Genomic DNA, 57,671 nt, shown 5'->3' with positions numbered 1-57,671 from the left:
ATGGCAGCGGGCCGTACGGAGGGCCATATGGCAAGGACCATCACCAAAATTACGGTCCAGGTCCAGGTCAAAGCTTCAATAACGGATATGGTCAGCAAGCTTCTTTTGGCAACAAAGGCAGCGATCTGGACTCCATGATGGAAGATATCGAAAAGAAAGCCATGAAAAAGGAATTAGCGGAACTTCGTAAAAAAATTGCGGATTTAGAGAAGGGAGAACGTAAATAATGGGAATCTTTAAAAGAATGAAGGATATGACGAGAGCTTCGATCAACGACGTGCTGGATAAAGTGGAAGATCCGATAGTGATGCTGAATCAATACCTGCGTGACATGGAGAGCGAAATCCATGAAGCTGAAGTGACCGTAGCCAAGCAAATGGCAAATGAGCGCCGCATGAAGCAGCGTCTGGAAGAAGCGGAGCGTGGAGCTAGTGATCGCGAGAAGCAGGCGGAAGCTGCCCTTCGCAACGGCCAGGAAGAAGTAGCACGCAAGCTGCTGGAAGAGAAAATTTACTTTGAACAAAAGAAGGACGAATACCGGGAGCTTCATGCCCAATCTTCGGAGCAGGTAAAATCCCTTGTTCAACAGCTGCATGACATGAAGGATGAGTTTTACAAAATGCGCAACAAGCGCAACGAGCTAGTATCCCGTGCCCAAATGGCCAAAGCCAAAAAGCAAATGTCGCAAATCAGCAGCGTGCATACCATCGAGAGCGGCAGCGCATCTCTCGGCTTCCATCGTATGGAGGAAAAAATCATGCAGATGGAAGCGGAAGCTGATGTATTGCGGGCGCCGTATCAATCCGGAGCGGGTCAATATGTGAATCCGGCGGATACCGAGAAGCAGCTGAAGGTGGAAGAGCAGCTCGAGCAGTTAAAAAGCAAGCTGCAAAAGAGCAGTGACAAACCAAAGGCTTAATAAGAAGACCTACTCGACAGTTTAACAATATGATATGCTATATGGAATGAGCTCTGAAGACCGTTCCATATGATCAGGAGAAGCCATGCGGCCGTTTCTTATGAACGCTGTTATGGCTTTTCCTACCTGAAAGAAAGGAGGGTGCGGCATGGAGAGGAGGAAAACGGCTCTGGCTGGCTGGGTGTTGATCATCATTGGTCTGCTTGCGCTGTTTCATCAATTTATAGGCTTTTTCACCATCGTCGCACTGATCCTGATCTTTGCAGGCGTATATAAAATGCAAAAAGACCGTCTCAAAAAAGGATATATGCTGGCTGCGATTGGCGGTGTGCTGCTCGTGCTGGACAATTTATTTTTGTTCATCGGCATTACCCTGATTTCGCTTGGGATTTTCTATTATAGATCCCGCAAGATACAGCCGCGCGGCACGGCGATGTTCAAGCAAAATTTCATGTCCAACTATAAATGGGATGAAGTGCCCTGGACTCTTCGTAATGCAAGCATATGGCATGTTCTGGGCGAGATGGACGCGGATCTTTCGCTTGCCTTGCCAGAGGAACGGGAGACGGTTTTTTACATGCAGGGAATTCTGGGAGATATTGATTTCTGGATTCCTGAATATTATGGGGTTGAGGTTGAGGCCGTTGTGGTGTTCGGACAAATTCAGCTCGGCCGCGATATGGATGTGGGCGTGCTGAACCGTTTGGTATGGAAGTCTCCGAATTATGCGGAGAGTGAATATAAGGTTAAATTTATCGTGTCTTATGTGGCAGGAGACATACGCTTTAAATTTATATAGGAACAGGAGGAGCCGAATATGAATGATCGTAAAACATCCAATATGGTCACGCGCAATATGGGTGAAGGCATCCTCCTGTCTCTTGTTGTGGGGGCTGTCTTCCTGTACATGGCCAATACATATGGGTATATAAAGCCCATCTCCGAGTGGAGAGCGGGCGTGCAGTTCGGGGCTGCTTTATTATTTCTGCTGTTGGGGCTGGGTGCGACCTTCGGATTTTATCAAAGCTACCGGGTGAAAAGAAGGCTGGAGCTGATGCGTGAAACGCTGCTGATGTGGGAGAAGGGCACCCCATCCAGAGAGCTGCCTGAGCTTGGGTCAGATGAAATTGGCAGGCTCGGCGAGCAGTTGGGCCGAATCGGAAGAAAGTGGGAGGAGCAGGTCTCCTCGCTGCAGCGTTTATCCACAAATAATGCACAGCTTGCTGAACAGGCCCGAATATCTGCTATAGTAGAAGAAAGACAGAGGCTGGCAAGGGAGCTGCATGATGCGGTTTCACAGCAGCTCTTCGCCATTTCCATGACTGCTACGGCTGTGGGCAGGACGCTGGAGAAAGATTTTGCCAAAGCTCAGCGCCAGGTGGCTCTTATCGAGGAAATGTCCGCGGTGGCCCAGTCGGAGATGAGAGCGCTGCTGCTGCATCTGAGACCAGTCTACCTGGAAGGCAAGAACCTGGAGCAGGGGATCAGGGAGCTGGTCAACGAGCTGCAGGTGAAAGTGCCGATGGAGATTGATTTTGAGATGGACAGCGGAATCCGTCTCGTCAAGGGTGTTGAAAATCATTTGTTCCGCATCATTCAGGAGGCCATGTCAAACACGCTTCGCCATGCCAAGGCGACGAGGATGGAAATCCGTATACAGCAGCGTTCAGAGCTGCTTCGCGTCATGATCCGTGATAACGGGGTCGGCTTCGAGCTTGATGACAAAAAGCAGGCTTCTTACGGATTATCCACCATGCAGGAGCGAATCAACGAGATTGGCGGAGCGATTCAATATATAACGGCACCGGGGAAGGGAACACGCATTGAAATTTCGGTTCCCGTCATGAACGAAGAAAGCGGGAGGAACGAGAGCGATGGATAACGGTACGGACAATCCAATCAAAGTGCTGCTGGTGGATGACCATGAAATGGTGCGAATCGGCCTGGCAGCGGTGCTCGGTACGGAGGACGGGATTGAAGTCGTTGGGGAAGCGGGCAGCGGGGAGGAAGGCATTCGGCTTGCGGCTGAATATCAGCCGGACGTGATACTCATGGATCTGGTCATGGATGGAATGGATGGCATCGAGGCGACCCGCCAGGTGCTGAAGCAGCAACCGCAATGCAAGGTCATTGTGCTTACAAGTTATCTGGATGATGAAAAAATGTATCCGGTCATTGAAGCGGGTGCCTTCAGCTATCTGCTCAAAACGTCACGCGCCGCAGAAATCGCCGATGCCATTCGCGCAGCTGCCCGGGGACAATCCGTACTGGAATCCCAGGTGGCCTCCAAAATGATGGACAGATTCCGCAGGCCTCAAGCGGAGGCGCCTGCTCACGCCGACTTGACCGAGAGAGAGATGGAGGTGCTGCGCCTGCTTGCCCAGGGCAAATCCAATCAGGATATTGCGGATGAACTGATCATTGGCATTAAAACAGTGAAGTTCCACGTGACCAACCTGCTTGCGAAGCTTGGGGTCGAGGACCGCACACAGGCAGCCATTTACGCTTACAAGAACGGCTTGGCCGAGTAAAATAAAATCAGCCGCCGGACCCACAGTATATTGTTCTGAGGTCCGGCGGCTTTTTTTCGCAGAATCTCTTGTTGGTTGAACCTCCAAAGATTGGGTAAAATAGAAGATAGATAGCTAGGGCTTTTAGTCAATGACCACAAAACTTTCAAAGAAAGAATGGGTGCTATGGCTGAAAATCAAATGATGAATGAAATGCAAACTCCAGGGGCAGTGTTTTTCATTTTCGGGGCGACAGGCGATTTGGCCCGCCGCAAGCTTTACCCTGCAATCTACAGTCTATACCGGGAAGGCAAGCTGAAAGAAGATTTTGCTGTGATCGGTGTGGCCCGCCGTCAGCGATCACCGGAGGAATTTCATAATGATTTATATGATTCAGTTCAGGAATTTTGCCGTTATAAAGTGGCGGACAGCGGTGATTGGGACAGATTCGCCTCCCATTTTGAATACAAATCGCTGGATATCAACAATGTGGAGGGTTTTCATGAGCTTCGACAGCAAACGGAAGCGATTGAGACCAAATTTGGCATCCAAGGCAACCGTCTGTTTTACCTTGCGTTAGCACCCGAGCTGTTCGGAAATGTGTCGAATAGTTTGAAAGAAGGCGGCATGCTCGAAGGGAACGGCTGGAACCGTCTCGTCATTGAGAAGCCGTTTGGTTATGATCTGGAGTCGGCAGAGCGTTTGAATCAGGAGATCCGCGAGGTGTTTGCCGAGGAGGAAATTTACCGGATTGACCATTATCTCGGCAAAGAGATGGTGCAGAATATTGAGGTCATTCGTTTTGCGAACGCATTTTTCGAACCATTATGGAATAACAAATATATCGCCAATGTACAGATTACGCTTGGGGAAACGGTCGGTGTAGAGGAACGCGGTGAGTATTATGATCATTCAGGGGCGCTGCGCGACATGGGACAAAACCATATGCTGCAGATGCTGACCATGATCGCCATGGAACCGCCTAGCCGCCTGCTTCCGGAGGATATCCGGGATGAGAAGGTGAAGGTGCTCCGTTCCCTTCGTCCGTTTGCCTCCAATGAAGATGTCAAGCAAAACGTGGTCCGGGGGCAGTATACGGCCGGCACTTACCGGGGCAAGGAGCTTCCTGGTTACCGCCAGGAGGATAAGGTGAATCCTGAATCCAATACCGAGACGTATTTTGCCGCACGTGTATTCGTGGACAATTTCCGCTGGGCGGGGGTTCCGTTCTATATTCGTACAGGAAAGCGTCTGCCGGTAAAGACTACAGAAGTCGTAGTGGAATTCAGAAGCATGCCTAATAACGTATATCTGGGCAAAAAGTATAAACTGGAGCCTAATTTGCTGGTCATTCGCGTGAATCCGATGGAAGGCATTTACGTAAAGATCAATGCGAAGAAGCCTGGCTCCGAAACGGAAATTGAGCCGCTGGCCATGGATTTTTGTCAAAGCTGCATGGTGGGAATTAATTCACCCGAAGCTTATGAACGTCTGCTGCAGGATGCCGTTGAGGGGGATTCGACCTACTTCACCCGCTGGGATGAAGTGTCCACGGCTTGGGCTTTTATTGACCGGATCGCCAAGGCATGGGAGGAAACACCTGACTCGCTGGAGACCTACCCTGCCGGAACCTGGGGACCGGAGGGGGCAAAACGGTTGATTGTGCAGGATGGCTTCAAATGGTGGCCGGTCAACGGCCAGGAGGAAGACAATGTCGTGTGGAAGGTCGGCGGGCGCGAATAAGGCGATCAGACGCACCTAAGTCATACCTGAAGCGCAATATAGTTCGAAGCTGCATCCTCATTCGTCTTTTGGCGGATGGGGATGATTTGCGTTCAGAATATGCTATAATAGCATAATGATTTCATAAATAAGCGAGGGTTGTTTGGATGCCGATTTGATGGTTTGAAAGCGGATGAGAACGTCCTGGTTTTGAATATATTGCAATAGCGAAAGCACTTATGCGACGAAGGGAAATGTGAAATGAGCAAAACAATGGATAACCAGCTTCAGCAAGAGGTCGACAAGCGTCGTACTTTTGCGATTATATCCCACCCCGACGCGGGGAAAACAACTTTGACGGAGAAGCTGCTCCTCTTCGGTGGAGCGATCCGTGAAGCAGGCACGGTCAAAGCACGTAAAGCCAGCAAGCATGCCACCAGTGACTGGATGGAAATCGAGAAGCAGCGTGGAATCTCGGTAACCTCCTCAGTGATGCAGTTTGATTATAAAGGCCACCGCATTAACATTTTGGATACGCCCGGTCACCAGGACTTCAGTGAAGACACATACCGTACTTTGACGGCTGCGGACAGCGCCGTGATGCTGATTGACGTGGCCAAAGGTGTGGAGGCGCAGACGATCAAGCTGTTCCAGGTCTGTGCCAAACGGGGTATTCCAATCTTTACATTCATTAACAAGCTTGACCGGGAAGGAAGAAGCCCGTTCGATCTGATGGAAGAGCTGGAGCAGGTGCTTGGCATCCGCTCTGTGCCGATGAACTGGCCCATTGGAACAGGACGTGACCTGTGCGGTGTATATGACCGTACGCTGAATCAGGTGGAACTGTTCCAGGGAGACGATCACTCCACCATTCAAGTGCAGAAGGTTGAAGATTACAATGACCCGGTCATCCGGGAGATGGCCGGCGAGTTTCTGCATGACCAGCTTTGCCAGGATCTTGAGCTGCTGGATGTGGCGGGCGATCCATTTGATATGGAAAAGGTACAGCGTGGTGAGCTGACACCGGTGTTTTTCGGCAGCGCTATTAACAATTTTGGGGTACAGACGTTCCTGGAAAATTTCCTGAAGCTTGCGCCAAAACCGGAGCCTCGCAAGAGCACTGCCGGCCTGATTGAGCCTACGGATGAGAAGTTCAGCGGTTACATTTTCAAGATCCAGGCTAATATGAACCCGGCGCACCGTGACCGGATCGCCTTTCTGCGTATTGTTTCTGGCAAATTCCAGCGCGGTATGAGCGTCAAGCATGTGCGGGCTGGGAAAGAGATCAAGCTGTCGCAGCCGCAGCAGTTTCTGGCACAGGACCGGGATATTGTGCAGGAAGCATTTCCGGGGGATATCATCGGTTTGTTCGATCCGGGCATCTTCCGCATCGGGGATTCCCTGAGTCAGGCAAGTGAGATTGTGTTCGATGAGCTGCCGACCTTTTCTCCTGAAATCTTTGCCAAGGTAACGGTAAAAAATGCACTGAAACATAAGCAGTATCAGAAAGGGATCGATCAACTGACGGAAGAAGGCACCATTCAGGTGTTTAACACTGTTAGCTTTGATGATACGCTATTGGGGGTTGTCGGTCAGCTGCAGTTTGAAGTGTTTGAATACCGGATGAAAGGCGAATATGGAGTGGACGTTCAACTGCAAAGAATGCCATATCAGTTTGCCCGCTGGATCATAGACGATAATATCGATCCAAGCAAATTCCGCATTAACTCCACGCTTGTCAAAGACAAGAAGGGCAACTATGTCGTGCTGTTCGAAAATGAATACGCGATGAGAACGGCAATGGAGAAAAATCCAACTGCGAAGTTCCTGGAGACGGCGCCATAATGCGCTGTTGCGGGGGACCAGACACGCTTTAACTACCGGAAAAAGCCGGAGTCTGTAATGGCTGCAGACTCCGGCTTTCTTGTGGGGATTCATCTTAAAGGCTGCGGGGTTACCTGCTTCAAATGCTCATGCAGAATATGGACCATTTCATTCTGCCGGCTTTGATCCAGGTTGGGCCAGATCATTTCAAATACGGCTCCAAGCCCGGGAAGGGCTGCTTCCGGCCCGTGGATGGAGCCTTCGATCATATGCCTCAGGTCTTCTTCCGATTCTCCATGCACCTTGTGAACAATGGCTTGGCGTAAATCAAGCGTGATGGGCATCATGTAGTCCCTCCTGAGATGATCTGATTTAAATGAATCCATATTCAGCTTTCCCTGAGGCTGCCCCAAGTATGTATGTACAGGATTGTCAAGTCCGTGCTGATGATTCCACAGGTCTTGTTATGCTATACTAGGACGGTAGAAATGTGACATTTTCGGGAGGATAAGACATGGCTAAAAAACAGTACGCGGTCATTGGAATGGGACGTTTCGGTTCCAGTGTGGCCAATGCCCTCGGTGAAATGGGATACGATGTACTGGCCATCGATTCCAACGAACAACGTACCCAGGAGGTTGCCGAAATGGTGACCCATGCCGTGACGGCTGATTCCACTGATGAAGAGGCGCTGCGAGCGCTTGGCATCCGCAATTTTGATGTTGTGGTGGTCGCCATCGGTGAAGATATACAAGCAAGCATTTTAACGACACTGATTTTGAAGGATATGGGTGTTCCGGTGCTGATTGTAAAAGCCAAGAATGAATTGCACGGCAAGGTGCTGCAAAAAATAGGAGCTGACAAGGTAGTTTATCCGGAACGGGATATGGGTCTGCGAGTAGCGCATCACCTGACTTCGCCGAATATTTTGGATTATATTGAGCTGTCGAAGGATTACAGCATTTTTGATATGAGAGCGCCCAAAGCCATGCTAGGCAAGAACCTCAAAGAGCTGGATATCCGGGCACGCTATGGATGCAACGTGATGGGCATTCGCAGGGGACAGGAAATGAACATTTCCCCGAGCCCTGATGAACGTTTGGCTGCAGGTGATGTTCTTATTGTAGTGGGGCACAAAGATAATCTGAACAAGCTGGAGCAGGCTTTTGCCGATCAGCCATGAATAACAAGGAACGGATGAAGCAAGCATGGAACTGATTTCCCCGAACAACCCGCTTGTGAAAGAGTGGGCGCAGCTGTTGGAGAAGAAGCATCGGACACGGCAGGGAAAATATATCGTTGAGGGTGTGCATCTGGTACAGGAGGCACTCCGGTCAGGGGCTGACGTGGAATGTGTGGCGTATGATATGGAAAAGGGCGTCCCACACGAGCTAGGCAGTTATACACAGCTGCCTGATCGTCAGCCCGAATGGGCAGCCGTCTCCGCGGCGGTGATTGCAAAATGTACGGAAACGAAGACGCCTCAGTCCGTATTTGCAGTTGTACGTAAGGAAAGTCGTCCGGCGGACGAGCTTCTTCATCAGCAGAACGGCCTGGTGATTGTGCTGGACGGAGTGCAGGACCCGGGCAATGTCGGCACGATTATCCGCAGCGCAGATGCAGCGGGGGCAACTGGAGTAGTGCTGGGCCACGGCTGTGCGGATCTGTATAACCCAAAGACGATACGCTCCACGATGGGGTCGATGTTTCATTTGCCCGTTGTGGAGGCTGAGCTGACACAGGCACTGGCAGGGGCCAAATCCGCAGGGGCCCGCGTAGTCAGCACGTCCCTGCAGGCGAGCGATTCCTGTTATACATATAATTTCAGGCAGTCCGTATGGCTGGTGATCGGGAATGAGGGACAGGGCGTTTCCGATGCTGTTGCAGCTATGGTGGATGACAGCATTCTGATTCCGATGGCCGGGCAGGCCGAATCCCTGAACGCCGCTATGGCGGCAACGGTGCTGCTGTTCGAGGCCATGCGGCAGCGTCTTTTTAACTAAAAATAATTCTTGTGTAATTGTGCAAAAAAAATGTCCTGGGGGATAAAAATAGGCTTTTTATCAAGACAAAAGACTGGAAAAGGCTCAGCGTTCTGCTCGATGCTTGCTTCAGTCTTTTTTCATTTGCCGCGCCAAATAGAGTATAAGAGGGAAGAGAATTTAGATGCAGCATAGAATAGTTTTAATTTTTCGTTTGCGAGGAGGATCAAGAATGTCCAACGAGCGTTTATTAATTATTAACGCCGATGATTTCGGCATGTGTCATGCGACGAATCATGCTATAGGTATGCTGCTGGCACAAAGTGCCATTACTTCGACAAGCCTCATGGTGACTTGTCCCTGGGCGCTGGAGGCTGTCAATTTCGTAAAACAGAACCCGAATGCGGATGTGGGAATTCATCTTACATTTACAAGTGAATGGGAGCATTACAAATGGGGCCCGCTCAACAGCCAGTTATCAACGTTGACGGATGAGTTCGGATATTTTCCGGCAGATACAAGTACGGTTGTCTCCAATGCCGCTCCTGAGGAGATGAGAGAAGAAGCGGTTGCACAAATTGAACTCGCCCAGCGGATGGGGGTAGATATTACCCACATGGACAACCACATGGGCTCGATGTACCATGTCACTGAAATTCTGCTGGATCTGTGCGAGGCATATCAGCTCCCGCTGCGATATGCCAAGTATAGCGGCCTTTTCTCACAGCATCCCCGGCATAAAGAGCTGGTGAAGCTTGCGGAGAAGAAGGGAGTGCTGATTCTTGATCACTTTGAGATGCTTCCCTTTTCACCGCCGTCTGCCGGGATGGAGGTCTCATATGCTTTTACAAAAGAAGCTGTAATTCGCGCCATTAAGACGTTAAAGCCCGGCCTGACCGAGCTGGTTTTTCATCCTTCACTGGACACCGGAGAATTAAAAGCAATCACGGATACATGGCAGATTCGCCGATTCGAATATGACGTGTTTCGCGACGAGGAGGTTAGAAGCCTATTGCGGGAAGAAGATATTCGCTTGATCACTTGGCGGGAAATTCGCGCTCGACAGCGCTTGATGTGATCACGCTTTGAACAGATCCCGGATTCAATTTGGGGTCTGTTTTGTCTTTCTTGCCTTTATTTAAAAACAGCATTGGCCTCTGCCGCTTTCCTGGCAAAAGCAATAGGCTCTTCGATGGACATAAAGTGGGCATACATATTCTGTGGGTTATCGAAAACTGGAAGAAGAAACAAAAGCGAATGCAGCTTTTATGCTTACGTCATAATACCTTACACAAATAAACGAATTTTAGATAAAAGGGATTGAAATAAAGTTTGATACTGCTATAATAGGCTGTAATCAAGATATGATATGGCAAGAAACTTTCCATTTGCATTCATTTTTATTACATCTAACTGTCAATAATTTTTTTTGCTAATAAAAAAGAACGATGTTCCCGAAATAAGAACAACTTTAAGAAAGGGTGAGTGCTAAATGTCTGCCGATGCAAAACCGAAGGCGAAGCTGGAAACAGCCCACCGGATGTTATTGCTGCTGGAATGCTTTACAGACGCCAAGCCGGAGTGGGGAGTTACCGAATTAAGCGAAGAACTGGGACTTTACAAAAGCGTGGTTCACCGCATGCTGTCGACATTGGAGGGAAGGGGGTATGTCTCGCAAAATCCGGTTACCAAAAAATACTCCCTTGGGCTCAAGCTGTTCGAACTTGGAATGGTTGTCGCGCGGGGGATGAATCTCAGGACCATCGCTCAATATCCGCTCAAGACGCTGGCTGAGCAGACGGGGGAAACGGTGCTGCTGACGGTGGTGGACGGGCAGGCCGGAGTGTGCGTCGAGAAGTTCGAAAGCCACGAATCCATCAAATCGACGTCTCAGCTCGGCAAGCGGGTTCCACTGTATGCGGGGGCGCCGACCAAGCTGTTGCTGGCCTATCTGCCTGAGGAAGAAAGAGAAGCGATTATCCGTGCGGGTCTCAGCGCTTTCTCTCCTTTCACAGATACCGATCCGGACAGGCTGAGGGAGTCGCTCGCAAAAATTAGGGGGCAAGGGTACAGCTGGACCTTTCAGGAGGTGGATATGGGATCGGTGGGCATTGCTTTTCCCGTGAGAAATCATGAGGAGCAAGTGATCGCCTCGATCGCCGTACTGGGTCCTGAATTCCGGATGGAGAGCAAGATGGAACGGTGTCACTCTGCCTGCGGCGCGGCAGCAGAAGCCATTTCCCGCAATTTAGGCTCCAAATGGGTGTTTGAAGCCCGGACCGCTGGTATTTAGCCGGTACGATTGCCGTGCAGCAGAAAGAAGGGAGGAAACTATGGAGAAGGTTAACCTGTTTTCAATGTTGTTCTCACGTGTTCAAGAAAAGGTGGAGCGGGATGGCAGCGGCAGGAAAGGTGGTCTGCTGTACAGGCTGGACAGGTTATCCGATACGTCAACGGCATACATGTACCTGATGCCCACATTGACACTGATTTTTCTTACGGTGGTTGTACCGATGCTTTATGCTCTGTTCATTTCTTTTACCAAGGTCTCCTTTGCACAGGGGAGCATGGTGTATGATTTCGTCGGGTTGGGCAATTATGCTCAGCTGCTGCGTGATGCCAGGTTTCCGGCCGTGATGTCGAACACGATGCTCTTCACCGTCGTCAAGGTGGCAGCCACCCTCGCTATTGCCTTCGGTATTTCACTGACGATTTATTTCGGCGTATGGGGCGCCGGATTCTTCAAGCGGCTCTTCCTCATTCCGTGGGCTCTTTCCAATGTAGTAAATTCCCTGATGTGGCAATGGATGTACAGCGGCGATTACGGCATTTTTAATGAAATGCTGCTGAAGCTCGGTTTTATCAATGAGTATAAAATGTGGCTGGTCGATGAGCATACGGCCATGCCGGCAATTTTGTTTGCAGATATCTGGAAAAGCGTTCCTTACGTTGCGCTGCTAATGCTGGCAGCCATGCAATCCATTCCCAAAGAGCTGCACGAAGCCTCCAAGGTGGACGGCGGCGGCTCGCTCACCGCTTTTTTTCACATTATTTTGCCTCACATTAAACCCGTTATTATGGTGCTGCTTGTCATTGAAACGATGTGGACGCTCCGTGTGTTCGATCTGATCTGGCTGCTGACCAAAGGCGGTCCCCAGGACAGCACGATGACGCTCAATGTATTCGCCTACGAACAAGCCTTCCGTAATTTCAATCTCGGCTATGGAGCCGCCATCAGCTACTGCATTACGCTTTTGACTCTGGTATTCACTCTTTTGTATATGAAGACGCTCAAGGTTGAGAAATAAGCAAAATGAAAGCTCTTGGAGGGATGAATTGATGACGAAAATCTGGGGAATTTCGAGAAGAGTATTAGCGATGGCCGCAATGGCGCTGGTTATGGTCGTTTCCGGCTGCGGCGGCGGAAGTAATGAGGCTGCCGGAGCAGGGGAGGGGGATAAAGGGGAAATTACGGTTCTCTACATTGGAGACCAGTTCTGGAAGGATCAGGCTAAGGAGTTTGAAAAAGCGACCGGTATCAAGGTGAACTATGAAGTTGTCAATTTTACGGAGCAGCATGACAAGCTGGCGACGGCATTTGCCGGTGGAAGCACCGAGTATGATGTTGTGCATGTCCGGGACGATTTTGTGGCGGAATTTGCCCCCAAAGGATTTCTCACCCCGCTGGATGACATGATCACTGAAGATATGAAGAGCAACATCCCTGCTCAATATTTAGAGCCGTTGAAGGATGACGGCAAGCTTTACGGATTTCCGCGCTACCTGTGGCCATGGCAGTTTTATTACAATAAAGAGCTGTTGGCTCAAGCTGGCGTCGAAGCTCCTCCGGCGACGTGGGACGAATTTGCCGAGGATGCGAAAAAACTGAAGGCCGCGGGCATCACGCCTTATGCGGAGCCATGGGCCGAAAAGTTCTCCTACACGCCCTTCATTGTTCACTTGAGAGCGGAAGGCGGCGAGTTCTGGGATTATGAAAAGGATGCGCCGACCTTTAACAGTCCGGAGGGGGTCAGAGCCCTGCAGTTCATGGCTGATATGAACCTGCAGGATCAGATCATCAGTCCCCAGTCCGTTCAATACGATAGCACTGCTCCGCTCGCCGACGCTTTTACGCAGGGAAGCATTGCCATGATGATGAATGCTCCACACACCTATCCGATGGCCAATAACTCGGAAACGTCGAAAATCGCGGGAAAGGTCGGGGTTGCTATGATTCCCGGAGCAGAGCTGAAGACGTCCTCCTATGCTGAAACCGCCGGTTTGGCCATTCCCGCCGGCTCACAGCACAAGAAAGAGGCGATGGAATACATCAAATTCGTCACCTCGACCGATCAGGAAAAGGCGATGGCGATCAATCTCGGCCGTATTCCTGTCGATACGGTGGCTCTGCAGGATGCCGAGGTGCAGGAGAAGAATCCGCATTTCGCCTCGGTTGCCGAGCAAATGCAGTATCCATACGGCATGTTCAAGCATGAGCAGGCGGCTATGATTTCGGACGCGGTATCAAAGCATATTACGGCAGCCGTGAATGGCAGGGAAACGCCGGAGGAGGCGCTGAAGGCGGCGGAAGCGGAGGTTCTGCAGCTGCTGGGGAAATAATTATTTTCAGATCAATCCGCAATATGAGGGAGGGAAAAACAATGAATCGCAGCTTTGCTTCGAAATGGAAGCCGCGCCGTCTGATCAAAAGCGTGCTGGTAAGAGTGATATCCATCAGTCTGATGCTGTATGTGCTGTTTCCGTTTCTGTGGCTGCTTCTGTCCAGCGTGAAAAGGCCGGTTGACCTGCTCTCCCGTCCGCCTATCGTCATTCCGGAGCAGTTCACCCTCAAGTATTACGTCAACCTGTTTCAGAACGCTTCGTTTCTGGACGCGGTATGGAACAGTTTGATTGTGGCAGGCTTTACGACGCTGCTTTCTCTCTGCTTCGGTATTTTTGCTTCCTATGTATTCGCAAGACTTCAATTCCCCGGAAGAAAGACGCTGTTTCTGACGATTCTGGGATCACAAATGCTGCCGCAGATGGCGCTGCTCATTCCGCTCTTCGTGCTGATGCGCGTGACGGGTCTGTTGTACAGCTACACTGGACTTATTCTGGCTTATATCACCTTTTCGCTGCCTTATGTCGTTTGGATGTATTACTCGTTCCTGCAATCACTCCCTCATGAAATCGAGGAGGCATCCCGCATTGACGGGTGTACCCGGCTTCAGTCGATCTTTCGGATTATGCTGCCGCTGTCGGCGACCGGCCTTACCGCAACCGGCGTATTCGTTTTTATCGGAGCCTGGAACGAGTTTCTGCTGGCCTCGGTACTGACCGACTCGGGCACAAGGACGCTGCCATCGCGCATTTCGGAATTTATCGGCCAGGACCGGATCGCGTATGAGCTGATGTTTCCCGCCGGTGTCATATCCTGTATTCCAGTGCTGTTGCTGGTATTGTACTTCCAGCGTTATATCGTGCAGGGTCTGACTGAAGGTGGAGTCAAGTAACCGGCCATTAGCTCAACACATTCTGAACCATGAAAGGAATCGCTATGAGAGAACAAGCCGATATTCTGATTAAAAACTGCAGTCTGATGACACCCCAATTCGCGATACTGGACGGCCAATCCGTTGCTATCCGCGATACACGAATTATCGATATGGGCAAGGCGGAGGAGCTTCAGGGGAAATACGAAGCAAAGGAGATTGTTGAGGGCAAAGGAAAGCTGCTGATGCCAGGCCTTGCAGACGCCCATACACACACATGCCAGCAATTTCTTAGAGGCCGCACATTGGGCGAATACCCGATGGTGTGGGCGCGGATCCTTGTCCCGTTCGAGAGCAGTCTGAGTGAAAAAGACACTTATCTTGGAGCACAGGTCAGCTGTCTTGAAATGCTGAAATCAGGCACAACCTCCTTTGCCGAGTCAGGCGGTGTCCATATGCACAAGGTAGCGGAGGCGACGATCGAATCCGGGCTGCGGGCGGTCATTACCTGCTCCACTATGGATATGGGGCCGTTCATCCCGGACTCGATGAAGGCCGCCTCGCCTGAAGCGGCGGCGGCTCTGATCGAGGACCTGTACCAGTCGTACAACGGGGCCGGCGATGGGCGAATCCGGATTTGGTTCGCCCTCAGACAGGTCATGACAAGCACACCTGCTTTGATGACCCTGATGGCAGACAAAGCGAGGGAATACAACACGGGCCTGCATGTCCATCTGGCAGAGCACCGCGATGAGGTCAGCTTCTGTCTCCAGCACTATCAGAAACGGCCGGCCGAGGTATTCGATCAGTTCGGCGCGCTTGGCCCGAATATGCTGGCAGCACATAATGTTGTGCTTTCCGAGGGCGAAATCGCGCTTATGAAGGAGCGAGACGTTAAAGTTGTCCACTGCCCGCGCAGCAATTTCGGCAGCCATGGCTTTCCCAAAACACCGACCCTGATGCAGCATGGGTTGTCGATCGGCATGGGCAGCGACGGTGCGGCAGGCTCCAGCCTCAGCCTCTTCGATGAGATGCGTGTATTTCGTTCAGGCCTTCATGCCTTCTGGGGGCTGCCGATTTTCGATCCGGTTGTCATCCCGGCAGAAGAACTGATCCGTATGGCGACCATTGGCGGGGCGGCGGCGATGCAAATAGAGAGAGAGACCGGTTCGATCGAGATCGGTAAAAAGGCAGATCTGATCCTGATCGACATCGATCAACCGCATATCCGACCTACCCACCGAATGATTCCAACGATTGTCGAGTCAGTCAACGGCAGCGATGTCAAGGATTCGATCATTGACGGCGTGGTGGTCATGAAGGACCGCCAAATCCTGACGATGGACGAAGAGAGAATTTTGTATGAGAGCGGCAGAGTGCTTCCTGACATTGCGGTTAGAGCGGGCATCTGACAAGCCAATGGCCTGTTAAGAATACATTCATAATTGGAGTGACCCTGTATGGAAAATCGGAAGGTACTTATGATCGACACTGATACGGCCGGAGACGACTGCACTGCTCTGCTTCTGGCTCTTCGCTGGCAAGGGGTCGAAGTGAAGGCTGTCACGACAGTAGCGGGGAACGTCCCGCTGCCCCTCTGTACGCGGAATGCGCTGACAACGCTGCAGATGGCGCAGCGTCCGGATGTGCCGGTATACCCTGGCGCAGTCAAGCCGCTGATGCGGGAGCTGTTTACGGCTGAGCATATTCATGGCACGGATGGCATGGGCGGAGCGAATTTTCCCGAGCCTTCCCTGAAGCCGCGGAACGAGCACGCAGCCCAAGCGATTGTCCGACTGATCAATGAGCATCCGGGCGAAATCGAGATGATTGCACAGGCGCCGCTGACGAACCTGGCGCTTGCTTATTCGCTCGACCCGTCCATTACCAAGAAGCTGAAGCATCTGTGGGTGATGGGAGGAGCGAACAATTTCATGGGCAACGACAGTCCGGCGGCTGAATTCAATTTCCTCGTCGATCCCGAAGCGGCTCATATCGTGGTTCATGCGGGCTTTGAGTTGACGATGGTCGGCTGGGATGTATGCCAGCGAAATCCGGTGATGGTGGAGGAGCACTTCCGGGTCATTGAAGCAATGGACACCGAATTTTCCCGCTTTTATATGAAGGTGCTGCGCACCGGAATGGAACTCGGATTGAAGCGGGGAGGGCAGCGCAGGATTTCCCATCCGGACACCCTCACAGTTGCAATGGCGATCGATAACCGGGTGATGGCCCGCTCTAAGCGCTTTTACATCGACGTGGAGCACAAGAGCGAGCTGACCAAGGGCTACAGCCTTGTCGACCAGAATAACGTCCTGAAGAAGGAGCCGAATGCCGAGGTTTGCCTGGAGGCGGATCTCGAGCTTTTCCGCGATATGGTATTTACAGTGCTGAGACAGCATTGAAACGTATCAGCGAAAGAGAGGTGCAGCGAGTTTGAAAGAAGCGGAGAAGGACAGGGAATTGTATATTGTGCTGGCCGGTGTTGTGACCAAATGCCGGGAGCGGACTCTTGGGGGGCGCAAGTATTATCTCAAGCCTCCATATGATGGAAGTATCCGTGCAGCATACCGTGAATGCGGCAGTGGTAGGGATATCGTAAGCTATGTGTTCGAGAGCAAAGATGAGGCGCAGCGGGCCATTCTTGATCGTGGGCTGGAGCCATACGCGCTGACATGGCGGCAGTTTCCGAGGCCGAAGGTCTACTTGGCAGGATTTCATGTTTTCCGGCCCGATGCTGTAGAATACGGCAGGGCCATGAGGGAGGCGTGCGGCCCTTACGGATTCGAAGGCTTGTTCCCACTGGACAAGGAGAGCTATGATAATCTTGGAAAAAAGGATACGGCGGCGATGATCTTTCATGCCAATGAAGGACTGATCAGGGAGGCGGATATCATCATGGCCGACCTGAATGTCTTCCGTGGAGCGGAGCCTGATTCGGGTACGGTCTTCGAGTGCGGCTTCGGTTATGCGATTGGCAAGAAGCTGTACGGGTATACGTCCGACGGACGGCCGATGAAGGACAGGCTTGCCGGCTCTATCGACCCCGGAACCGGACTCTGCTCTGACGGAATGCATGTTGAGGATTTCGGGCTTCCTCTGAACCTGATGCTCTCTGTCCCAATGACTATTGTAACGGGATGGCTTGAGCAGTGTCTGGTCCGGGCACGGCAGGACTACTACGGGAACTGACTGCATAACGAGCCCCTGAATACAAATTTATGTTGTTTTGAGAGATATGCTCCCCATATAGTAGACAGGTGAAAAAATAAAGACCTGTTACTGTATGGGGAGTATTTTTATGGAGAAAAAGAAATTTACGGCATTTGAAAAAATAACGATCTTTTATTTTTTGTACTGTCTACTTGACGGGGTGCAGTTCATTTTGGGACACCCTCTTTTCCGTTTAATCATTCAGAACGATCTTCTCCAGTTCGTCCAGCATTTGATTGGCTGCAAGCACGCCACCGGCAGTATTCCAAATGACATCACTAACTTGATGGGCGGTTCCATTTTTAACGGCGTTTAAATTTTTCCAAAGCGGATCGTTTGTCCACTCTGATTCAGTAGCCAGCGCTTCCTGATCTCCATCCGGAGCATAAGTGAAGTAAAAAAGGATATCCCCATCCATTTTAGGAATTACTTCTTTCCCTACCTCGATCGCAAGTTTCCCCAGTTTATTATCATCCGTAAATAGCGCTTCTTGCTGGGCAGCACGCTTAAATCCCAATTCGTTCAAAATAACACCTGAGAAAGAATCTGTATAATAAATTCGGGTTTTTCCAGCCATGAAACGAATGACCGATACTTCCTGATTTACTTTGTCACCCAGTTTTTCTTTCACTTGTGCTACGTGCTTATCATAATCCTCCAATACTTTACTGCCTTCTTGCTCTTTATTTAAAGCCTTTGCATATAACTTGAAGTTATCTTTCCAGTCTCCCCTTAATGTATCAGAGAAAACGGTAGGGGCAATCGCCTGCAGCTGCTCATAAATGTTTTCCTGACGCATTTTGGTTCCGATAATCAGATCCGGCCGTAACGCAGCAATGGCCTCAACGTTTACCTCGGATTCGGTGCCAACAACCTTCGCATCCTTCATTTTATCCTGGATATGCTCGTACCATGGATTACCGGTCCATGATTTCACGGCTCCAACCGGAGTTACCCCCATGGCAAGCAGAGCTTCTGTGCCTTCATTGGTTAACACGACTACACGCTGCGGCGTTCCTGTAATCTCTGTCTTACCCATCGCATGCTCTATCGTGTATTTTTCGTTTGTTGCTGCTGCTTCATTCTTTGGCTCTTCCGTTGTCCCACAAGCGCTTAGTAGCAGGGAAAAGGTTAGAACCAGCATAAGTAGACCCCAAGAAACCCTCTTCAATGATGTAACCCCCATCGCTGATAATGATTTTCAATTACAAAAAGAATGATATAATTCGAAGAGTAGAACTGTCAATTGTTTATTGATAAAAATTCTCATTGACTATGATCTCAATTTTACTAGACTAAACATAATGAGCAGGAAGGGTACATAAACATGATTTTTCAAACCACACCAAAGAAAACGGCAGGATTAATACTATTTGGCTTTTTACTTATATGTTGCCTGGCGGCAAGTGTCATCTATGGCTATGTAGATACAAATCCAAGGATGGTCATAGACTCTTTTACAAAATTTAATGGTTCAAACGAACATATTATTGTTCAGAATGTCCGCATACCACGCGCTCTGATCGCAGCAGCCGTAGGGGCAAGCCTTGCCATGGCAGGGGCAATATTGCAGGCATTGACCAAAAATCCGCTCGCCTCTGCCGGGATATTGGGAATTAACGCTGGAGCGTCTTTTTTTATTGTTTGTGCTGTAGTCGTGTTCTCGGTTCATTCGCTTCAGGTGTTTTCCTGGCTCGCCTTCCTTGGCGCGGCTTTTGCCGCATCACTGGTATTCATGATCGCTTCTATTGGCAAGGAAGGACTTACCCCTATTAAATTGACGCTTGCCGGTGTGGCCATCGGAGCTGTGTTTTCATCATTGACGCAAGGACTTCTTACCTTAAATGAGACGGCGCTTGACGAGGTATTGTTCTGGCTGGCGGGCTCTGTGCAGGGACGTAAATTGGAAACGTTAATCCATGTGCTTCCTTATCTGATCATCGCCTGGCTTGGATCGATGCTGATGGCTGGAAAAATAAATCTTTTACTGCTCGGTGATGATGTGTCAAGGGGACTAGGTCAGCGTACGCAGCTTGTAAAAGGGGTACTGGTGCTGATCGTTGTGCTGTTAGCCGGAAGCTCAGTCGCCATCGCCGGACCGATTGGCTTTGTGGGTATCATTATCCCGCATGTTGCCCGTGCATTTGTTGGCACAGATTATAGATGGGTTATTCCTTACAGCGGGGTATTTGGTGCAATATTGCTGCTGGCAGCCGATATAGGGGCGAGGTTTATATTGATGCCGCAGGAGGTTCCTGTCGGTGTAATGACAGCCGTGATTGGAACGCCGTTTTTTATTTATATTGCTCGTAGAGGAGTGCTGACAAAATGAAAAAGCAGATAGCTCTACGAATCGGTTCCGGGGTTTCATTATTGCTGAATCAGAAGGCACTTCTGACTTCGTTATGCTTGCTCATTTTAACATTCGTTCTTTTGTTGCTAAGTACGGGAATGGGGGATATGAGTATTTCTCCTATTCGAGTTCTCCAGGCTATTTTCGGCAGAGGAGATGATATGGAAAGGCTCGTTGTTACATCCATTCGGCTTCCCCGCATTTTAATGGCGTTGTTCGTTGGTATTGGTCTGGCTACAGCAGGCAGTATTCTGCAGGGCCTTGTGCGCAATCCGCTGGCTTCACCGGAAATTATTGGAGTAACAGGGGGGGCAGGCGCTGCCGTAGTCTTGTTCCTGGCTTTATTCAGCGATCGGGATACCGGATCATTGCTGATCAGTATTGAGTGGCTGCCGCTCGGTGCGTTTATAGGGGCGACATTAACTGCCTTTATCGTTTATCTGCTCTCTTATAAGCATGGAGAGGTGGTGCCCCTGCGGCTGGTGCTGATCGGAATTGGCATTGCCGCACTGATGCAGGCAGTCACGACATTTTTTATGATTCTTAGCCCTATACACACAGCCAGTCAAGCGAATATTTGGCTCATTGGTACAGTCAATGGAACGAATTGGTCGGATATTGCCGTACTGGCTCCCTGGATCACGGTCATTAGTCTGGTGACCTGGATTGCTGCACGCAAGTTAAATGTACAGCAGCTGGGAGATTCCCTTGCCACCGGACTGGGGAGCAATGTCGGGCGTCAGAGGCTCTATCTGCTGCTGCTTTGTACTGCTTTGGTGGGAGGGGCGGTGGCGTTTGCAGGCGGAATTGGTTTTGTCGGCTTAATTGCACCTCATATCGCGCGTAAGCTTGTTGGTTCAGCTTACGGTGCGCTTATTCCCGCAGCGGCGTTGATTGGTGCTTTGCTCGTCATGGCTGCAGATATAATCGGCAGGACACTGTTTTCACCTTTGGAAATACCGACGGGGGTTTTTACAGCTGCAATTGGTGCTCCATATTTTATTTACTTGCTGTTTAAAAGCAGAAACTCATAAAATGCGTATTCAAAAAGTCAGGTTTTCAGCACCGAAGCCTTATGCTTCCGAAGTGCGTTTTTTCAAAACGCTTGAGTTGGATGAAGCTAGGGACTGAGGAGCGGAGCGTACTTGGGGTACGTGGCACCTGAAATGTTTCCGCAGGAAACATGCTTCGGAAGCATCCGCTTAGGCCCGGCTGAATTCAAGATTCGATGTCGAGTCCGCTTCCTGAATTACTTCGTGATCAAAAGATGACTTTTTGAACAACCTTATAAAGAGTAAGAGTAGAGGGCGGGGAAGCTATGCATGTTTTAGAAACGAAGGATCTGACATTGTCATACGGTGGCTCCATTATTATTGATGAATTGGAACTGACCATTCCAAAAGGAAAAATCACTGTGCTCATCGGAGGAAACGGGTGTGGAAAATCCACGCTGCTCCGTTCGTTAGCGCGGCTATTAAAGCCTGCTTCGGGTAAAGTTTTTCTTAACGGGAATGCAATTGAGTCACAATCGACCAAAGAAGTGGCCAAGCAGCTTGCGATTTTACCGCAAGGTCCAACGGCTCCGGAGGGTCTGACAGTCCTGCAGCTTGTGAAGCAGGGGCGTTATCCGTACCAGACATGGTTGAAGCAGTGGTCTGAAAAGGACGAGGAGAGTGTCCGGAGAGCGCTTGAGGCTACGGCCATGACGGACCTGGCTGACAGGCTTTTGGAGTCCCTGTCCGGCGGCCAGCGGCAAAGAGCCTGGATTGCGATGACTTTGGCACAGGATACGGATATTATCTTGTTGGATGAACCGACCACATACCTGGATATGACCCATCAGATCGAAATTCTGGATTTACTGTTTGAACTAAATAAGAACGATCAGCGAACCATTGTCATGGTATTGCATGATTTGAATTTGGCTTGCCGTTATGCGCATCATATCATAGCTGTTCATGACCGCAAGGTGTATGACCAAGGGAAACCGGAAGAGATCGTTAATAAGGAGCTTGTACGCAACGTCTTCCGATTAGAGTGTGAGGTTCTTAGTGACCCGATATCCGGTACACCGCTTTGCATTCCTTATGGCAAGGGCCGACACCTGTAAGCTGTAAAAAAAAAAGGATCGCCAAGCTATAACAGCTTATGCGATCCTTTTGCGTTTACCATTTCTGATTCTGCTGCTTCAGCTGTGTCTCCCAATATTTCAAGGAATTAAAGGGATTGACCGCCCCGCTGGCATCATAGATACCGACGTGAAGATGAGGGACAAACTGTCCTGAGGTTCCTTCGGGGCCATAGCCGGTACTGCCTACATAACCGATCATTTGCCCTTTTTTTATAACAGAGCCTTTAGCAACGTCATCTGCATATTTGCTCAAATGGGCGTAATAAAGCGAATAACCGTTGGCTGTCTTAATCATCAATCTCCAGCCTCCCAGAGTGCTCCAGCCGTAATTGGTAACCACTCCGTCGGTTACAGAATAGACCGGCGTTCCCAGTGGAGCCAGTATGTCCGTTCCTTCGTGATGGCGGTCGCCGCCGAATTTGCGGGCATCCCCCCACGTATCGCTGAAAGAGCTGTACGTATTCATGGCTAAAGGGAACAGCCCGTCTTCCCAGAAAACAGGCACATTTGCCTCTTCGCGGGATGTTCCTGCGTCTGACTTCAGGGGAGCGGTGGCCGTCGAAGCGTCAGGCTCCTTGACGATATAGACAGGCTCTGAAGAAATAGAAGCGACATCCGTCTGGGAACTTGTCCGAATGTTCAAGATTTGCCCTTCGTAAATCAGATCGCTCTGCAGTTCGTTATCCTGTTTCAGGTCGGAAATCGAAAGCCCGTATTTTTTAGCGATCAGGAAGAGGGATTCTCCTTTGCTGACCTTATGTACCGCAAAATGGCCTGCCGCTGCTGTACTCGGTGCTTCGGCATTGGCTTTAGAAGCTTTTTGTTCAACAGCAACGCTCTGCTCCGCTGCCGCAGTGTGAATGCGCAGGGATTGACCTGCATAAATCAAGTCTCCCTGCAATTGATTCCATGCCTTAAGCTCCGCCACCGTCACGTTGTTGGCTTTGGCTATATTCCATAAAATATCGCCCGGTTGCACCTGATAGATGCCCGGCGAAGAAGCTGACGCACCCGTAAGGCCCAGGCCCAGAGACGCCAGTGTAATCCCCAAAGTCAGGGTGATCCCTCTCCAGCTGCTCTTTCTGCTCATGTTGTCGTTGATCCTCCTGAGTAATTGGCATTACTTTTATATCGGCAAATGCAGCACTTTTGCTGACAGAAGTCCCTTTGTAATTTCTCCCAAATAAAAAGAAAGCATGCAAAGAAAGCGGGTCAATCGGATATTCTTTGGTGATTTTTATAGATAGCTAATAATTTTGGAAGCATTTGCCGATAAGAACTGGATGGAGTGCTTTTTTGAATACAGTAATAGTCATCATGGGCTCATTTGTATTCTTTTTTCCTGAAAACATAATCTTAAAAGGATGATGTGTACATGAAAAAGAGACAGAAAATCGCGATGTCGCTGGTATCGGCATCTCTTGTTTTTGGATTATTGCCTTCTGGTAAGTGGGGACTCCCCATCTCGCATGCTGCTGCCACGTCATGGAGTCTTGATGCAATGCATCTGATCCAGGCCCACCAAGCGGGGTACACGGGAAAAAACGTTAAGATTGCTATTATAGGCTCGGAGGAGCAGGGAAAAACAGCATTCGACATCCTGAGTGGAGATGGCTCGGGTTTCGCCGGGGCGGCTCCTGGTGCCAATATTGAATTAATAAAGGTAGACGGCAGCGGGGCCAGTACAGTGCAGGATGTGATCAGCGGCATTAATCAGGCGGTAAACAATGATATGGATATTATTTATATCGGCGTTATGTCAGATACAGGCGCTCCGGATTATGAGGCAGCTCTGCGGGATGCATACAATAAAGGATTACTGATCGTTGCTCCTGCCGGGGACGAAGGCACAGCTGATGGCACTGGCGATAACATTACATATCCGGCAAAATACGGCCAGTATGTGATCGCGGTAGGTTCGGTGGATGCGCAAATGCGGCGTGCCGACAGTTCATCAACAGGAGCCGAACTGGATTTCGTCGCACCAGGTGTTAATATTGAGACTACAACCATAGTATCAGGCACTTTGGCCGCGGCAGCTCATGTTGCTGGTCTTCTCGCGGTCCTTAAGGAATTGCATCCGACTGCCACAAGCTCTCAGCTTCAATCAGAGCTTCAAAGAACGGCCCAGAATTTGGGGGATCCAGGCCCAGACCCGCTCTATGGCTTTGGATTTGTGTCTTACACAGACGATGCTGCGCCCGACAATATAGGAAATCTCAACATATTGGACGTAACGGACTCTACAGCACGTCTGTCCTGGACGAAACCGCAGCAGTCTGACTTTAGCCATGTAAATATTTATAACGGCGCCGATTCAGTCGCAACCGGTGTGTCTGATGCAACCTATGAATTAGTAGGTTTAAGTCCGGATACGGACTACTCCTTCACGTTGAAAGCAGTCGATAACATGGGGAATGAATCTACCGGGACCAACATCAAATTTAGAACTGCCTCCGTTCGAGACAACGTGCCCCCTATGGAGGTTGCAAATCTGGCAGTAGCGGCCAAAGGTCAGGATTTCATTGAACTCAAATGGGATAATCCGACGGATGCCGATTTTGCCCGCAACAACATTTATAAGAACGGAGAAATGCATAATCAGACTGACAAGAACTCGGCGCTGATTACCGGACTCACCCCGAATACGGAATATAGCTTCCAGGTGGTGACGGAGGATATAACCGGGAACAGATCACAAGGCAGTTCAATTACAGTGATGACTGATCGGGTGTCAGCTCCGTCTGACACCATCCCGCCTGCCGATGTTACGGAGTTGGCGGTAACCGGTCAGACGACCGATACGCTGGATATCACCTTCAAGCTTCCGGCAGACGCTGATTTTGACCGGGCCGTGGTTTTTGTGGATGACAGGGAGGCTGGAAGCACGAAGCAGCCTTCATTCAGAATTACTGGGCTGACTGCGGATAAGGCATACACAATCAAGGTAACAGCAGTGGATACCAGCGGAAACAGCTCGAATGGCAAGACGATCACCGGCAGAACATCCGCGACTGCTCCTGCAGCCCCGGATCCTTCGGTAACGGAAACAAGCAATCTTCAGGTAGCCGAGACAACAACTAGCACGATTAAAGTGTCGTGGACAAAATCCCCGGATGCCGCCTGGACGAGTCTGTATCTTGACGGGCGGTGGATCACTGATGCAAGCGGAGAAACCTATACCTTTACCGGGCTTGCAGCAAATACAACCTACGAGATTACAGCTAAGACGAAACGAACTGATGGAGTAACCTCACCTGGGATTAAGGTGACGGCAAAAACACAGGCACAGACCACCACTCCCTCAGACAGTGCTTCGAACACCTATGAGGTCAGGAATCTTGAAATATCCGACAAAAGCAAATATTGGCTTGAAATCAAATATAATATTCCTTCACAGTCGGAAAGAGTCCGCATATATGTCGATGATGAGTATATCGGGACAACCAGGAACGGGACCTACAAGATAGATGATCTTGAATCAGGAACCCGTTATGACATACGTGTGACAACGGTGGACAAAAACGGGAAGGAATCGAAAGGGGTAAAAGTGTCAGGAAGAACAGGCACCTCTTCATCAAGCGATGATGATACTTCAAGCAGTCTTTCAGAACGTGTACGTGAGCTGCAAAGAGCCAAAAAAAAGGTGGCGAAAGCCGAGGGCAGTTTGAACAGATCGGATTGGCGTGATGCGCAGGATACGGTAGAGGATCTTCCAGACGGTCTGAACAAAGAGGCGCTGCTGGCCAGGCTCGGCCGAATCCGTAAGGAGGTGTTCCCTGGAGAGACTGTTTCTAACGGAAACTACTCAAGCGGGAGCGGGGCGACCACGAATACTGTTTCTTCAAAATCGGAAATCATTATTTTGACACTCGACTCCACACAGGCGCTGGTGAATAACAATGTGGTCCGGATTCCGCAAATGCCGCTTGTAAAAAATGGAGTGACATTGCTCCCTCTCCGGTTTGTGGGAGAAACAGCGGGATATCGTGTTGCGTATACCCATACCTCAAAAAAGATTACGCTTTCCCAACCGTTGGAAGGGCGCGTGGTTCAGTTGGGGGTGGGGGAAAAGCAAATGACAGTGAGCAACGGGAACGGGATAAACAATTACACTAAACCGATTGAACAGCCTCCGATCATTGTTAACAGTTACACACTGGTACCGTTACGGGTAGTCGGTGAAGCATCGGGATATCAAGTGGACTATAATCCAGCCACGCGGACAATTACGTTGACCAAATAGGCAAAAAAGTGCGTGTACTATACATCTGAATGAAGCATTGAAAAAGAAGGCAGACTCCTCAAGAGGCTGCCTTCTTTTTGGCCTTTAATGCTTTTCTCTCTTCCTGCTCCCATTTCCTGAGCAGCGGGTACGGATCAAAGGACCATTCCGTCAAGCCGCTGTCCCGGTATATTCCGTAATGGAGGTGGGGAGGGAACTTGCCCTGTGTGCCAGGCTTGCCATATCCTGAGCTTCCTACCCAGCCAATAGTCTGGCCGGGCTTTACGATATCCCCGTTATGGAGGTTTTTCTCGAAGCCCTGCAAGTGAGCATAGTAATGGTACCTGTTATCGATATCCCGGATTCCGATCCTCCATCCGCCGAATGGGTTCCAGCCTTTGACTTCAATCACCCCGTAGCAGGTGCTGCGGACCGGTACGCCATATCCGGCGAACAAATCCGTTCCTTCGTGTATTCTGTATCCCCCCCAGTTTCTTCCGCTTCCCCACGTGCTGCGATAGGAGTAGTCACTGCCGAGCGGCAGAGGAAAGGCGTGTTTGTGGAGATCCAGGGTGCCGAACGTCTGGTACAGCTTGGTAAACTGCTGAATCCGCTGAACGGCACGGGGATTATGATAATACTCCCACAAAGCAATATTGAAGTGATCCTCTGATTTTCCAAATGACGCGATATGGGACGCCATGGTGTACAAAAGATCCTTGTCGTTGTCCCGGCTGGCTATGCCGTCGCCTGAGCCGTCCTGGCCGTAGCCGTCAAAAAATTCGATCGAGGCTGGATTGCTGTCGTTATGATCGGGATTAAGCCAGCCGGACCAGGCCATTTCGCTGAAATAAATGCCCGTGATCCGTTCGTTATGCCTTCTGTCCTTCGGATGGGCAAGGGTAAGCGTTCGTTCGTATTGATCAATGGCTGCCAAGCGCTCCCAGGGAACGCCTGTTGCTTTCTGCATGTGGCGGTACAGAGCGAGCCTGGTGTCGTAAAGCTGTTTTCCGCTTACTTTCTCCACAGCGGGCTGCGCTGTGGCTTCCGCTCCCGCTGCAGGCGAGGCCGTCCATACGATAAGCAAAATTCCGGCCAACAGGACCGTCAGCAGCAGTGGCACGCGATCTGTGTTCAGGTTGAAAGGCAAAGCACATTCCCCCTTCCGGCCGGGCCTGTATGCCCGTTATGATAGGACTGCCGCGGTTCATGGATCAGGCAGTGCTTTTCATTAGATTTATCCTAAAAGAAGCATTTTATCCAAAATGGCGGGGTGTGCTTAAAAACAAAGAATGGAGGCTTTCCCACCGCTTTCATGTTATAATATAGGGCAATGACAGTAACCTCATTAGAAAGAAGGTTCATGACATTGTCCAAAAAAGTAAAAGAACCTAAACCCGATTGGATCCGTATCAAGCTGACTACGGGGGACAACTATCAGGAAATTAAAAGCATGATGCGTTCAAAGACACTGCATACGGTATGTGAAGAGGCGCGCTGCCCTAACATTTACGAATGCTGGGCGAACAGAACAGCAACATTTATGATATTGGGAGATATTTGCACCCGGGCCTGCCGTTTTTGCGCGGTGAATACCGGGATGCCTACCGAGCTTGATTTGCAGGAGCCTGAACGTGTAGCCGAGGCGGCCGAGCAGATGAACCTGCGTCACTGTGTCGTGACAAGCGTAGCGCGTGACGACCTCAAGGATGGCGGAGCGTCCATTTTCGCCGCAACGGTTAAGGCTATTCGCGAGCGTCTTCCGCTGTGCAGTGTAGAAGTGTTGATCCCTGATTTCCTGGGAAGCAGAGAATCTCTGCAAATCGTAATGGATGCCAAACCAGATATTCTGAACCACAATATCGAAACCGTCGAACGCTTGTCGGATACTGTGCGGGCTAAGGCCAAGTACCGCCGTTCCCTCGAGCTGCTGCAGCGTGCCAAGGAAATGCAGCCGTCCATTCCTACCAAATCAAGCATTATGCTTGGTGTAGGCGAAGAATGGGATGAAATACTGCAGGCCATGGATGATCTGCGGGCGGTTGGCTGCGATATTATGACGATTGGCCAATATTTGCAGCCGTCCGAGAAGCATCTGTATGTGAAAAAATATTATCCTCCTGAGGATTTTGCGAAATTGAAGGAAGAAGGATTGAAGCGTGGCTTCAGCCATGTGGAATCCGGCCCGATGGTACGCAGCTCCTATCATGCGCATGAGCAGGTGAAATCTGCCGCTCAGCATAAGGAAGAAGGCGCCGTTTCGCAGGCTTGATCGGGGAAAGGCGGTATGTAACCTTGTTTCAGATTGGCGGCAAAATATACGAACTTGTACAGGACCATAAAAATGGATGGAACCCCGAGGCGTTTCGGGAGCGGTATAGCGAGGTGCTCGACCGTTACGACTATATCATTGGAGATTGGGGTTATAACCAGCTCCGGCTGAAAGGTTTTTACCGGGAAGGGCACCCCAAAGCGAACAAGGATACCTCCATCAGCGTTCTGTCAGACTACATCAATGAATACTGCAACTTTGGCTGTGCTTATTTTGTGCTTCATCGAGTTCAGGGAGCGCCCAATGCTTATGCCGAACCGCTGGATGCCGTCGGAACAGGTGAACACGAGCTTCAGGAAGAGGGCGCTGTGCAGCGGACCGATGCAGAGGAGCCAAGGGTGCGTGTGCACCAGCACCGTGATGTGAGGCAGCCCCGCGATCGGGAGCGGCGCGAACGCGAGCCGCGGGATTTCAAGCGGCCGTGGGAACACCGCCAAAGCCCGGACAGCCGCAAGCCGCGCTCAGGCCGCGATTCCCAGGAACAGCGGGAGGCAAAAGTCAGCCGATTTGACCGGAATGCGGAGCAGCGAGACAGGCAGCCGCGCTTTGCAAAGGAGCAGGGGAATCCTCCGGCTCAGCAGGGGAAACATAGTGAAAGGTAAACCCAAGAACATAATGGCGCCAAAAGCGACAGCGGTTCCTGATTTCAGGAACCGCTGTTTATGCTTCAGCCTAAGTATCAATTCAAAAATGAGTTCCGCACGCGGTCCCAAAAAGGGTAGGGACGGTAACGGGCAAAACTGACCTTGTCTTTCGCCACCTGGCACCGCACGGACACCAAATCGTCAAGCTGGATGTTCAAATGGTCCACGGTCAGCAGCAGCCGCTGCTCTTTCCGGGAGATAATGTCACAATGATGATGCTTGGGCAGCATCAATGAAGAGCCCAGCGTCCGGAAGACACGGTTGTTGATTGAAGCAATCTCGCCCAACTGCAGCGCTTCAATGCTCGGGTGCACCACCGCTCCGCCCACTGCCTTGTTGTAAGCCGTACTGCCGGATGGGGTGGACACACATATTCCGTCGCCGCGGAACATTTCAAAGGCGGTATCGTTAATATCAACCTGGGCGACAACTGTACCGTCCACGCCCTTCAATGTAAACTCATTGAGAGCAATAAAGGAGGCGCTTCCCGACTTCTTGTGGATCTCCAGCTCAATGAGGGGATATTTCATAATTCGCGGATTGCCGTAGCCCTCCGGCCCGTTGACACTCATCAGCTCCACCAGTTCTTCGAGCTCGTCCGCCCGCCAGTCGGCGTAAAAGCCGAGATGTCCTGTGTGCACTCCCACAAACGCAATGTCCGGAATCTGGTCCGTGAACGTGTGAAACGCATGCAGCATGGTGCCGTCTCCGCCGATAGAAACCACGATCTCCGGAGACTCCGCATCAAGCTTGAAACCCTTACCTTCCGCAAGACGGTGAAACTGCTGACTCAGCTCAATGGAACGCTTATCCCCGCGATCCAGAACATAATATCTCAAGGTGAAAAGCTCCTTTGTCATGTATATATATCGATCATAATTGCAATTGAACGCAAATGCAATCCATGAACCGGCGTTTTTTCCATGAGACTAGCTCTGGCATTATTCCGGCCGCTGTATCGGCTTGAAGAAAATCCGCGCCAGCATGGCAAGCACAAAGAGAATAGAAAGCACCAGTATAAAGAGAAACGGCAAATATGCTATAAGCGCTGAACCGCCTTGGGCCGGAGCAGGCCATAGGGAGTAGAACACTTCAGCGGCATCGCTATTCCCCATCAACGGCTTCCACATCAGAAGCAGCAAAACGGGGGAGATCACGGAGTGAACCGCGCGGGCCAGCAGAAAAGGCGGGTAACGGAGATTCGTATCGTTCAGGATGCTGGTGATCTGCGCATGAACGGACAGGCCGCCCCATGAAAGCACAAAAACTGCGGCAGCAGCCTTGTAGGCCAGCGGAACCCCTGATGCGGCTCCTGCCGAGCTTGCGCCCAAGGTCACCTCGAAAATTCCGCCAACGATGGCATCCCCCAAGGCAGTAGGCATTCCCACACCTGTCAAGACCATGTCGGCACATCTGTACAGCCAATGCATCAACCCGGAATGGTTCAGGGATTCAAGCAGCACGCAAAAGAATACAACAAGGCCTCCTACGACAATAATAAGCTTCAGGGAAGATATCACGGAGTCCCGCAGCATCTCTCCGAATGGCCGTCCATCCTCCATGCGCGCCTGATGCATTGCCTGCAAAGCCTCGCGCCACCCGGCTCGTCCTTTTCCGTTTGGACTTGAAGAAGCCGGAGCATGGGGTGCATGGAAGCGCATCAGAAGGCCGATCAGAAGCGCCCCAAGGTAGTGGGACAGGACGATAACTACGGCAATGGATGGATTGTGGAAAAATCCGACAGACACGGCCCCAATCAGGAATATGGGATCCGAAGAAGTCGTAAATGCGACCAGCCGTTCCCCCTCCTCGCGGGTCAGCAGCTTCTGCTGCCACAGCTTGGCAGTCAGCTTGGCTCCGATCGGATAGCCTGATGCACAGCTGATGGCGGCCACGAAGCCCCCGCAGCCAGGAACGCGAAATAAAGGCTTCATCAGCGGATCCAGCAATGTACCGATCCCGTGTACAATGCCAAAGCCGAGCAGCAGCTCCGATATAACGAAGAACGGAAACAGAGATGGAAACAGCACATCCCACCAGATGGCAAGCCCCCGTACACCGGCCTGAAGTGAAGCCAGCGGGTGAAGAGCCATAAGTATACATGTAATGAACAGAGAGGCGCTGAGCAGGATAACGGACCACTGCCGATAGACAGGCACGGAATCCCTCCTTGGGCCCATGGATTTGACATGATAAAAGGGCCTAGTTCACCATATGATGCGGGCTGGACAAAGAGTACAAAAAAGACGAATGAAGTCTGTACAATGGCTGTACTTTTGTTTTTAGTGTGTTAAAATAATGAAACCAACGATAAAACTCTTGAGGATGGAGTGATAACGATGAGTGTCGTTGCCGGTATTCTGGTTTGTGCGTTTGTATATGTCATTCGTGCCTCTCTCGTCCATCCCGGTGAAGAGGATTGGCGGAGTTACTAATATTTCTTAACATGGCGCTGTCGGCGCCATTTTTTTGTTTTTTAATGCTATAATATAAGCGTCTTGCATTTTTGAATCCAATTCAGAAAGTTGGCGGATATGTGAATCCTAACTTATCCATTTATGATAACCTTGGCGGAGCGGAGGGTGTGCGCGTATTGGTGGAAGCCTTTTATCCGCGGGTTCAAAAAAATCCGCTGCTCGCTCCACTGTTCCCGGAAGATATTCGTCCCGTGATGGAGAAGCAATATATGTTTCTCAGCCAGTTTTTCGGCGGTCCGCCCCTTTTCTCCGAAGCATACGGCCATCCGATGATGCGGGCGCGCCATATGAATTTTCCAATTACGGTGGAAAGAGCGGACGCCTGGCTTGAATGCATGTCCGGAGCGCTTGCGGAAGTTGGGGTGGAAGAGCCCTTTCGTACATTTGTGCTGGAGCGTTTGTCGGGGCCTGCTTATCATTTTGTAAATACCCCTGGTTGATCACGGTGTTTTCGGGAAAGGGATGTAGTCATTGGAAATGGAAGCTTTATACACGATCAAACTGAACTGTGCGTATTGTTCGGAGGAGTATAAGACATCTAGAGTCAGACCGAGCCTGAAAAAGGCGGTCCGCACCGATTCCGATTTTTGCTGTTATTACAAAAACGAAAATCCCGACTATTATGTAGTCCGCATATGTCCGAACTGCGGGTTTGCCTCCACGGAGCATTCGACAGACAAACTGAATGATGCGCAAAGGGAGAGGTTTGCGGAAAAAATCGGCAGCAGATGGGAGAAACGGGATTATGGGGGGAAGCGTACATGGCAGACTGCCCTGGAGGCGTACAAGCTGGCCCTGCTGTGCGCGCAGGTCATCGGTGAAAAGGAACGTGTCATCGCCAGCCTTCTGCATCATATCGCGTGGTTGTACCGGTATGAGGCCATGGAGAAGGAGGAGCTGCGCTTTCTGGGGTTCAGCCTCGAATCCTATATCAGGGTGTACGAGCTTGAAGGTTTGGGGGCCAACAATGCGAAACTGCTGTACCTGATCGGCGAACTGCATCGTAGAACGGGCAATTTTAACGAAGCCGTAAGGTGGTTCTCACGGGTAATTAACGACAAGAGCATTATGGATGCCGCCATGATCAGGGCTTCCCGTGAGCAATGGGGGGTCCTGCGCGAACAGATGCTGGCCAAAAATATCGGCCTCCCGGATGAAATGCGGGAGCCTTCCTGAAAGGCCTCTTCCGAATTGTATCGGTCAAGGGAATTCAGGTACCGGGAGCTTGCTGCTCCCGGTACCGAAGCCTCCCTGCGCCGGTATCATTTCATTTGATTACGAAGCGGAACATCGGCCAGCAGGTAATCCCCGTCACAGTCAACCAGAGTAACTCTGCTGTGACAGCAGGGGAAGACGAGCAGCTTTTTCTTGCCCTCCTGAATCTCTTTCAGTTCGCGGGGCTTAAGCGGCAGCAGGACGTGATCCGTACCGCAAAAAGGACAATCCTGTACATATACGTCCCCCATGACGACATCGTAAGGCCAGGTGCGTTCGAACGGAATCATGATTCCTCTTTCTTGCTGCGGTCGCCTTCCGACTCTGTCTTTGTCAGCTCCGCAAGCTTCTGCATCAGAATATGCTGCGGCATATGCATCAGATTTTCAATGGGTACACCAAGCTTCTCTGACAGCTTGATGGCCGTTTCGGGCGATATTTGTAAAGGTCTCATGATTTTACCTCCTACATACTTATACTCGGGAACATACCGGTTTTCTCATGGGATTATTCTACTTAGTTATACACTTTATATGGGGGCAGTTCAAATGCCGGCTGTCCTCTTATCAACCATTTAACCATTTCTGTGAAAGGTGGAGACAAGATGAAAACTCCGTTACAGCAAACATGGGACCTGGAGTCTATTTTCAGCGGGGGATCTGCCTCTCCTGCATTTGCTGATTACTTGAATGCACTGGAAGCCGATATCAAAAGGCTGCTTACCGAGGTGAAAGCTGCGAAAGCGCCTCAAACGCTTCCGGAAACCGAACATCTGGACGGTGTGCTGGAGCTGCTGCAGGACTGCGGCAGCCGCATCTCTCAGGCTACCGCTTTTGTCGAATGTCTGGGGGCACAGAACCAGGATGACAAGGAAGCGGTCCGGCTGGGCTCACGTATCAATTCTCTCAGAGCTCTGCTGGAGACGGCGCGTACGGTTTATCAGAACCTTCTCCGCATGACGGATGATGACATATGGGCCCTGTGGCTGAAGAGAGACAACATTAAGCCGGTTGCATTCGTGCTGAATGAGAGCCGCGAGGAAGCCAGGGAGAAAATGGCGCCAGAGCTTGAAAGCCTTGCTCTTGATCTCGCTGTCGACGGATATCATGGCTGGGGAGCCTTCTATGATACGATCGTCAGCAAGGTGTCCATTCCCGTGGAAGAGAACGGAAACGTTGTTCAACTGTCCGCAGGACAGGCCGCAAACAAGCTTCATCATGCGGACCGGTCGGTAAGGGAGAAGGTTTTTGCCGAATGGGAAAAAGCCTGGACGGACGTGGAGGACTATTGCGCGGATACCCTTAATCATCTGGGCGGCTTCAGGCTGAAGCTGTATGAAAACCGCGGCTGGGGCGACGTGCTCAAGGAGCCGCTCAGCATCAACAGAATGTCCAAAGAAACGCTGGATATGATGTGGCAGGTCATTGTGGAGACCAAGCCAGTGCTGGTCAAATACCTTGAGCGCAAAGCAAAGCTGCTGGGAGTCGAGCGTTTATCCTGGCATGACATTGAAGCTCCCGTTGGAGATTCCTCAGAGCATATCAGCTATGACAAGGCGGCTGTTACCATTGTTGAGCAATTTGCCAAGTTCAGCCCGGATATGGCCGCTTTTGCCGAAATGGCCTTCGAGAAAAGCTGGATTGAAGCGGAAGACCGTCCCGGCAAGCGTCCGGGCGGATTCTGTACCTCTCTGCCTGTAAGCAAAGAAACCCGCATTTTTATGACCTATGCGGGCACGGCAAGCAATGTATCGACCCTGGCCCATGAATTGGGGCATGGCTATCACCAGCATGTCATGGATGAGCTTCCTGAGCTTAATCAGAACTATGCCATGAATGTGGCGGAGACCGCTTCAACACTCGCTGAGCTCATCGTTTCCGACGCACTGGTTGAAGCAGCTGCAAGCGAGCAGGATAAGCTGGCACTGCTGGAGGATAAAATTCAGCGCAGCGTTGCTTTCTTTATGAATATTCACGCACGCTTTTTGTTCGAGACACGGTTTTATGAGCAGCGCAAATCAGGCATCGTAGGAGCGAAGCAGCTGTGCGAGCTGATGGCTGAGGCGCAGAAGGAAGCATACTGTGGTGTGCTGGCTGACGTGCATCCGCATTTCTGGGCATCCAAGCTGCATTTTTATATTACGGATGTACCGTTCTATAACTTCCCTTACACATTCGGCTACATGTTCAGCGCAGGGATTTATGCCTATGCGCAGAAGAGCGGCGGCAATTTTGCCAATGAATATGATGAATTGCTGCGCGACACTGGCCGTATGACGGTGGAAGATCTGGCAAGCAAGCATTTGGGAAGCGATTTGACCAAACCGGATTTCTGGCGCGGGGCGGCAGAGCTTGCTGTGAAGGATATCGAGTTATTTTTGAGTATGACGGAATAAACGGACAGGGAGATCCCTATTAAAGGGGATTTCCCTGTTTGTTTTTTCATGGGGAAACATCGCGAATATTGGCGTCCTTAGCAATTTATGTCGATTTCTGTGGCAATCTGATGTCCAAAATCACAAATCATGTATAAATATGAGAATGGTCTAGGGATAAACTCCCATTTATGTTGTTGAATATTGAATAGGACATGATACTCACATATAATATGAGGCATAAGACCTAGTTAAAATGGTTTTATATAAGACTTAAGGAGGTATTTCATGATAAAAATGGAGCAGCTATCGCTGGCCAGACAGGTAGATATGGTCTTTCGGGAGTTGGATGACGAATTATCGGGTCTGGATTCGGGAATTGTGTTTTTGCAAATCCGCAATAACGTTATTGGCAAGTTTGGTATCCGCCATTATCCGGTGGAAAGCAGAAGCGGCCGTTTGCAGGTGTCGGGATCAGGCCTAAATTCGCAGCAGCGCTCGTCCTTTCGCAGTATGGCGCTGGAGGCGCTGAAGTTGAAGCAGAAATGGACGCACGGGGAAATTTCGTACGAATTTGCGGTCAGGCAGGGGATGATCGTCGTTGATACCACGATGGAATCCAATTACAACATGGCTAATCTTATGATACGTTATCCCAAGCACCATACATATCAGGGAGCTAATACGGAATCATCTTAAATTTTTAATTCTTCTCATAACAAGGAAAGCGGCCTATAGAGGGCCGCTTCCTTTTTACTTCATATGATCTCATTTTACGATTACAGACCGGTTTTACCGGATTGGCCTGCGATGGATGCCTCAGCGATTTGTACCAGACGCTTCGTGATGTAACCTCCGAGCGAACCAGCTTCTCTGGAAGGCATATTACCATAATAGCCGTCCTGTGGAATCGTAATGCCCAGCTCCTGAGCTGCCTCATATTTCAACTGCTGCAGCGACGCATTGGCTTGAGGTACGACCAGGTTGTTGCTGCGACGGCGACGGCCGCCTTGATTTGTTTCGTACATGATGCTCACCTCCTTCGGCTGTGGTGAGGTTAGTATGCTACGGGATTATGAAAATATCCGCCGAAGGAGGGAGAAAAAAAGAGGTAAATTAGGGGAAAACAATTTCAAGACGAGTATTCAGACCAATCGTCTGTCCTGGTTCCAGGTGAATGAGGCCTGTAAAATCATTTCCTTGCTTCAGATTGGGAGCATTCGGCAGCCAGGTGTACGGCTCGATGCACAAAAACTGATCTGCTTCCCCTTTGGTATATAAAACCCAATGCTTAAAGAACTGTTCGTCCGCACTGTATTTAATGCTGTACCCGTCATCCCTGGCAAGGAGGGCGACGGCCTGGCCGCTTGCGGCTCGCAAAGGCGTATCCAGATTAAGCCCCTTCAGGGATAATCCTTCCGGCAGTTGCGCGAGTGCCCCCAGATCCTCCACCTCACCGGTGGACAGCAGCTGTTCGTCCATCGCATATATTCCGTTAACCGGCAGTTTGATCGACCACCGCTCCGGTTCCCCGTCGAGCAGAAACCATGTGTGGTAGCCCATGCCGAACGGAACGGCCTTCTCACCGCGATGGGTAACCTTCAAGCTTTGGCTGAAGCTGTTGCCTTCTAGACGGCACACCATTTCCAGGCGAAGCGGAACGGGGAACTGTCTCATCCAATTTTCATCATTCTCGGTCAAAAATTCAGTGGTAATGCTGCAGGAATCATCGTCTTCTTCAATGTCACTGACACACCAGGCCTGGGTGCGATGCAGTCCATGGATATGATTGTCGTTGGCTGTATTGCGGTCGAACTGGTACTCCACTTGATCGTAGACAAAATGCCCTCCGCGGATTCTTCCCGGCGGAATCAGCATGGGAATACCGAAGTGATACGGCTTTTGTAGATAAAAGGATAAATCCTCCTCCGCCGGCTTGCGCAGGATTTCCCGGCCGTTCATATTATCCCGCATCGAGATAACATTATTGCCCAAACGCGGCAGCAGCGTGACTTCCAGTTCCCGGCTATGTAAAATGTAAGTGTCGTAACCGTTCCATTGCCCTTTGGTCACTTGTTTCATATCCATGCTCCTTTGTCCACTGTAATCGGCTCTTCACCGTACCATATTATGATAACAGATTTTGCGTCTGCAAGTACAAAATCGAGATTTGACAATAAACTCCTCCGGAATTATCATGAATACAAACAAGATGCCAATGCAATGATAAGGACAAGTAAGCATTCAGGAGTACACTACAGAAAGCCGGTGGCTGATGCGAACCGGTGTGGACTGATTGCCGAATGGACCTTGGAGTGCCACGCGGAACAGGAGACGTTCTCTCCCCAGTATGCCGGCCGGCTGTTCCCCGTTACAGGAACCTTAAGGCAGATGGATGATGTTTTGGGTTGCTGACCATCTGTGAATAAGGGTGGTACCACGGTCTCGCGTCCCTTTTGGGGGATGGCGGGCTTTTTTGCGTTTCGGGGGTTCATTGGATGTTGAGAAGAAAATGGCAGGAGGAATACCAAAATGAAAACCGTATTGTCGGGAATTCAACCCAGCGGACAGCTGACGCTGGGCAATTACATCGGGGCAATGAAAAACTTTGTTAAACTGCAGGAGGATCACCGCTGCTATTTTATGATTGTTGATCTTCACGCCATTACTGTGCCGCAGGACCCTGAACTGCTTAGAGAGCAATCCGCTGCAGTCGCTGCGCTCTTTATCGCTGCCGGTATTGATCCTGAAAAATCGGCCGTCTTCATGCAGTCCCATGTCCCGCAGCATGCCGAACTGGGCTGGCTGATGACGACGCTAACGTCCATGGGTGAGCTCGAAAGAATGACTCAGTTCAAAGATAAAGCAGAGGGTAAAGATTCTGTAGGTGCCGGTTTGTTCGTCTATCCGTCCCTAATGGCGGCCGATATTCTGCTTTACAATGCCGACCTGGTTCCGGTCGGTGAGGATCAGAAGCAGCATCTTGAGCTGACACGCGACCTGGCAGGACGCTTTAATCACCGCTATGGGGAGTATTTTACCGTACCGGAGCCTTATATTCCTGAAGTAGGGGCACGCGTGATGTCGCTGGATGATGCCTCCAAAAAGATGAGCAAAAGCAATCCGAATCCTGGAAGCTATATTGCGCTGCTGGATGAGCCATCTGTTATCCGGAAAAAAATAAGCCGCGCAACAACAGACTCGGGCAGTGAAGTCCGCTATGATCCGGCGGCCAAACCTGAGGTCAGCAACTTAATGACGATCTTCAGCCAATGTACGGGCTTATCACTGGCGGAGGTGGAGAAGCGTTTTGAGGGTCAAATGTATGGGGCATTCAAGAAAGAGCTGGCGGAGGCTGTAGTATCCGTTATTGAGCCTCTGCAGCAGCGCTACCGGGATATTCGCGAGTCGGGTGAGATGGACCGCATTCTTGCACGGTCTGCCGAACGAGCAAGAGAAACGGCAGCCACTACACTGGCTGCCGTTAAAGAACGTATGGGATTTCTGATGCCGAAAGGCTGAAACGGGGTCAAACAGCCAGTGAAGACGGCCGGTAAGCTCTAATAGAGCGACGGCTCTATCAGGAGCGGTTTTGTCTCGCTTTGGTTGCAAAGCCCCAGCCGATATTCAGCACGGATGCAAGGCCCAGACCGAGGGCAAGCCAAGCAGAATGACTGATGGAAATGGCGGCAGCGGTCAGCAGCAATATGGATGAAGCGGCAAACCACAAGGACAATGTCTTGCTCATGGGAAAAACCTCCAACCTTAAATATTTTATTTACGGGAATAAGTTGATGTGGGAGAGCCATAATAAGCTTGCAAGCTTGCAATGAACCTCATCCAGAAGACTGAAAGGAGATTCCAATATGGCACGTCGTTCGAGAGGATTGCTTATTCAACAATCTGGTGCTGCACTGGATCAATTGAAATTTGAAGCGGCTCAAGAGCTGGGCATCACAATCCCGCAAGACGGTTACTACGGCAACATGGTGTCCCGCGAAGCCGGATCCCTTGGAGGATACATTACGAAACGGCTGGTTCAACAAGCGGAAGCCTCCCTGGCAGGAAATGCCGGGACTCAAGGATCTGCTGGACGTTTCATTTAACGGGTTCCACCAAGCAGACACGGGCAGGATCCATTCAAATCCTGAAAGCACCAATGGACGAAAGTCCGGGGCGTCATCGCTCCGGCTTTTTCTTTGTTTGCTGTGCGTCTATCACGTATTGTGAATCAGATGAATGAATACGTCAAGAGGGCGCTTACATAATTGTACGGCTGCATTTTTTTAGCTCTGATAACAGGTATAGAAAAACGGGTGAGATGGCAATATTTATGAAATCAGCCCAAGAGATAAGCGTAAATGTACGATCTTTGTCAAACTCACAGGCATGGCTGTGTGATAAAATTTATATTCGGAGGCGGACTCCTTCGATATTCAGAGGATTATAGAATAAAAAATTGGCGGAGTTTGAGCCATTCTATAGTCGCGGAGAAACGTCAGTATAACGCGTTCTGTCTCCTTTGAGAGTACTGCGGTAGACGCTTTCTTCTTGATCATATAAAGGAGGAGTAACTTAACATGAGTGACTTTGGATACAAAGCTTCCTCGGATGCGGCTGCTGTTACGGTATCTTCCAAGCCGCCCGGCAATGAAGCCGGGACATGGAAGGATTATATTGCCATAACCAAGCCTGGTATATTGCGGACAAATCTGGTCGCAGCCTTTGGCGGCTTCTGGCTGGCTTCCCAGTGGGATGTTGATTATATTAAGATGATACTTACGATGCTGGGGACCGTACTTGTCATGGCTTCCTCCTGCGTATTTAATAACTATTTTGACCGCGAACTGGACACGAAGATGGAACGCACGCGCAAACGCTCCCTGCCAACCGGACGCCTTACTCCTGCTGCAGTATTTACTTATGCAATAATTCTTGGCATTGCCGGGCTGGCGGTCCTGTTCTTATTCTCAGGCGTACTTGCAGGTCTGCTCGGCATTTTGGGCATGTTCGTATATGTCGTTATTTATACGCTTTGGCTGAAACGCTCTTCCACCTGGAGCACATCCATCGGTGGTATTTCCGGTGCAATGCCCCCTGTTATCGGTTATGTGGCTGCGTCCGGCAAGATTGATGCAGGGGCCTGGCTGCTCTTCGCGCTGCTCTTCCTTTGGCAGCCGCCGCACTTCTGGGCGCTGGCGATCCGGCGTGTGGAAGAATACCGTGCCGCAGGATTTCCGCTGCTGCCGGTCGTTAAAGGTGTGGAACGCACGAAATGGCAGTGCATCCCTTATCTGGTTCTGCTGATTCCGGTTCCGATTTTGATGTATGCTTACGGATATACTGGCCGGATATTTATGATTGTTACTTTGCTCTTGTCGCTGGTGTGGTTGTTCTTTGCCATTAAAGGTTTTAAAACGAACGATAACGATGCCTGGGGCAAGAAAGTGTTCCTGTTCTCCATTAATTATTTGACGATCAGCTTTTTGTTGATGATTTTCGATACGGCTCACAAGATTGGATAGAATAGGGCAGGGGTTCCGCTTCAGCGGAACTCTTTTTTTGTGTGCTCGGTGCCGAAGGCTTCGCCCAATGTAGACCCTTCTGGATAAAGGATAAATTCATCCAGTCCGGCTTTCTCCAGCTGGACGATCAGATACTCGTCAGGTGTTCCCTCGACACCCGCATAACCTTTCCTGGTATAGATATGAAGGGCGTCGGGGAAGGAATCGCGCAGCATGCCGCGGATTCTTTTGCCCGACCTGTCGTTATCCATAAATAAATAAACTTCATCATGCTTGGCCTGCTTGCGCAGGGAGTCCAGCTTCATCGTGTTCAGTGTGCCGAAGGTGCATAAAATGCGAACTTCGGGATCCAGCAGCCTGCGCAGCTTGCTGCGGTCGTTCTTGCCCTCGACGATAATGGTGACAGGCATCAGGCACACCCCCTCAAGTAAGTAGCTTGTCGTGATTCCCCGGGAAATGATGAATAGTTGTACATTTGTAGTGTAGCAACAAAGCGGGGGATCATGCAAAAACGAAAAATTAGGCTGCCAAGAAGGTTCGTTGACTTCATATTGTATGTTTGTAAGGCGCTCCGATAACGAACCATTCCTCCAATCGCTGTTGACCCCTAATTTCTAATGATTTGATTTTTAAGTGGTAAAAATTTGGGGCCAAAGGCGAACGCTATGGCTTTTCCGGAATTGCTTCGTTCTCTCCGCTGCTCCGTGCATATTTCAACTTGGAAAATAGGCCAAGCGAAAGCTTTTGGCAGGCCTAATAATATAAAAATGGAAAATAGAAATCGCCAATCCCCTGCGATTTCTAACTGGCAAAAAGGCCGAGAACAGGAGCGCTTGCTCTTGTCTCGACCTTTGGCCCTTTATGCTTGTTGCCATCAGGATGATTCGTGATTTAAGGCTGACTTATTGGCATTCGAAAACTGCTTGGAGCAGCTTCTGATGAATTTTATCATAGACGTTTTTTTATGCTGCTTTTTTGGCGGATGGGACGGAAACAGGCTGGGGAATCCGTCGCAAGGGAGTAAATGCAAGTCCGATCATAAGAATCAGGAAAGCGGCAAAGAAAGGTGAGAGATAGCCATGCATTTGACCCGCCAGGACCGGACCGATAAATGAGCCGATGGAGGTTACAATGGATTGCAGCGAAAAAGTCCTGCCCAGATGTGAGCCGCCCAGGGTGATGAACAATGATGCCATTGCCGGAAATATAACGCCTTTGGTGGTGCCAAGCAGAAACAGCAGAATACCTAAAGGCGCTTCAGTTGCTGCCATTAAATAGAAGCAAAGGGCCATCAGAAATATCCCGATGACGAGCCGGCGAATCGGTGAATAGCGGTTAAGAAAAAGCATGCTGAGCGTGAGCAGTGCCCCAAGGCTGATGATGGAAAATAAAATGCCTGTTGACATGATGGAGGCATTGCCCGATCCGTGGAGCGGCAGTTCATAGAACAAAATTCCCTGAGCGCAGGCAATGACGAAGGGTGGCAGGAAGTAGCGCCAGTCTGGAATAGTTCGTCCGGTTTCCGTATCCGCTGATTCGGCAGCCTTTGTGATGGCGGGCCTGCTCTTTGGAAGCGTAAGATAGGCCATGATTCCGGTAGCAATGAGAATAAGCCCAAGCGATCCGAATGTCGTCCTGAATCCGAAGCTGGCTACAATGAATGCGCCGGCAGCCGGAGAAATCACCGATGCGGAGGTATGTATGACACCATGTCCAGACATATATTTTCCCTGTGTGACAGGATCATCCGACAGTCGCGCAAGCATCGTCAGACAGGCCGGAGACAGGAATGCGAGCACAAATCCGCTGAAGGCCCGCAGCACCAGCAGCTCCCATGGAGATTGGATGAAAGCCTGCAAGATCAATATGACTCCTGCCGCCGCAAGGCTCATCATAATATATCGCCTGCTGCCATGACGGTCTACACCGGGGCCAGCCAGCAGGTTGCCCGGCAGATGTGTCAGTGAATAGATACCCATCATCCAGCCAATAAATGTAGGTGCAGCGCCTAAGGATATGGCATAAGGAGTAAGCATCGGATACTGGGCGTGAAGATCGAAATATGCAATGAACAGAAACAGATACAGCCACAGCGCTGTTTTCATGCCGATTACCCCTCTCTCACTGATAGCTTGGCACAAGTTGCCCGTTGTACATCTTACGCCCGGGCGGACAAACATAGACCGTATATTTCGCAAGGATGGAGCGCGGCTGACAGAGTCTCATAAAATCATGTATAATTACTTATCGGCCGTTTAAGAGCTTGGCCAATCATACCGGCATACGCCGGATTGCAGCAGGAAGCGGAGTGTTTATAAAAATGGATGCAAATGTCTGGATGGAGTTTCTAAAACAGAACTGGCTGATCATTCTGATAGCCCTGATCGTGCTGTTCGTGGTGCTGAACATGGTGAAGACGCTGGTCAAGTGGCTGATTGCGGCTGTCATTGTAGCGGCTCTGCTGATCTATAGCGGCGTATCCATAGAACAGATTAGTAAGGTAGTGACAAATGTCCGCAACGAGGCCGTCGATACGGTACGGACCGAGGCCTTGAATATGATGGTGAAAGAAGCGAAGGATGCGCAGTATAAATCAAACGATGACGGTACCTACACCGTATCGAGCAGCAATATTGAAGTAACGGGACAAGCCGGCAGCGATAAAGTGAAGGTATCGTTCCGGGGGGTGCCGCTCGGCGAGTGGAGTGTCACCGAAGCCGTCGGCGATTACGTGCAAAGCGCGAAGAACCGCTCGGCGGCACAGTAATGAAGCAAACCGAGGAGGAAAGCAATGGATAGTCAATGGCTGGAGAGCATTCTCCGGTTGAACGGGGTTACGGTGGCTTTAATCGCCATCGTGCTGTTATCGTTTATACAGGGCTGGTGGCGCGGCGCGTCCAGATCGGCGGGAGCGCTGTTTGATTTGTTTGTCGACGGCATCCTTGCCGCCGCCGCTGTTGTGGGTTCATTGGGATTGGCTGCATGGCTGTCTCCGATCGTTCAGCAGCGGCTGGCCGTCTTTGCAGAGGAAATGCCGAAGCGGGAATTGAGCACTGCCGAGCAGCTGTGGTATACGGTGCTGCATCTTGTACAGATCTTTCCGCTTTTGCGTTTTGCCGCATTGTTCCTTTTGAGCTATTTGATCGTCCGTTTGGCGCTGAATCTGCTGTATGCAGTTCTGATGGGCAGACGCCGGACGGTAATTTCGGATCCTGAACGAAGCAGAACAGGCTTCTTCAGCAGGCTGGCTGGAGCCGTAATCGGCGCGCTTATCGGAAGTGTACGGGCCATTATGATCATTGCGGTGCTCTTTATCGGTGTTAGCCTGTACCCGGAAAGCAGCTTCAGCAGCTACGTGCAGGCTTCCCCGGTGTACAGGGAAGGGGCACAGACAGTCATTGCCCCGCTTACCGGCGGGCTCGTCAAGGACAAGCTGCCTGTCATTACCCGGGCGGCGGAGCAGGAGCTCAGCGGGATTCTGCAGCGCCGATACGAAATCATCGACCGCAGCATCCCCGATGATATCGGGGCGGCCGCCGCGCAGATTACAAGCGGAGCCAACAGCGATGAGGAGAAGGCCCGCCTGCTGTATGATTGGGTGGGCACGAGGGTTTCGTATGATTATGGCAAGGTCGAAGCGTATGAGCAGCGCGGTGTATGGCATGAGCAGACGCCACAGGATACGTTTGATACCCGCAAAGGTGTATGTATTGATTACGCGCGCTTGTATGCGGTAATGGCCCGTTCCCAGAACCTTGATGTTAAAGTAGTCACCGGACTGGGTTACAATGGACAGGGCGGATATGGCCCCCATGCCTGGAACGAGGTATATCTCGCGGAGCAGAAGAAATGGGTGCCGCTGGATCCGACGTGGGCACAAAGCGGAGATTGGTTCAATCCCCCGAATTTTGCCCAGACCCATATTGAAGATCGGCTGATTTAATCTGCCTTTCAGGTTAGCTTAAGCAAATGATGTTAGAATATTCAGCGTTATTATCCTGAAAAAGGAGAGATCGGAGCCGTATGAGACAGATGAACGGCGAACAGGAAAAGCACAGCGAAGCCGAAGGCCGTAAACGGTTCAGCTTCCGGATCAACCTTTTCTTTTTCAGTTCGTTTCTTATTTTCACCGTCATTATTGTAAGACTGGCCATCCTGCAGTTCGTAGAAGGTCCCCAGTTAAAGGAAGAAGAGACAGGCAGCATCACCAAGAGCGTACCGCTCCCACCTATCAGAGGAACGATCTATGACGCTACGGGAGAGAACAAGCTGGCCTATTCTACCCCCATTCAGTCCTTGTATATTACATTGGACAAAAATTACAGCGACAGCGCGGAAAGCCTGCGCGACCCGGACAAAAAGCTGCTTCCCGAGCTAGAGCAGATGGCAAAGAAGCTGGCCAACCGGTTTAACCAATATGGTGATCCGAAGGCCGAGAAGCTTACCCCGGATATGATTCTGGAAGCGATGGACCGCAATTACCGCAAAGCCAACGGATTTACACCGCGCCTGATCAAGGCGAATCTGAGCGAAAAAGAGATAGCTTATTTTCTGCAGCATAAGGACGAGTTTCCCGGTGTCGAGGTCGTTGAGGAAAGTGTGCGGCACTATGATCCGGATACCGTTGCGGTACAGGCTGTCGGTTATGTGAAGAACTACAGCAGCGCCCGGCAGGCAAAGTCCCTCGAGAAGTATCAAGAGATTCAGAAAACGAACTCCGCCGAAAACAACCCAGGGATCGTATATCTGGAAAATGAAGCAGTCGGCTTCGACGGTCTGGAGTACCAATACCAGGAGGAATTGCGCGGCAAAAACGGCTACAAAACGGTGCCTGTCGATCCGCGTAATATGCCGCAGGGTGTGGAATCTGTGACACCTCCGGTCAAAGGTTATAACGTATATTCTACGATTAACAAAAATGTGCAGGTGAAGACCGAACAGGCTATCATGGATCAGTTGAGCTGGCTTCATAGTCATGCGGTATCGGGTAAAACCCATCCATATGCAAAAACCGGCTTTGCCGTTGCCATGGAAGTGGATACCGGCAACGTCGTAGCGATGGCGAGCATGCCGGACTATGACCCTAACTACTGGAGTTCGGGAAGCATAAGTAATGAGAATTACAAGAAAATCCAGAATATATATTTAAACGGTACGATTCGTTCGTTTCCTTCAGGGCAGCCGGGACAACATCCGGAATCCGTTGTTCTGCTTGGATCAACGATCAAACCGCTCTCTGTGCTGATCGGCTTGGAGGAAAATCTGATTACGACCACGACCTATTATCAGGATAGAGGTTATGCTACATTCGGCAGAAATGATTCCTCACGGGTGCGCAACTCCTCAGGTCACGTTTATGGCGGGTTGGATCCGGCTTCCGCGATCAGGCACTCCTCCAATGCGTTCATGGTGGATATGATCGGCGAGAGACTGTATAACAAGTATCGTACGAATTCGGAACTGGACCAAGGTGTTGCGGTCTGGGATAAATACATGAAGGAATTCGGCCTGGGAGTGTCTACTGGTGTAGATTTACCAAGTGAATTTCTGGGTAGGCTGGAGTATACAAATAAAAACGAGACTGCCCTCTCCAAATTGGCCTACGCCTCTTTCGGTCAGCAGGGCAAATATACGACCATGCAACTGGCCCAGTATACAGCCATGCTGGCAACAAAGGGCAAGCGGATGGAACCGCATATGGTCAGCCAGATCAAGGACGATGAAGGCAATGTTGTGAAAACATTCAAGCCAAAGGTGCTGAACGAAGTGGATTTCCCGTCCGCTTACTGGAATGAGATACTGAAGGGGATGGCTACGGATGTACCTGCGTTTAACGGCTTTCCATATGATTTTGCGCGGAAAACAGGTACATCGCAGCAGAGCGTCGGCGGTCAGTTGAAAGATAACGGGGTGTTTATCGCCTTTGCACCGCGCAACAATCCGAAGCTGGCAGTAGCGGTCGTTGTACCTGAAGGTGGCTTCGGCGCCTACAGCGCCGGCCCGATCGCCCGTAAAATTTTTGATGCTTATGATGAAGAATACGGGCTGGACGGCGTTCCAAAGAAAAACCTTAACAAAGAGGCGGACACTGAGCAGCAATAATTTGCGTCTATAAATTTTAAACTGGCATCCAGTGAGGAGACTCTCTGGATGCTTTTTTTCTTAATGATTTCCACAAGCTCTAAAATTTGAAAGCGTTTTATAAAAAAACAAAAAGCAACATAATTCTTTCGGATGTTTTCTAAACTTTATCGGATATTATGACGCTTGCTCGGAGGCTATAATTAGGTCAATGTATAGGTTTACACACGAAAACAGCTTTTGATGAGGAGGCTTTTCATGAAAATCACGAGACACCCGGAAAATCCGATTGTTGTGCCAGGTTTGTTCGAATGGAGAAAAGTAACCGTATTCAATCCGGCCGTCATCATCGATAACGGCAAGTTTTACATGATTGAACGTACGGCGGGCTCGCTGACTCCGTGCAAAAATTATCTTGGTTTGCTGGAAAGTGAAGATGGCGTCCATTTTACACATGTTAAGGATGAACCGATCCTCACGCCGGATGAGCTGGGCTTTCCTTACGGCAGCGTGCAGGACCCACGCATTGTTAAAATCGACGACACCTTCTATCTGAATTATGCGCTGCGTCCGTGTGCCATGAGCTATTATCCAACCGGAGCGGGAGTACCGGAAAGATCCATTCCTGAATATCCGGACGGCTGGGGCGAAGATCCCGGACATTGGCTGACCCGTTCCGGCATCGTCACATCCAAGGATCTCATTCATTGGGAGTACCTGTGCGACACAACCGAGCTTGATATTAATGATCGTGACAATATTTTGTTTCCGGAAAAGATTAACGGCAAATATGTTCTGCTGCGCCGTCCGGAAGAGTACATCGGCGAAGAGTACGGCACGGAGAAGGCCGCCATGTGGATCACGTATTCGGATGATCTGATCCATTGGGACAAACCGAAACTGCTGGCAAAAGCCGAGAACGAAAGCTGGGAATTCAAGAAAATCGGTGGTTCCACACCTCCAGTACGTACGGACAAAGGCTGGCTCGTGCTGTACCATGGTGTAGATGAAAACACGGTATACCGTGTTGGAGCGATGCTGCTTGATCTGGATAATCCCGAAATCATCATTGCCAGAACGCGCAACTTCATTATGGAGCCGGAAACTTATTATGAGAAATTCGGTTATCAAATCCCGAACGTTGTTTTCCCGACAGGCAATGTCGTTAAAGATGGACTGCTGTATATCTATTACGGTGTGACGGATACGGCCATCGCGCTGGCAACCGTTCCGCTGAATGAATTGGTGGATTACATTTTAAACGAACCGCAATAAAGCAAAAGACTTGAGGGTCGGCCTGCAGCGGGGCAAGACGGGTTGGGGAGTCAGCAGCAGCCTGCAGGCTGAACTTGATATGGAATGCCGTTTGGGATTTGGGAACGGTGTTTCTTTCACACTGCTATGTAAGCGTTTACCAAAAGAATTATTTAATGTAAACTTTCATAACGCATTTTCAGATTTTCATGCCTAATATCTGAAATTAAGTTTAATAAATTAGGATATAATTGATGTTTTGTAGGATGTAGTGGAGAAAATATAACATATATAATTGGATTGTAAGCTTTCGATGATATAAAAGAGATCATTTATTGTCAGATTACAATCAGATTCAGAAACGGGGGCTGCAATATGAAATGGTTAAACAAAATGAAAATGACAGTACTGATCGGTTCGGTTTCGCTGCTGGCTCTTACGACCGCCGCATGCGGGAGCAGTACGGATAACGGGTCGGCGCAGGGGACGCAAAAAATCACGCTGACGATGATGCATCCGTGGACTTCCCCGAATGTGGATAATGAAGTGTACAAGCAGCGCATTGCCGCTTTTGAGAAAGAGCATCCGAATATTGTCATTGAGCAGGATGGTGTTCCGGCAGCGCAATATAAAACAAAGCTGCGGACGCTGGCCGCCGCCAACAATTTGGCGGATATCAATGTCGTGTGGCCGGGGGCCGATTTGCAGCCGATCGCGAGCGGTGGTCTGCTGGAGCCGATTGACTCGGAAATGGATGCCTGGAAGAACATTTTGCCTGAGGACGCGCTGGCCGGTTTTGCCCTCGATGGCAAGCAGTATGCGGTTCCGACCAAGCAGACTTTTGTCGATATTGTTTACTACAACAAGGAAATGTTTGCAAGCGTGGGATATGATCATTTTCCAGCGACGTATGACGAATTCATCGATGCGGTCAAAAAATTGAAAGCCGCCGGCATAACGCCGTTTTCTCTGGGCAACAAGGAGAAATGGCCCTTGCAGTCATCCTACCTGTCGGCGCTCACAGAGCGTTTTGTAGGCAGTGATTTCCTGAACAAAGTACTGAGCGGAGAAGCCAAGTTTACCGACCCGCAATTTGTGAAAGCACTTGGTGTCGTTGAAGAGTTGACGAAGCTGGACGCCTTCAATACGGATGCCAACAATATGGATTCCGTACAGGCGCAGGATTACTTTATTCAAGGAAAAGCCGCCATGCACGTATCTTCCTCCACGGTGGACAGCAGAATCCGTATCGAAAACAAGGAAGGCGACAAATTTGGCATCGCCCTCTTCCCAAGCATGCCGGGTGGAAATGGTGATGCAACCAAATCCGCAGGTGTCGTGCAGTATGGAATCGCCGTCAAAAGCGGTCTCGATGAACAGAAGAAGCAGGCAGCATTTGAATTTATGAAATATTTTGTAAATGAGGATCTGTACAAGGAACTGATCAGCAAAGGAGTTGTCGTGCCGGCCAAGGTGGACATTCCTGCTGATGCCAGCCCGTATTTGAAGGAAATGATCGAGCTGACAGGCAAGGGTACGTCTCCGGTATTCGACAGCATTATCCCGACACAAGTCGTTGACGTTATGCAAAACGGCCTGCAGGCCATGACGGTTGGCCGTACCACTCCGGAGCAGCTGGCCAAGGAAGTCCAGGAAGCACTGGACAGAAAGCTGGGGAAATAACAACTCAGGCGGCGTCCGCTGGCCAACAGCCAGGAAGAAAACCCGTATAATCCGAATTCTCCCGGCAATCTGAGAATCCGTTATCGGGTTTTCTTTCTTAAAGTGGCGGAGAATGAAAGCAACTACGAAAAAGGAGGTCATACAGTGCATACGCTAAAAGGGACGAAATATGCCATTTTTTTCGGGCTGCTGCCCGCACTTGTCATTTATATCGGCATAGCCCTCGTTCCGATCGGGATGTCATTTTATTATGCCTTGATGGACTGGGATGGGATCAGTCCGATGACCTTTGTGGGTCTCGACAATTTTATTGAAATCTTTAAGGACGACATCTTCTGGACATCTGTAAAAAATAATTTGTTCATTATGCTGACGGGGATCGTAGGGCAAATTCCGCTTGGTTTGCTGCTCGCGCTGCTGCTGAACGGTAAGCTGAAAGGAGCGGGTTTTTTCCGCACCGTCGGTTTTCTGCCAGTCGTCATTTCCTCCGTTATGGTTTCATTGATTTGGGGGATGATTTATAACACGGAATACGGGATGCTGAACAGCCTGCTCGGGGCGGTGGGCCTGGAAAGCTGGCAGCGGAACTGGCTCGGCGATACGTCCTGGTCCATGATCTCGATAAGCATCGCATATATCTGGCAAAACTGCGGTTTGTACATGGTCATTTTCCTGGCAGCCCTGCAAAACATATCCGCCGAGGTCAATGAAGCGGCTGAGCTGGATGGGGCGACGGGGCTTAAACGGACGTTCCTCATTACGATCCCGATGATCCGCAGTACGCTTATTGTCGCTATTGTGTTCAGCATCAGCAATTCGTTCCGGGTCTTCGACCTGATTCAGATTATGACAGGCGGCGGACCGGCGCATGCCACGGAAGTCATGACCGTTTATATGTATAACAACGCGTTTATGAACATGCGTTTCGGTTACGGCAGTGCCGTATCCATTCTGATTCTGGTTTTCAGCATGATTGTCATTAGTATTGTGAACCGTATCAGCAGAGAAAAAGACGCTTAAAGAGGTAGTTCAAAAAGTCATCTTTTGATCACGAAGAAAGTCAGGAAGCATATTCGACATCGAATCTTGAACTCAGCCGGGCCTTCCGGTGCTCACGTACCTCAAGTACGCTCCGCTCCTCAGGCCCTATCTTCATTCAACCTTCTCGGTGCTGAAAATCTGACTTTTTGAACACGTATTTAAAGAAAGGGGGAACATCTGATGAGAGAAAAATCGGGTCTGCTGACTTTTTTGACATACCTGGTGCTTAGCGTATTTGCCATCATAAATATCTTTCCACTCTTCTGGATGGTGGTCGATTCCTTCAAAACCGAGCAGGAATATGCGCAAAATCCTTTTTCGCTGCCAACGGTGCTGCAGTTCTCCAACTACGCCAAGGCGTGGGAAGTAGCCAACATGAATGTCTATTTCCTGAACAGTGTAATTATAACGCTTGCCTCCCTGGTTTTGACGGTTTTGCTGGGAGCGCTCGCCGCCTATTTTTTGTCCCGATTTCAATTCAAGCTGCGTGGGCTCACGTACGGTCTGTTTTTGCTGGGGATGATTGTGCCGATTCATGCGACACTGATTCCGATTTTTATCATTATGCAGAAGCTGCATCTGCTTGATTCCAGGCTGTCGCTTATTTTGCCGTATACGGCTTTCCATTTATCTTTGACGATTTTTATATTGGAAGGTTTTATGAAAGGTTTCCCCAAGGATCTGGAGGAATCCGGCGTCATGGACGGGGCGGGCGTGTTCCGTATCTTCTGGTCGATCATTCTGCCGATTACAAGGCCCGCGATGGCAACTGTCGTCATCCTCAATTTTATATATAATTGGAATGAATACTTGTTCGCGCTGGTACTGATCAACTCGTCCGAACTAAAAACGCTGCCGCTTGGCCTCGCCAATTTTGTCGGCATTGAAACTGCCAGTCTGACACTGCAAATGGCCGCATTGACCATTGCGCTCATTCCGATCCTCATTTTCTACCTGCTGCTGCAAAAACAGCTGGTGAACGGAATGACCGCCGGTTCCGTCAAGGGTTGATCATCCGTCCAGCCGGGCGCTCGGGGGCGAAAAGTTATGGCGGCAAAACGCAAAAGCTTTGGTTTGACCAAAAAAGCGCTCATTATCTTTTTGCTCTTCATCATTCTTCCGACCCTTGGCGTAGGAGTGATTGTGCAGTACCGGTTTACACTGGTGCTGCGCGATCAGTTCGTGCAGGCTACCAAAGTGAGTCTGGATACGGTAACCAATCAGCTTGAGGAGCAAATCAAGATGGTGGGGGATATTGCGGATTATTTGATATTGAACCCGGATATGCGGGATTTTTTGCGTATCAACGCTCCGTTAAGCGGAGACCAGCTGGATAACCGCAAGCAAAACATTGAGGATTTCCTTACGTTTCAACTGATGTCCAAAAATTATATTAAATCCATTACGATTTCCGGCTTTAACGGCAATTCCATTCAAATGGGGGAGCCGGTGCGGGGCAGCGAACAGTTCTGGCTGAACAAGGCTGATCTTCGCAAGGGAGGCATCGTCTGGAGTGAAGGTTACCCTATATACAGCGATTGGAGCGGAAATGTCCGCCTGATTTCCCTGTTCCGGGTGCTCAATTCTTACACGGATATCCAGGTTCCGCTGGGTCACTTGGTGATCAGGATGGACGAATCCAGTGTAGCCGGACTGCTGGAAAGCGGTATTGTCAAAGAAAACGGCAGTGTATTTGTGATCGGGCCTGAGGGCGAGAGCATTTTGCAGACCGGCAGCCCGCTGCCGGACGGTTTCAGACCAAACGCTGAACTGATGAGCAGGCTTAAAGCGGGAGAAAACGGTTTTGTCACCTATAATTTAAAGCATAGCAGCTATTTGACCTTTTACCATGAAATGAAAAATACGGGCTGGACCGTTGTGGCCATGATTCCCCAATCCGTGCTCGATAAGGAGCTGCGCGGCGTTAAATGGACGATGAACCTGATTCTGTGCTCCATCCTGCTGCTGGGTCTCACGGCTCTGTTCGGTTTTCATTATACGATTATCCGCCCGATTTTAAGGCTGAAAAAGGAGACCAACCGGGTTAAACTGGGCGATTTCAGCGCAAGGGTGCCCATTGAGTCGAATGATGAAATTTCAGAATTAAACAGCCAATTTAATGAGATGGTCGTCACGATCAACGAGCTGATTGAGCACAAATACAAGCTGGAGCTGCGGGAACGGGAAGCGGAGCTCAAACTGCTGCAGAACCAGATGGATCCGCATTTTCTTTACAACACGCTCGATATGATCCGCTGGACGGCAAGGCTGGAGAAGGCGGAGCAGTCAAGCCAGCTGATTGAAATGCTGTCCAAGTTTTTCCGTTCCAGCCTGAACAGCGGAAGTTATGTGACCACGATCCGGCAGGAGCTTGAGTTTGTGCGTTCGTACCTGTACTTGCAGCAGCGCCGTTTGGGGAACAGGCTGGTCTATACGCTGTATACCGAAGCGACGGTTGCCGACGCGATTACGCTGAAGGCCACGATTCAGCCTTTGGTGGAAAATTTCCTGAAGCACGGTCTCGACCGCAAAAAAAGGGCAAATGCCGTATCTGTCCGCTGCTACGAGCAGGAAGGCGAGGTTTGGATCGATGTGCGGGATAACGGGAGAGGCCTGCCTCCCGCACAGCTGGAGGCATTGAACTTCTCGCTGCGCCGTGCGAGCGCAGGCCCCGGAGGCAGAACGGGAGCGATCCACAATATTCATGATCGGCTGTCCATTTATTTTGGAGAGGCTTATGGCCTGGAAGTGATCCGATCGGATGAGGAAGGGGCCTGGATTCGGCTGAAGATTCCATTTACCGGGAACGGAGGAGGTCTGGAGCATGAAAAACAACCTGGAGGTGTCGAAACCGACGATCAGGATGCTGATCGTTGATGATGAACCGGTGATCTGTCAGGGCCTGCGCTGTACGATCGACTGGGAGCAGCTGGGCATCGAAGTCGCCGGTGAAGCGTATGACGGGGAAGAGGCTCTGCGATTGACAGAGGAACACAACATCGATCTGCTCCTGACCGATATCCGTATGGAGGGAATGGACGGCTTGGAGCTGACCGCTCAGTTAAAGAAGCGTTATCCGCATGTGCGTGTCATCATGATCAGCGGTTACGAAGATTTTGCGTATGCCCGTCAGGCCGTCCGATTGAGCGTATCCGATTATTTGCTCAAGCCGGTGGATATCGATGAGCTTGTTTCCGTCGTCCGCAAGGTCGCGGAAGAAATAAGGAATGAAAAAAATGCGGAATCCGGCAAAGAGGGTACACAGCGTTTGTCGAATGATGCGCTGTGGTTATCCAATATGGTACGCAGCGTTCCTCATTATGACAAAGTACTGCCGCCTCATCTGCAGGGCGAACAATACCGCATTATTGCGATGCAAATCGACCAGTTCTCCGTCTGGCGCACAGGATTGTCCGACCGGGAATATACGGCTGTCCAGCAGCAATGGCTGCAAGCAGTACACCGCCGTCTTGAAAGGCATTTCTTACGCAGTATTTCCGTATTCGATCACATGAATCTGTTGTTCATTCTTGCCGTTGCGGACAGGAAGCCGGAGTGCAGCGAATGGGAAAAGGTGCTAGCGGAGGCGGTGCGGCCAATGACGGAGGGCGTCCGGCTGTACTGTGCCGCTTCCCGTCCTTATGAGAGATTGGAAGATACGGCTGATTACTGTATGGAGGCCCGCCGGATTTTGGATTATCACGTGCTGGATCAGGCGGCGGTCCTGCTGCCTGAATCGCGGGAGCGAGCCGAGAGCGGAAGAACTATGCCCGAGTATAACAGTGCCGACAGAGTCCAGCTATTGGCGGCAGCCCTATTCAAGCAGGATGCAGCAGATGTAAAGCGGATTGTGCGGGATATGTTTCTTTTTTTCAAAGAGAGGAGCTTTCTGCTTCATGAGGTGGTTAAAGCTTGTGAGGAGATTTCTATCCTGCTGCGCCAGCGGCTCCGCCAAAGCGGACTGACAGAGCTTGACCATGGAAGCGGGGAAACTGCCGATCCGTATGTGTACAATTCCTATGACGGCTTAGAGTCGCTGATGAATGAGGAAATGCTGCATTTGCTGCAGCTTATGGGCAAAAACGGGCTGGACAAGTCCTACTGGATTGTTGAAAAAGCCAAGAAGTACATGGAGGAGCAGCACTGCAACGAGCTCAAGGCGTTCGAGGTGGCGGCCTGGCTTAAAATTACACCAAGCTATTTCAGTTATATTTTCAAGCAGAGCACCAGTAAAAGCTTTACCGAATATATGAATGAGCTGCGTATTGACCATGCAAAGCATCTGCTTGCCACAACCCATGATAAAGTGTTTGAGATTGCCGACAAAGTGGGCTATAAGGAGTATAAGTATTTTGTGTCTGTATTTAAATCACATACGGGGATGACGCCAAAGGAGTTCCGGGCACTGAACGTTAAACATTGACGGAGGGGGAACCAAGGCATGGAAAAGTATAAGGACAGCTCGCTTTCAGCTGAGGAAAGAACGGCTGATCTCCTGCCCAGGATGACGCTGAAGGAGAAGGTCGGACAGCTGAACCAGCATATGTATGGCTGGGATGCTTACCGCCGCAACGAAACAGGAATTGAATTGACAGAAGAATTTAAGCGGGAGGTGGCATTCGGCGGCGGGATGGGCGCCCTTTACGGATTGTTCCGCAGCGATCCCTGGTCTGGAGTCAACTATTCGAATGGTATACCTACGTTGGACAATGCACAGGTGGCCAACGAGGTGCAGCGGTATGTGATGGAGCATTCAAGGCTTGGCATTCCCGTGCTGCTGTCCGAAGAATGCCCGCATGGACATCAGGCGCTGGACGGCACACTGCTGCCCGTGAATCTGGGCGCAGGCTCCACCTGGAACCCAACGCTGCTTGAGAGCGCTTACGGTCAGGTTGCGGCGGAGATCCGCGCCAGGGGGGCTCATATCGGACTGGTGTCGGCGCTTGATATCCTGCATGAACCGAGATGGGGCCGCTCCGAAGAGTGCTACGGGGAGGACCCTTACCTGGCGGCCCGGATGACAGAGGCTGTAGTTCGGGGAATGCAGGGGACCCATGCCGCTGATCTGAAAGCGCCGGATAAGGTTGCCGCTGTGCTGAAGCATTTATGTGCACAGGGTGAAGCGCAAGGAGGATTGAACTCCGGTCCAACGGCAATCGGGGAGCGCGAGCTGCGCGAGATTCACCTGCCGGGCATGCTGGCCGGCGTTCGGGCTGGAGCTGCCGGATGTATGGCGGCATATAATGAAATCGACGGTATCCCCTGTCATGCCAACTCCAAGCTGCTCACGGGCATTTTGCGTGATGAATGGGGATTTGACGGGATCGTTATGGCTGACGGAGCTGCCGTTGACCGCCTGCTTGCCCTGACGGAATCCTATGAAGCCGCCGCTGCGCTTGCGCTGTCCTCGGGCGTGGATTTAAGCCTGTGGGATACAGCCTTCACCACTTTGCAGCAGGCGGTTGAGCAGGGGCTGGTTCAGGAGAATTACATAGACCGGGCCGTGGCCCGCGTGCTGCTGCTCAAATTCAGGCTGGGGCTGTTTGACCAGCCTTATGCGGATATCACCCGTGCTGCATCTGTCGTAAAAAGCGATACCGCACGGACGGTCAATCTGCAGATGGCGCGCGAGTCAGTCGTGCTGCTGCGCAATGAGGGCGGACTGCTGCCCCTGGACGCCAATGCCCGCCGCATCGCGGTTATCGGCCCGAATGCAGATAATCTGTATAATCAGCTTGGTGATTATACAAGTGTGCAGCGCAAAGGAACAGGCACGACCGTGCTGCAGGGAATCCGGATGGCGGCTCCCGCCGATACGGAGATCGTCTACGCGCGCGGCTGCGGTATCCGTGACGAATCCACGGAAGGGCTGAAAGAAGCCGTGGAGGCGGCACGAAATTCGGATGTTGCTGTGCTTGTCGTTGGCGGCAGCAGCGCCCGCCAGTTCGGCGGCGAATTTGATAACAACGGCGAGGCCATCATCTCTGAAGGGGCACCAACGGAAATGGATTGCGGCGAAGGCGTTGATGTCGCCAGCTTGAAGCTGGGGGGCATTCAGGAGCGGCTTGTGCGGGAAATCCATGCCACCGGGACGCCCGTTGTTGTCATCGTCATCCAGGGAAGACCCCATGAGCTGACGGCCATTGATGAACATTGCGGCGCGCTGCTGTGCGCCTGGTATCCGGGGACGGAGGGCGGCCAGGCGATCGGGGAGATTGTGTTCGGCAGGGTCAACCCGAGCGGCAAGCTGCCGGTTTCGCTGCCGCGTGCGGTGGGTCAGCTGCCGGTCTATTACAATCAGAAAAAGCCAAGCCGGATCAGACATTACGCCGATTCAAGCTCGCTGCCTTTGTATCCGTTCGGGTATGGTTTAAGCTATACTACTTTCCGTTACACGGGTCTCCGTGCGCAGTCTGCCGCTTTGACCGTTTCGGAGCTGAGGCAGGGCCGGGTGTTCGAGATCAGCGTTCTGATTGAAAATCTGGGAGAAACGGCCGGGGCCGAGACGGTTCAGCTATACATTCAAGCCGGGGGATCAAGTATTACACGCCGCAGGCTTGAGCTGAAGGCGTTTGAGAAGATATGGCTTGCGCCGGGAGGATCAAGAACGGTTACTTTTCTGCTGGATGAGGAGAAGCTGTCGATCTGGAACCGGAGCATGGAATTCGCGTTGG

Annotated in this window: 53 protein-coding genes and 1 other annotated feature (2 of these 54 cut by a window edge); of the genes, 40 read left to right on the top strand and 13 right to left on the bottom strand. The window is 50.6% G+C overall.

The annotated features are described in order from the left end of the window. The 7 genes from ACE5KN_RS19880 to ACE5KN_RS19850 form a co-directional block, all read left to right on the top strand. Positions 1 to 227, top strand: the end of a protein-coding gene (locus ACE5KN_RS19880; protein WP_375524240.1) for a PspC domain-containing protein. 235 nt of this gene lie to the left of the window's left edge; 227 of the gene's 462 nt are visible here — the last part of the coding sequence; the start codon falls outside the window, past its left edge; its stop codon occupies positions 225 to 227. After that, the gene (locus ACE5KN_RS19875; protein ID WP_375524241.1) at positions 227 to 919 is read left to right on the top strand and encodes a PspA/IM30 family protein; all 693 of its coding nucleotides are present in this window, start codon (positions 227 to 229) and stop codon (positions 917 to 919) included. The genes ACE5KN_RS19880 and ACE5KN_RS19875 overlap by 1 nt, the downstream gene beginning before the upstream one ends. A gap of 148 nt (positions 920 to 1,067) precedes the next feature. Beyond that, positions 1,068 to 1,718 carry a cell wall-active antibiotics response protein LiaF gene (gene liaF / locus ACE5KN_RS19870; RefSeq protein ID WP_375524242.1) on the top strand — a complete coding sequence of 217 codons (651 nt, stop codon included), beginning with the start codon at positions 1,068 to 1,070 and terminating at the stop codon, positions 1,716 to 1,718. A gap of 18 nt (positions 1,719 to 1,736) precedes the next feature. Beyond that, on the top strand, positions 1,737 to 2,801 hold the full coding sequence (locus tag ACE5KN_RS19865; protein ID WP_375524243.1) for a sensor histidine kinase: 1,065 nt from the start codon (positions 1,737 to 1,739) through the stop codon (positions 2,799 to 2,801). After that, positions 2,794 to 3,450, top strand: a complete 657-nt coding sequence (locus ACE5KN_RS19860) for a response regulator transcription factor (RefSeq protein ID WP_375524244.1) — start codon at positions 2,794 to 2,796, stop codon at positions 3,448 to 3,450. The genes ACE5KN_RS19865 and ACE5KN_RS19860 overlap by 8 nt, the downstream gene beginning before the upstream one ends. Before the next feature lie 165 nt (positions 3,451 to 3,615). After that, a complete protein-coding gene (gene zwf, locus ACE5KN_RS19855) occupies positions 3,616 to 5,172 on the top strand; it encodes a glucose-6-phosphate dehydrogenase (protein ID WP_375524245.1) in 1,557 nt (518 codons plus the stop codon). Positions 5,173 to 5,412: 240 nt separating this feature from the next. Next, positions 5,413 to 6,996, top strand: coding sequence for a peptide chain release factor 3 (locus ACE5KN_RS19850; RefSeq protein ID WP_375524246.1), 1,584 nt, complete (start codon positions 5,413 to 5,415; stop codon positions 6,994 to 6,996). Between the two features lie 89 nt (positions 6,997 to 7,085). Here ACE5KN_RS19850 and ACE5KN_RS19845 read toward each other — a convergent pair whose 3' ends face one another. Further along, entirely contained in the window at positions 7,086 to 7,319 is a 234-nt protein-coding gene (locus tag ACE5KN_RS19845; RefSeq protein WP_375524424.1) for a small acid-soluble spore protein SspI, read from the bottom strand. A 170-nt stretch (positions 7,320 to 7,489) separates the two neighbouring features. Here ACE5KN_RS19845 and ACE5KN_RS19840 point away from each other — a divergent pair, with 170 nt between their 5' ends. From ACE5KN_RS19840 to ACE5KN_RS19795, 10 genes are all read left to right on the top strand, one after another. Then, on the top strand, positions 7,490 to 8,158 hold the full coding sequence (locus tag ACE5KN_RS19840; RefSeq protein WP_375524247.1) for a potassium channel family protein: 669 nt from the start codon (positions 7,490 to 7,492) through the stop codon (positions 8,156 to 8,158). A 25-nt stretch (positions 8,159 to 8,183) separates the two neighbouring features. Then, the gene (locus ACE5KN_RS19835; protein WP_375524248.1) at positions 8,184 to 8,978 is read left to right on the top strand and encodes a TrmH family RNA methyltransferase; all 795 of its coding nucleotides are present in this window, start codon (positions 8,184 to 8,186) and stop codon (positions 8,976 to 8,978) included. A 211-nt stretch (positions 8,979 to 9,189) separates the two neighbouring features. Next, a complete protein-coding gene (locus tag ACE5KN_RS19830; RefSeq protein WP_375524249.1) occupies positions 9,190 to 10,035 on the top strand; it encodes a polysaccharide deacetylase family protein in 846 nt (281 codons plus the stop codon). Between the two features lie 414 nt (positions 10,036 to 10,449). After that, complete coding sequence (locus ACE5KN_RS19825) at positions 10,450 to 11,250, top strand: IclR family transcriptional regulator (RefSeq protein ID WP_375524250.1); 801 nt, start codon at positions 10,450 to 10,452, stop codon at positions 11,248 to 11,250. 40 nt (positions 11,251 to 11,290) lie between these two features. Then, complete coding sequence (locus tag ACE5KN_RS19820; RefSeq protein WP_375524251.1) at positions 11,291 to 12,265, top strand: carbohydrate ABC transporter permease; 975 nt, start codon at positions 11,291 to 11,293, stop codon at positions 12,263 to 12,265. Between the two features lie 31 nt (positions 12,266 to 12,296). Next, positions 12,297 to 13,577, top strand: coding sequence for an ABC transporter substrate-binding protein (locus ACE5KN_RS19815; protein WP_375524252.1), 1,281 nt, complete (start codon positions 12,297 to 12,299; stop codon positions 13,575 to 13,577). 41 nt (positions 13,578 to 13,618) lie between these two features. Beyond that, entirely contained in the window at positions 13,619 to 14,470 is an 852-nt protein-coding gene (locus tag ACE5KN_RS19810) for a carbohydrate ABC transporter permease (RefSeq protein WP_375524253.1), read from the top strand. A gap of 29 nt (positions 14,471 to 14,499) precedes the next feature. Continuing rightward, positions 14,500 to 15,861 carry an amidohydrolase family protein gene (locus tag ACE5KN_RS19805; protein ID WP_375533138.1) on the top strand — a complete coding sequence of 454 codons (1,362 nt, stop codon included), beginning with the start codon at positions 14,500 to 14,502 and terminating at the stop codon, positions 15,859 to 15,861. 48 nt (positions 15,862 to 15,909) lie between these two features. Beyond that, positions 15,910 to 16,854, top strand: a complete 945-nt coding sequence (locus ACE5KN_RS19800; protein ID WP_375524255.1) for a nucleoside hydrolase — start codon at positions 15,910 to 15,912, stop codon at positions 16,852 to 16,854. A 31-nt stretch (positions 16,855 to 16,885) separates the two neighbouring features. Further along, complete coding sequence (locus ACE5KN_RS19795; protein ID WP_375524256.1) at positions 16,886 to 17,641, top strand: nucleoside 2-deoxyribosyltransferase; 756 nt, start codon at positions 16,886 to 16,888, stop codon at positions 17,639 to 17,641. 214 nt (positions 17,642 to 17,855) lie between these two features. On the opposite strand, the gene ACE5KN_RS19790 is transcribed toward ACE5KN_RS19795, so the two are convergent. Next, positions 17,856 to 18,806 carry an ABC transporter substrate-binding protein gene (locus tag ACE5KN_RS19790; protein ID WP_375524257.1) on the bottom strand — a complete coding sequence of 317 codons (951 nt, stop codon included), beginning with the start codon at positions 18,804 to 18,806 and terminating at the stop codon, positions 17,856 to 17,858. 183 nt (positions 18,807 to 18,989) lie between these two features. Between ACE5KN_RS19790 and ACE5KN_RS19785 the strand changes: the two genes are divergently transcribed. The 3 genes from ACE5KN_RS19785 (at position 18,990) to ACE5KN_RS19775 (ending at position 22,125) form a co-directional block, all read left to right on the top strand. Then, the gene (locus tag ACE5KN_RS19785) at positions 18,990 to 19,994 is read left to right on the top strand and encodes a FecCD family ABC transporter permease (RefSeq protein ID WP_375524258.1); all 1,005 of its coding nucleotides are present in this window, start codon (positions 18,990 to 18,992) and stop codon (positions 19,992 to 19,994) included. Next, on the top strand, positions 19,991 to 21,049 hold the full coding sequence (locus ACE5KN_RS19780; RefSeq protein WP_375524259.1) for a FecCD family ABC transporter permease: 1,059 nt from the start codon (positions 19,991 to 19,993) through the stop codon (positions 21,047 to 21,049). Before ACE5KN_RS19785 ends, ACE5KN_RS19780 begins: the two co-directional genes overlap by 4 nt. Positions 21,050 to 21,333: 284 nt before the next feature. Further along, positions 21,334 to 22,125, top strand: coding sequence for an ABC transporter ATP-binding protein (locus ACE5KN_RS19775; RefSeq protein ID WP_375524260.1), 792 nt, complete (start codon positions 21,334 to 21,336; stop codon positions 22,123 to 22,125). A 55-nt stretch (positions 22,126 to 22,180) separates the two neighbouring features. On the opposite strand, the gene ACE5KN_RS19770 is transcribed toward ACE5KN_RS19775, so the two are convergent. Further along, positions 22,181 to 23,236, bottom strand: coding sequence for a LysM peptidoglycan-binding domain-containing protein (locus tag ACE5KN_RS19770; protein WP_375524261.1), 1,056 nt, complete (start codon positions 23,234 to 23,236; stop codon positions 22,181 to 22,183). Positions 23,237 to 23,521: 285 nt separating this feature from the next. Between ACE5KN_RS19770 and ACE5KN_RS19765 the strand changes: the two genes are divergently transcribed. Further along, entirely contained in the window at positions 23,522 to 26,392 is a 2,871-nt protein-coding gene (locus ACE5KN_RS19765; protein WP_375524262.1) for a fibronectin type III domain-containing protein, read from the top strand. Positions 26,393 to 26,450: 58 nt separating this feature from the next. Here ACE5KN_RS19765 and ACE5KN_RS19760 read toward each other — a convergent pair whose 3' ends face one another. Beyond that, positions 26,451 to 27,494, bottom strand: coding sequence for a M23 family metallopeptidase (locus ACE5KN_RS19760; protein ID WP_375524425.1), 1,044 nt, complete (start codon positions 27,492 to 27,494; stop codon positions 26,451 to 26,453). Between the two features lie 246 nt (positions 27,495 to 27,740). Between ACE5KN_RS19760 and lipA the strand changes: the two genes are divergently transcribed. Together lipA and ACE5KN_RS19750 are read left to right on the top strand one after the other, a co-directional pair. After that, positions 27,741 to 28,643 (top strand): lipoyl synthase, encoded by a 903-nt coding sequence (gene lipA / locus ACE5KN_RS19755; RefSeq protein ID WP_375524263.1) that lies wholly within the window; start codon positions 27,741 to 27,743, stop codon positions 28,641 to 28,643. 23 nt (positions 28,644 to 28,666) lie between these two features. Beyond that, positions 28,667 to 29,305 carry a YutD family protein gene (locus tag ACE5KN_RS19750; protein WP_375533137.1) on the top strand — a complete coding sequence of 213 codons (639 nt, stop codon included), beginning with the start codon at positions 28,667 to 28,669 and terminating at the stop codon, positions 29,303 to 29,305. 77 nt (positions 29,306 to 29,382) lie between these two features. Here the strand turns inward: ACE5KN_RS19750 and ACE5KN_RS19745 are convergent, their stop codons facing one another. Together ACE5KN_RS19745 and spoVV are read right to left on the bottom strand one after the other, a co-directional pair. Beyond that, positions 29,383 to 30,186, bottom strand: coding sequence for an NAD kinase (locus ACE5KN_RS19745; protein WP_375524265.1), 804 nt, complete (start codon positions 30,184 to 30,186; stop codon positions 29,383 to 29,385). A 102-nt stretch (positions 30,187 to 30,288) separates the two neighbouring features. Further along, the gene (gene spoVV / locus ACE5KN_RS19740) at positions 30,289 to 31,506 is read right to left on the bottom strand and encodes a dipicolinic acid transporter SpoVV (RefSeq protein WP_375524266.1); all 1,218 of its coding nucleotides are present in this window, start codon (positions 31,504 to 31,506) and stop codon (positions 30,289 to 30,291) included. A gap of 377 nt (positions 31,507 to 31,883) precedes the next feature. On the opposite strand from spoVV, the gene ACE5KN_RS19735 reads away from it, so the two are divergent. Continuing rightward, positions 31,884 to 32,264 (top strand): globin domain-containing protein, encoded by a 381-nt coding sequence (locus ACE5KN_RS19735; RefSeq protein ID WP_375524426.1) that lies wholly within the window; start codon positions 31,884 to 31,886, stop codon positions 32,262 to 32,264. Positions 32,265 to 32,295: 31 nt separating this feature from the next. Beyond that, positions 32,296 to 33,000 (top strand): DUF2225 domain-containing protein, encoded by a 705-nt coding sequence (locus ACE5KN_RS19730; RefSeq protein WP_375524267.1) that lies wholly within the window; start codon positions 32,296 to 32,298, stop codon positions 32,998 to 33,000. An 86-nt stretch (positions 33,001 to 33,086) separates the two neighbouring features. On the opposite strand, the gene ACE5KN_RS19725 is transcribed toward ACE5KN_RS19730, so the two are convergent. Then, a complete protein-coding gene (locus ACE5KN_RS19725; RefSeq protein WP_375524268.1) occupies positions 33,087 to 33,329 on the bottom strand; it encodes a hypothetical protein in 243 nt (80 codons plus the stop codon). Then, on the bottom strand, positions 33,326 to 33,493 hold the full coding sequence (locus ACE5KN_RS19720) for a YycC family protein (RefSeq protein ID WP_375524269.1): 168 nt from the start codon (positions 33,491 to 33,493) through the stop codon (positions 33,326 to 33,328). The genes ACE5KN_RS19725 and ACE5KN_RS19720 overlap by 4 nt, the downstream gene beginning before the upstream one ends. 150 nt (positions 33,494 to 33,643) lie before the next feature. On the opposite strand from ACE5KN_RS19720, the gene ACE5KN_RS19715 reads away from it, so the two are divergent. Together ACE5KN_RS19715 and ACE5KN_RS19710 are read left to right on the top strand one after the other, a co-directional pair. Next, the gene (locus ACE5KN_RS19715; protein WP_375524270.1) at positions 33,644 to 35,434 is read left to right on the top strand and encodes a M3 family oligoendopeptidase; all 1,791 of its coding nucleotides are present in this window, start codon (positions 33,644 to 33,646) and stop codon (positions 35,432 to 35,434) included. 267 nt (positions 35,435 to 35,701) lie between these two features. Continuing rightward, positions 35,702 to 36,112 (top strand): O-methyltransferase, encoded by a 411-nt coding sequence (locus ACE5KN_RS19710; RefSeq protein ID WP_375524271.1) that lies wholly within the window; start codon positions 35,702 to 35,704, stop codon positions 36,110 to 36,112. A gap of 80 nt (positions 36,113 to 36,192) precedes the next feature. Here the strand turns inward: ACE5KN_RS19710 and ACE5KN_RS19705 are convergent, their stop codons facing one another. Both ACE5KN_RS19705 and ACE5KN_RS19700 read right to left on the bottom strand, forming a co-directional pair. After that, on the bottom strand, positions 36,193 to 36,441 hold the full coding sequence (locus ACE5KN_RS19705) for an alpha/beta-type small acid-soluble spore protein (RefSeq protein ID WP_375355101.1): 249 nt from the start codon (positions 36,439 to 36,441) through the stop codon (positions 36,193 to 36,195). Between the two features lie 88 nt (positions 36,442 to 36,529). Continuing rightward, positions 36,530 to 37,495, bottom strand: coding sequence for an aldose 1-epimerase (locus ACE5KN_RS19700; RefSeq protein WP_375524272.1), 966 nt, complete (start codon positions 37,493 to 37,495; stop codon positions 36,530 to 36,532). 132 nt (positions 37,496 to 37,627) lie between these two features. Beyond that, positions 37,628 to 37,871 (top strand) — a binding site (T-box leader). Between the two features lie 74 nt (positions 37,872 to 37,945). Here ACE5KN_RS19700 and trpS point away from each other — a divergent pair. After that, on the top strand, positions 37,946 to 38,935 hold the full coding sequence (trpS, locus tag ACE5KN_RS19695; protein ID WP_375524273.1) for a tryptophan--tRNA ligase: 990 nt from the start codon (positions 37,946 to 37,948) through the stop codon (positions 38,933 to 38,935). 58 nt (positions 38,936 to 38,993) lie between these two features. Here the strand turns inward: trpS and ACE5KN_RS19690 are convergent, their stop codons facing one another. After that, positions 38,994 to 39,161 carry a hypothetical protein gene (locus ACE5KN_RS19690; RefSeq protein ID WP_375524274.1) on the bottom strand — a complete coding sequence of 56 codons (168 nt, stop codon included), beginning with the start codon at positions 39,159 to 39,161 and terminating at the stop codon, positions 38,994 to 38,996. A gap of 118 nt (positions 39,162 to 39,279) precedes the next feature. Between ACE5KN_RS19690 and ACE5KN_RS19685 the strand changes: the two genes are divergently transcribed. Then, positions 39,280 to 39,519, top strand: a complete 240-nt coding sequence (locus tag ACE5KN_RS19685) for an alpha/beta-type small acid-soluble spore protein (RefSeq protein ID WP_375524275.1) — start codon at positions 39,280 to 39,282, stop codon at positions 39,517 to 39,519. 474 nt (positions 39,520 to 39,993) lie between these two features. Beyond that, positions 39,994 to 40,938 (top strand): heme o synthase, encoded by a 945-nt coding sequence (gene cyoE, locus ACE5KN_RS19680; RefSeq protein WP_375524276.1) that lies wholly within the window; start codon positions 39,994 to 39,996, stop codon positions 40,936 to 40,938. A gap of 20 nt (positions 40,939 to 40,958) precedes the next feature. Here cyoE and ACE5KN_RS19675 read toward each other — a convergent pair whose 3' ends face one another. Together ACE5KN_RS19675 and ACE5KN_RS19670 are read right to left on the bottom strand one after the other, a co-directional pair. After that, positions 40,959 to 41,348: a toprim domain-containing protein gene (locus ACE5KN_RS19675; RefSeq protein WP_375524277.1), complete on the bottom strand. Its 390-nt coding sequence runs from the start codon at positions 41,346 to 41,348 to the stop codon at positions 40,959 to 40,961. 552 nt (positions 41,349 to 41,900) lie between these two features. Further along, on the bottom strand, positions 41,901 to 43,043 hold the full coding sequence (locus tag ACE5KN_RS19670; RefSeq protein WP_375524278.1) for an MFS transporter: 1,143 nt from the start codon (positions 43,041 to 43,043) through the stop codon (positions 41,901 to 41,903). Between the two features lie 215 nt (positions 43,044 to 43,258). On the opposite strand from ACE5KN_RS19670, the gene ACE5KN_RS19665 reads away from it, so the two are divergent. The 10 genes from ACE5KN_RS19665 to ACE5KN_RS19620 all read left to right on the top strand — a co-directional run. Further along, complete coding sequence (locus ACE5KN_RS19665) at positions 43,259 to 43,705, top strand: hypothetical protein (RefSeq protein ID WP_375524279.1); 447 nt, start codon at positions 43,259 to 43,261, stop codon at positions 43,703 to 43,705. A gap of 24 nt (positions 43,706 to 43,729) precedes the next feature. After that, positions 43,730 to 44,881: a transglutaminase domain-containing protein gene (locus tag ACE5KN_RS19660; protein WP_375524280.1), complete on the top strand. Its 1,152-nt coding sequence runs from the start codon at positions 43,730 to 43,732 to the stop codon at positions 44,879 to 44,881. An 80-nt stretch (positions 44,882 to 44,961) separates the two neighbouring features. Then, entirely contained in the window at positions 44,962 to 47,040 is a 2,079-nt protein-coding gene (locus ACE5KN_RS19655) for a peptidoglycan D,D-transpeptidase FtsI family protein (protein WP_375524281.1), read from the top strand. Between the two features lie 237 nt (positions 47,041 to 47,277). Beyond that, positions 47,278 to 48,294, top strand: coding sequence for a glycoside hydrolase family 130 protein (locus tag ACE5KN_RS19650; protein ID WP_375524282.1), 1,017 nt, complete (start codon positions 47,278 to 47,280; stop codon positions 48,292 to 48,294). 354 nt (positions 48,295 to 48,648) lie between these two features. Beyond that, positions 48,649 to 49,956 (top strand): extracellular solute-binding protein, encoded by a 1,308-nt coding sequence (locus tag ACE5KN_RS19645; RefSeq protein WP_375524283.1) that lies wholly within the window; start codon positions 48,649 to 48,651, stop codon positions 49,954 to 49,956. A 144-nt stretch (positions 49,957 to 50,100) separates the two neighbouring features. After that, positions 50,101 to 50,976 (top strand): carbohydrate ABC transporter permease, encoded by an 876-nt coding sequence (locus ACE5KN_RS19640; RefSeq protein WP_375524284.1) that lies wholly within the window; start codon positions 50,101 to 50,103, stop codon positions 50,974 to 50,976. A gap of 201 nt (positions 50,977 to 51,177) precedes the next feature. Then, on the top strand, positions 51,178 to 52,008 hold the full coding sequence (locus ACE5KN_RS19635) for a carbohydrate ABC transporter permease (RefSeq protein WP_375524285.1): 831 nt from the start codon (positions 51,178 to 51,180) through the stop codon (positions 52,006 to 52,008). Between the two features lie 36 nt (positions 52,009 to 52,044). After that, complete coding sequence (locus tag ACE5KN_RS19630) at positions 52,045 to 53,874, top strand: sensor histidine kinase (RefSeq protein ID WP_375524286.1); 1,830 nt, start codon at positions 52,045 to 52,047, stop codon at positions 53,872 to 53,874. Continuing rightward, positions 53,822 to 55,420, top strand: coding sequence for a response regulator (locus ACE5KN_RS19625; protein ID WP_375524287.1), 1,599 nt, complete (start codon positions 53,822 to 53,824; stop codon positions 55,418 to 55,420). Before ACE5KN_RS19630 ends, ACE5KN_RS19625 begins: the two co-directional genes overlap by 53 nt. Positions 55,421 to 55,438: 18 nt before the next feature. Beyond that, a protein-coding gene (locus ACE5KN_RS19620; RefSeq protein WP_375524288.1) for a glycoside hydrolase family 3 N-terminal domain-containing protein crosses the window boundary here: on the top strand, positions 55,439 to 57,671 show its 5' portion. 86 nt of this gene lie beyond the right edge of the window; the window shows 2,233 of its 2,319 coding nt (coding positions 1-2,233); its start codon is at positions 55,439 to 55,441; its stop codon lies beyond the right edge, outside the window.

The sequence above is a fragment of the Paenibacillus terreus genome, assembly GCF_042138595.1.
In the GTDB taxonomy this organism is placed as follows: domain Bacteria; phylum Bacillota; class Bacilli; order Paenibacillales; family Paenibacillaceae; genus Paenibacillus; species Paenibacillus terreus.
This window is presented reverse-complemented; position numbering and strand designations above follow the sequence as displayed.

Coding starts and splice junctions, on each gene's coding strand:
- ACE5KN_RS19875 (WP_375524241.1), top strand. CDS start 227: ATGGGAATCTTTAAAAGAATGAAGGATATGACGAGAGCTTCGATCAAC.
- liaF (WP_375524242.1), top strand. CDS start 1,068: ATGGAGAGGAGGAAAACGGCTCTGGCTGGCTGGGTGTTGATCATCATT.
- ACE5KN_RS19865 (WP_375524243.1), top strand. CDS start 1,737: ATGAATGATCGTAAAACATCCAATATGGTCACGCGCAATATGGGTGAA.
- ACE5KN_RS19860 (WP_375524244.1), top strand. CDS start 2,794: ATGGATAACGGTACGGACAATCCAATCAAAGTGCTGCTGGTGGATGAC.
- zwf (WP_375524245.1), top strand. CDS start 3,616: ATGGCTGAAAATCAAATGATGAATGAAATGCAAACTCCAGGGGCAGTG.
- ACE5KN_RS19850 (WP_375524246.1), top strand. CDS start 5,413: ATGAGCAAAACAATGGATAACCAGCTTCAGCAAGAGGTCGACAAGCGT.
- ACE5KN_RS19845 (WP_375524424.1), bottom strand. CDS start 7,319: ATGCCCATCACGCTTGATTTACGCCAAGCCATTGTTCACAAGGTGCAT.
- ACE5KN_RS19840 (WP_375524247.1), top strand. CDS start 7,490: ATGGCTAAAAAACAGTACGCGGTCATTGGAATGGGACGTTTCGGTTCC.
- ACE5KN_RS19835 (WP_375524248.1), top strand. CDS start 8,184: ATGGAACTGATTTCCCCGAACAACCCGCTTGTGAAAGAGTGGGCGCAG.
- ACE5KN_RS19830 (WP_375524249.1), top strand. CDS start 9,190: ATGTCCAACGAGCGTTTATTAATTATTAACGCCGATGATTTCGGCATG.
- ACE5KN_RS19825 (WP_375524250.1), top strand. CDS start 10,450: ATGTCTGCCGATGCAAAACCGAAGGCGAAGCTGGAAACAGCCCACCGG.
- ACE5KN_RS19820 (WP_375524251.1), top strand. CDS start 11,291: ATGGAGAAGGTTAACCTGTTTTCAATGTTGTTCTCACGTGTTCAAGAA.
- ACE5KN_RS19815 (WP_375524252.1), top strand. CDS start 12,297: ATGACGAAAATCTGGGGAATTTCGAGAAGAGTATTAGCGATGGCCGCA.
- ACE5KN_RS19810 (WP_375524253.1), top strand. CDS start 13,619: ATGAATCGCAGCTTTGCTTCGAAATGGAAGCCGCGCCGTCTGATCAAA.
- ACE5KN_RS19805 (WP_375533138.1), top strand. CDS start 14,500: ATGAAAGGAATCGCTATGAGAGAACAAGCCGATATTCTGATTAAAAAC.
- ACE5KN_RS19800 (WP_375524255.1), top strand. CDS start 15,910: ATGGAAAATCGGAAGGTACTTATGATCGACACTGATACGGCCGGAGAC.
- ACE5KN_RS19790 (WP_375524257.1), bottom strand. CDS start 18,806: ATGCTGGTTCTAACCTTTTCCCTGCTACTAAGCGCTTGTGGGACAACG.
- ACE5KN_RS19785 (WP_375524258.1), top strand. CDS start 18,990: ATGATTTTTCAAACCACACCAAAGAAAACGGCAGGATTAATACTATTT.
- ACE5KN_RS19780 (WP_375524259.1), top strand. CDS start 19,991: ATGAAAAAGCAGATAGCTCTACGAATCGGTTCCGGGGTTTCATTATTG.
- ACE5KN_RS19775 (WP_375524260.1), top strand. CDS start 21,334: ATGCATGTTTTAGAAACGAAGGATCTGACATTGTCATACGGTGGCTCC.
- ACE5KN_RS19770 (WP_375524261.1), bottom strand. CDS start 23,236: ATGAGCAGAAAGAGCAGCTGGAGAGGGATCACCCTGACTTTGGGGATT.
- ACE5KN_RS19765 (WP_375524262.1), top strand. CDS start 23,522: ATGAAAAAGAGACAGAAAATCGCGATGTCGCTGGTATCGGCATCTCTT.
- ACE5KN_RS19725 (WP_375524268.1), bottom strand. CDS start 33,329: ATGATTCCGTTCGAACGCACCTGGCCTTACGATGTCGTCATGGGGGAC.
- ACE5KN_RS19720 (WP_375524269.1), bottom strand. CDS start 33,493: ATGAGACCTTTACAAATATCGCCCGAAACGGCCATCAAGCTGTCAGAG.
- ACE5KN_RS19715 (WP_375524270.1), top strand. CDS start 33,644: ATGAAAACTCCGTTACAGCAAACATGGGACCTGGAGTCTATTTTCAGC.
- ACE5KN_RS19710 (WP_375524271.1), top strand. CDS start 35,702: ATGATAAAAATGGAGCAGCTATCGCTGGCCAGACAGGTAGATATGGTC.
- ACE5KN_RS19705 (WP_375355101.1), bottom strand. CDS start 36,441: ATGTACGAAACAAATCAAGGCGGCCGTCGCCGTCGCAGCAACAACCTG.
- ACE5KN_RS19700 (WP_375524272.1), bottom strand. CDS start 37,495: ATGAAACAAGTGACCAAAGGGCAATGGAACGGTTACGACACTTACATT.
- trpS (WP_375524273.1), top strand. CDS start 37,946: ATGAAAACCGTATTGTCGGGAATTCAACCCAGCGGACAGCTGACGCTG.
- ACE5KN_RS19690 (WP_375524274.1), bottom strand. CDS start 39,161: ATGAGCAAGACATTGTCCTTGTGGTTTGCCGCTTCATCCATATTGCTG.
- ACE5KN_RS19685 (WP_375524275.1), top strand. CDS start 39,280: ATGGCACGTCGTTCGAGAGGATTGCTTATTCAACAATCTGGTGCTGCA.
- cyoE (WP_375524276.1), top strand. CDS start 39,994: ATGAGTGACTTTGGATACAAAGCTTCCTCGGATGCGGCTGCTGTTACG.
- ACE5KN_RS19675 (WP_375524277.1), bottom strand. CDS start 41,348: ATGCCTGTCACCATTATCGTCGAGGGCAAGAACGACCGCAGCAAGCTG.
- ACE5KN_RS19670 (WP_375524278.1), bottom strand. CDS start 43,043: ATGAAAACAGCGCTGTGGCTGTATCTGTTTCTGTTCATTGCATATTTC.
- ACE5KN_RS19665 (WP_375524279.1), top strand. CDS start 43,259: ATGGATGCAAATGTCTGGATGGAGTTTCTAAAACAGAACTGGCTGATC.
- ACE5KN_RS19660 (WP_375524280.1), top strand. CDS start 43,730: ATGGATAGTCAATGGCTGGAGAGCATTCTCCGGTTGAACGGGGTTACG.
- ACE5KN_RS19655 (WP_375524281.1), top strand. CDS start 44,962: ATGAGACAGATGAACGGCGAACAGGAAAAGCACAGCGAAGCCGAAGGC.
- ACE5KN_RS19650 (WP_375524282.1), top strand. CDS start 47,278: ATGAAAATCACGAGACACCCGGAAAATCCGATTGTTGTGCCAGGTTTG.
- ACE5KN_RS19645 (WP_375524283.1), top strand. CDS start 48,649: ATGAAATGGTTAAACAAAATGAAAATGACAGTACTGATCGGTTCGGTT.
- ACE5KN_RS19635 (WP_375524285.1), top strand. CDS start 51,178: ATGAGAGAAAAATCGGGTCTGCTGACTTTTTTGACATACCTGGTGCTT.
- ACE5KN_RS19630 (WP_375524286.1), top strand. CDS start 52,045: ATGGCGGCAAAACGCAAAAGCTTTGGTTTGACCAAAAAAGCGCTCATT.
- ACE5KN_RS19625 (WP_375524287.1), top strand. CDS start 53,822: ATGAAAAACAACCTGGAGGTGTCGAAACCGACGATCAGGATGCTGATC.